Raw genomic sequence first — 56939 nt, 5'->3', positions numbered from 1 at the left:
ACAGCGCGCTATCGAAGGTGCGCAGGCGCCGTCCGGCCGTCTCGGCCAGTTCCACCGCCCAGGCGAGGTGGCGGTCGGCCCACCGGGCACGCTCGCCGGCGGGCAGGGTGCGCAGGGCGTACTGCCGGATGGTCTCCAGCATCCGGTAGCGCCGGGGCAGGGCGGTGCCGTCCACCGTGACCAGCGACTTGGCGACGAGACCGCTCAGCCTGTGCAGCACCGCCGGGGGTCCCGCCACCCGTTCGGCCGCCTCCAGGTCGAACCCGCCCTCGAAGAGGCTCAGGCAGCCGAGCAGCTCCGCCTCGGCCGGGGTGAGCAGGCGCACGCTGGAGGCGATGGCGGCCTCCAGGCTCCGGTGGCGCTCCGGAGCGGTACGGGAGCCGGTGGTCAGCAGCGCGAACCGGTCGCCGAGCCCGTCGGCGATCTGCTCCAGGGACAGGACCCGCGTCTGGGCCGCCGCGAGCTCGATGGCCAGGGGGAGGCCGTCCAGCTCCCGGCAGATCCTGGCGACGAGCTTCCGCTCGTCGTGCCGGGGGCGCTGACCGGGGCGGACGGCGAGGGAGCGTTCGACGAAGAGCTCGACGGCCGCCCCGTCGGGGTCGAGCGGCGGCAGGTCCCAGGTGGTCTCTCCCGCGACGGCCAGCGGCTCCCGGCTCGTGGCGAGCAGCCGCAGGCCGGGGCAGCGGGACAACAGCGTCTCCGCCAGCGGGGCGACCGCGTCGATCAGGTGCTCGCAGTTGTCGAGGACCAGCAGCGTGTCCCGGTCGCCGATCGAGGCGGCGAGGTGGTCGGCGCTGCCCGTGATGGCCACGCCCATCGCCGCGCCGATCGTGGCCGGCAGCAGCCCCGCGTCGGTCACGTCCGCGAGCAGGACCAGCCACGGGCCGTCCCCGTCCCCGTTCCCGTCGCCGTGTCGCCGGGCGACCTCCAGGGCCGTCCGGCTCTTGCCGGTGCCGCCCAGGCCGGTGATCGTCACCAGCCGGTTCGCGGCGAGCAGGTCCGTGACCGTGTTCACGGCGGCGTCGCGTCCCACGAGGCGGGTCAGCGGCACCGGCAGTCTCGGGCGGGCCGGCCGCCGCTCCGGTTCGGCGAGCCGCGCCGTCTCCTTCGGAGTCCGCCGGTCCAGGGCGGGGTCCTGCCGGAGCAGCGCCGTCTCCATGGCGCGCAGCGAGGGGCCGGGGTCCACGCCGAGGTCCTCGCTCAGCCGCTCGCGCGCCGTGCGCAGGGCGGCCAGGGACTCCCCCTGCCGCCCGTCGCGGTACAGGGCGAGCGCGAGCAGCTCCCAGGACCGCTCGGCCAGCGGGTGCTCGCGCACCAGCGCCTCCAGCTCGCCCACCGCCTGGACGGCCGTGCCCATCGCCAGCAGGGCCGCCGCGTGGTCCTGGCGGGCGGCCAGCCGGGCGTTCTCCAGCCGGGCGATCTCGGCGCTCGCCACGTCGGTGTCGCCGAGGTCGGCGTACGCGGGCCCGCGCCACAGCGCGAGCGCGGTCGCGAGGGTCTCCGCGGCGGCCGGAGGGTCGTCGGCCAGGAGCCGCGCGCCGCGCTCGGCCATGGCGACGAAGCGCTCGGAGTCCACCGACTCCGGCCTGACGCGAAGGGCGTAGCCCGGTCCCTGGCGGACGAGCAGGCCCGTGGCCGAGCGTGGGGGCCGGTCCGGCTCCAGGACCTTCCTCAGTTTGGTGACGTACGTGTAGAGGGTGGCCACGCCGCTGTCGGGGGCCTGCTCCCCCCAGATCGCGTCGACGATGCGGTCGGTCGTGATCATCTTGCCCTGCGCGATGAGCAGGGTCGCGACCAGGGCCTTGACGCGGGGGCCGCCGAGGACGAGCCGTTCCCCCCGGCGGGACACGGTCAGCGGGCCCAGGACGGAGAAGTCGAGTCCGGCCGGTTCAGCGCTCACCCGTGACCCGTTTCCCTCTGCCGTCAGCGTCGTCCGAATATCGACCTGTCGCTTTTATACCTCAGAGGTCTATAAAGGCAAAACGATTTCGCCCGGTGGGGAGCCGCCGCCTACGGCGGTAGCGGCGAGTCGGCGGGGACCGGTTCCGTGCCGGGATCGGCCGTCCGGTGCTGGTGGCGGACCAGGTCGGCGTAGTGGCCGTCGCGGGCCATCAGCCACCGGTGGGTGCCGGTCTCGACCACCCGGCCGCGGTCGAGCACGACGATCAGGTCGGCGTCCTGGACGGTCGACAGCCGGTGGGCGATGATCACCTGCGTCTGCCCGAGACCGAGCAGGTTGCGGCGGATGCGCTCCTCGGTGACCGCGTCCAGGCTGGCGGTCGGCTCGTCCAGCAGCAGGATCCGCGGGCGGCGGAAGAGCGCGCGGGCCAGGGCGAGCCGCTGGCGCTGCCCGCCGGACAGGCGCGAGCCCCCCTCGCCGATGTCGGTGCCGTAGCCCTGCGGGAGCCGCACGATCTCGTCGTGGATCTCGGCCATGCGGGCGGCGTGCTCGGTCTCCTGCCCGCCCGGCCCGGAGAAGCCGGTGATGTTGTCCCCGACGGTGCCGGCGAACAGGTGCGGCTGCTGGGTGACCACCCCCACCTGACGGCGGAGCCACTGCCGGTCGAGCTCCTCCAGCGGCGTCCCGTCGAAGCGGACCTGCCCGGCGGCCGGCTCCACCAGCCCGACCAGCACGCGTCCCAGCGTGGTCTTGCCCGACCCGGACGCGCCGACGATCGCGACCCTGGCGCCGGCCGGGATGCGCAGACAGACGTCCCGCAGCACCGGCGTGCGGGCGTCGTAGCCGGTGCTGAGCCCGGTGACGGTGATGTCGCCGCGCAGCCCGCCCTCCGGCCGGAGACCGCCCGCCGGTTCGGGCGCCGTGCCCATCAGGTCGGCGATCCGCCCGATGTGCGCGGCGGCGAGCTGGAGCTGGTACACGATGCCGAGCAGCGACGCGAGCGGCGTGGTCGCCGAGACGGCCAGGGACACCAGGGCGAGCCGGTCGCCCAGCGTCGCGCCACCGCCGGCGGTGGCGAACACGGCGACGAGCAGTCCCAGGTGGAGCGCCAGCTGCACGGCGTTGCTCGCCGCCTGCACCCCGGCCACGTGCCGGTCACGGGCCGCCCCGGCGGCCAGCTCCTCGTCGTGGTGCTCGCGCCAGCGGGCGACGACGGCCGCCTCGCCGCCGGAGGCCTTGACCGCCTCGATGCCGGTGAGACCGTCGATCAGGATCGACTGGGTGGTGGCGCCGGTGTGCAGCGCGGCCAGGGCCAGGTGCATCCCGCGCCGGGCCGTGGCCAGTACCACGGTGGCCTGGGCGGCGGCGGCCGTGAGCGTCAGCAGCGCCAGCCCGGGCGAGGCCACGAGCAGCAGGGTCACGTACGACACGGCGGTGAACAGGTCGAACAGGAAGGTCAGCGACCGTTCGGTGAGCAGGTCGCGCAGCATCGCCACCCCGCTGAGCCTGCTCAGCAGGTCACCGCTGGACCGGCGCTGGAAGAAGCGGTACGGCAGGGCCAGCGTGTGACCGACGAGCCCGCGCATCACCTCGCCCGCCACCGAGGTCTGCAACCTGATCAGCACCCGGGCGCGGGTCCACGACAGCAGCGCGTGCGCGAGGACGACGCACAGGGCCGCCGCCGCGAGCGTCGTCACGCCCGCCTCCACCGGCCGGTCCACCACGAGCTTGGTGAACAGCGGCACGGCCAGCCCGAGGAGCTGTGCGCCGAGCGAGGCCAGCAGCACGGCCACGATCAGCCCGCGGTTCGCCAGCGCGGGTCTCACCAGCGGGCGGAACACCCGCCACGGCCGGGACCGGACGGCGGGGACGAGCCCGTCGGGGGCGTCGGCGAGCAGCACCGTGCCGGAGTACCCGGCCTCGAACTGCCGCGGGGACAACCGCCGCCGCCCGCGCGCCGGGTCGAGGACGAGGACACCGCGCGGGGTGGCGTGCTCGACCACGACGAAGTGGTTGTCCTCCCACAGCGCGATGAACGGCGCGGGAAGCCCCGCGACGGTGTCCATCGGGGCGCGGCAGGCGCGCAGCCGCAGCCCGAAGCGGGCACCGGCCTGGATCATGTCACGCAGGCTCGCCCCGTCGACGCCCTCGGCGAGGTGCTCGCGCACCTCCGCCATGCCGGTACGGCGCCCCAGCCCGCCGAGCACCATGGACAGGCAGGCGGCACCGCAGTCGCTGCGGGCGAGCTGCATCCGCAGCGGCACTCGTCTCCTCACAGCCAGAACCACCTGATGTCGGCCGTGCGCCGCCGCTCGTCCAGCCAGGCCTGGAAGGCCGCGTCGCGCGCTGCGTCGAGCACCTCCGGAGCCTCGGGGTCGGCCGGGACGACCTCGTACACGACCCCGGCCAGGTGGCCGCCGTCGTAGGGGACCGGCCCGATCGCCGTGCCCGCGGGCACGGCGCGCAGGGGCTCGGGCAGCGCGGGGGTGAGCGCCGCGGTGACCCGCAGCTCCAGCCCCCGCGCGTCGGCGTCCCGGGGGGCCGGGAGTCCGGTCCGGTACGCGTCCGCGGTCCCGCTCCCGGTCCCGGTCCCGGACGCGGGCAGCAGTGCCGTGGTCACCCGGTCAGTGAACCCGGTCACCGGGCCGTCGGCGAGGGCGCGCAGCGCGTCCGGCCGGGGCCCGGTCACCCACGCGGCACGCCGCAGCGCGAAGTCCCCGGCGTGTTCGGCGAGACGGCGCCGGGCGGGTTCGCCGGCGAAGCGCTCGCGGACCCGGGCGACGAGCGCCTGCGTCCTGACGTGGTCCCAGAACACCTCCTCGGACATACCGGTGTCGGCGAGCCACTCCAGCGTCTGCGCGCGGCCGGTGAGCCCGCGCCGCCTGCGGAACTCGTCGGCGGCCCGCTGCGTCTCGGCGGTGGTCGCCGGTGGCTCGTCCCGCAGCTCGTCGAGGACGATGCGGTGGTCCACCAGCCGCTCGTGCAGCCGCCGGTCGCGGGCGCCGAGCGCGCGGATGGTGGACAGCGCCGCGGTGATCGAGAGCCCGGTGCCGTCGACGCTGAGGACGTGGGCCGCGGCCCAGTGGGTGGAGTGGTCGACGAGCCAGGGAACGCCGTCGTCCACCTCGGCCGACAGCGCGACGGTGCCGCCCTCGGGGTGGTCGAGGAGCAGGTCGTGGCCGATCCTGGTCGCTCCCGGCGGCTCGTCGACCACGAGCTGGGCGCGCAGCCACGGCCGCCGGGCGCCCCAGTCCCGTACGGACCGGTGGGCGTCGTCCGCCGCGTCCCGGGCGGTCGGCAGGGAGCGCAGGAGGGCGACCGCGTCGGCGAGGTCGGCCGCGAAGGCGCTGCGGGCGAGGGTGGCGGGCACGGCGCCGGTCCGGAGAAAGGGCGTGCTCTGGTCAGCGGGCATCGGTGGGATCCTCGGGACGGGGACGGGCGGTGGCGTCGGCGAGCCAGTCGGCGATCGCGTCACCGATGGGCAGGCCGGTCAGCATCTCGACGAAGGCCCACTGCCCGCCGATGTTGAGTTCCAGGAAGACGTACCGGCCGTCGGGCGTGACGACGAGGTCCAGGGCGCCGAAGCTCAGGCCGAGCCCCGCGACCAGGCGGACGCAGCGCTCCGCGACGTCCGGCGGGAGGTCGTAGGCGGAGTAGCCCACGTTGGGGTCGTCGTAGTGCCGCCAGTCGACGGCGGTCAGCCGGGAGGCCTGGGAGTCGATGCGGGCGGCGAACACGCGCTCGCCGACCACGGTCACCCGCAGCTCGTACGCCTTCGGCAGGTTGGGCTGCAGCATCGCCGGGCCGTACCGGAGCCGGTGCCGGCCCGACAGCCGCCGCCGGGGCACCACCGTGGTGTAGAGGTGACGCGGCTCACCGTCCAGCGTGAACGGGCGGGCGTCGAGCGTCTTGGTGATGAGGCGGCCACCGGCGCGGTTCCACGCCGGGACGAGCTCGTCCGGGTCGTTCGTCACGACCGTGTCGACCACGTCGAACCCCAGTTCCACGGCCCGGTACAGGTGCAGCAGCTTGTTGTCGATCGCCGCGCCCCGGTGCGGGCGCACCGGCATCCAGCGCGCCCCCACCATGAGGTCGTACGCGCCGGTGAGCGCCACCTTGGCCACGTGCTCGGCGAACGCCCGCTGCGAGGGTTCCGGCACCTCGGGCGCGGACGGTGTGCCGGGGCGGCGGTCCCAGACCGCGGTCACCGCCGACAGGTCGTACGTCTCGCCCCGGTAGGTCAGCGTCTGCCGCCAGCGCCCGCCGACGAGGCTCGTGGTGAGGGTGGAGGCCCCGGGGTAGTCGGCCTCGTCCCACCACAGCAGGGGCACGCCGCGCTCCCGGAGGCCGGGCAGCACGGCGTGAACCGAGTCGTCGCGGGCGCTGCTGATGATCAACAACACGGTCACGTGCTCCTTCGCCGTCGTGGGGTGGGGCCGGTGCCCGCGGACACCGGCCCCGTCGTTCACCGGGCGGCCGGACGGAGGGTCCGGCCGTACCTGATCGGCCGGTCGTCCCCGGCCGGCCGTCACCGCCGGGACCCGGTCATGGCCGTCGAGGCCAGGTCACCGAGGGGATCAGGTCATCTTGCAGTCGGTGGTCCCGTCGTCGTTCAGGGCGGTGCAGAGGTAGCCCGAACCGGGCTTCATGCCCGCGCTGATGCCCGAGCCCGCGACGACGTCCAGGTCGTCGCCGGTGAGCGGGGAGACCCCGGCGGGAAGGTCGTCGATCTTCAGCATGTCGTTCATGACACGTCCCATCTGGTCGTACGGAGCCGTGCTCTACGGCCCTGTGAAGACAATGACGATCACGACTTGAGCTCTTCTGGAAACGCACTGGAGCCGACTTGAGGCGGTCGGCCGGTCCCGGACGGCCGGACGGCACCGGCACGGCGACCTCGCCACGCCGCCCGCGGGAAGCCTGTGAGTCCTCTCAGTGCGTCTCAGCGTCGGCACAGCGGCCCCGGTCTACCGTCCGGTACATGACGAACGTGCCGCGAGCCGCCGAACCGTTCCGGGAGCCGACCACGGCGGAGGACGGTGGCCGGATCACGGCCCGGGACGCGCGGGCGGCGGGCGTGCCGGTTCCCGTCGGGGGACGGCGGCCGTCGGCGCACCGGGCGGGGTACGCGGCCCTCGGCTGGGCGCTGGTGTACGGGGGGTTCGGGCTGATCTCGACGTCGGCCGGGTCGGCGCTCTTCCACCGTGCCGCCGAACCGCTGCCGGTCGCCCTGAACTGGGTCGTCGTGGCCGTGGCCGCCGTGACGGTGATCACGGTCCCGGCCGCGGTACGGCCGGATCCGCGCATCCCCCGGGCGGTGGTGCTCGCCACGCTGGCCGGGCTCTGCGTGGTGAGCGGTGTGGCCGCGTTCGGCCTGCTCATGGATGTGATCACGCTCGTCTTCGCCCAGGCCGTCGGCAGCTGGACGGCGACCGCCAACCGGGCACTCGCCGCGATCGGCGTGGTGCTGCTCGTCGCCACGGCCCGCGCCTACCGCTCGGCCGCGTACGGGACCTGCCCGCGGTGCGGCTCCGTGCACACGTCCCCGGCCGTTCCCGCGGCCGACCCTCCGACCGCGTCCACGGCCGACCCTTCGGTCGCGTCTCCGGCCGTCCGCCCGGCCGCGCTCTCGGTCGTGCGGGGCGGGCCGGAGCCCGTACCGGCTTCGCGGCGCGTCCGCCTGACGGCCTACCTGGGCGCGGCGGCGTTCCTGCCGTACGCGGCGATGAAGACGACATGGGCGCTGGGCGGCACCTTCGCCGGTGTCGGCGGGGCGGAGATGACGGCGACGATGGAGCGCAACGGCGCCTCGGGGCTCATGCTGACCCTGGAGCGCTGGGGCGTCGACGTCACGGCGCTGCTGGCCGCGCTGGGCGTGTTCCTCATCCTCGGGCTGGTCAGGCCGTGGGGACAGGTGTTCCCCAGGTGGACGCTCGCCCTGCGCGGCAGGCGGGTGCCCCGCTGGCTGCCGCTGGCCCCCGCGCTGGTCGGTGTCGCCACGCTCGCCCCCTACGGGGTGGCCGGGCTCGTCTACGCCGCGCTCGGCACGACAGGTGTGGTGGCCGTCCCCCGGGGGGATTTCCCCACCTCGGGGGACGCCCTGCTGGTGATCTGGTTCGGGCTCGGCGCCTTCGCCGTGTACGGCGTCGCCCTGGCCGTGGCCGCCCGTTCCTACCTGCGCCGCACCCGGCCGGTATGCGCGCTCGCCGGGGCGGGGGCCGTGGCGTGAGCCACGCGGTCCGGCCACGGGTCACGTGCCCGCGCTACCCCGGCGCAGGCGGCTGGATGACCGCAAGGCCCTGTGCCGCATCCTGTTCGTGCTCTACACCGCGATCCCGTGGGAGTTCCTGATGTTGGGAGTCGTAAGGGATATCGGTCAGCTCTCGCCTCGGGTAGCCCCCTCGCTCGGACGACTACAAGAAATGTGACAGCAAGCCCGGCTCGCCGAGCTGCTCCTGTTCGGAGGCCAAGAGCGCGGCTGCGCGAATGCCGGCGTGGCTCAGGTGAGGTCGAGACGGGCCAGCTCCCGGCGTGACCGGATGCCGAGTTTGCGGTAGGCCCGATAAAGGTGGTGCTCTATCGTGCGCGGGCTGAGGAACAGGTGCGCGGCGATCTCCCGGCTTGTGCTCCCGTCCCTGGCCAGACGTACGACCTGGAGTTCCTGGGGCGTGAGCCTCTCCAGCGGGTCGGCGGCCGTCGGCCGGGCGGCCAGGACGGACTCTCCTGTCGCCCTCAGCTCCGCCTCCGTCCGCACCCGCCACGGCGCGGCCCGCAACCGCTCGAAGGTCTTCAGTGCCGCCCGCAGCGGGGTGCGGGCGTCGCTGCTGCGCCGGGCCCGGCGCAGCCACTCGCCGTACACCAGCTCGGTGCGCGCCTGTTCGAAAGGCCGGTCCGCGCGCCGGTGCGCCGCCAGGGCGCGCAGATAGTCGTCCTCGTCGTCACTCAGCAGCCCGCGGCAGCGGGCACTGACCGCCTCGGCCCATGGCTGGTTCCCGGCGCGTGCCCAGGCTTCCAGGCGGCGCAGGGGCTCCTGGGCCCGTTCGGGCTCGCCCAGCCGCACGGCCGCCTCGACCTGCTCGGCTCCGGCTGTGACCAGCACCGTCAGGTGGCGCAGCGGTCCTCGCGCCGCGGCCTCGAGCCGCTCCAGCACCCGGTCGTAGCGTCCGAGTCCCAGGTCGAGCAGGCAGAGTGCGGTGAGGCCGGTCATGCCACCGGCGTCCGGCCGGTCGCTGGCGAGTCGGACGCAACGTTGCTCGTCGCCCTCGATCGCCGCCACTCTGGCCAGTACCGAGTGCAGCCGCGGCATGCGCTGGTGCATCCCGGTGTCACGAGCCAGCTGAACGGCCTCCGCGACGGACGCCTCGGCGTCACGGTGCCTGCCGGCCTGCACCTGCACTCCGGCCAGATCCTGCAGCACCTGCGGCAGCGCCCCCACCAGGCCCTGACTGCGCAACCGCGTCACCTCGGCGCCCGCGAGGGCGGTGGCCGCGTCGTCGTCGGTCATGACCATCGCGCAGAACGCGGCCCACGGCATGGTGGCGCCCTCCGGCGGCGTGCGCGGCGCTTGGCCGGTGACGTCAAGCGGCGTGTGCGCGACGAACCGTGCCAGCAGCGGCAGGCCGCGCGCGTAGTCGTCGTCGATCAGGCTCGCCAGTCCCTGGACCATCGGATCCTGTGTGTTCATGTCGGCCAGCCGCGCGGCCGCGCCCCGGATCACCTCCGCCTCGCCGCAGAGCCAGGCGTACCCGGCCGCCGTGCGCAGCATGGGCACGGCGCGCACCGGATCCGCAGCCGCACACCGTTCCAACAGGAGACGGGCGGCCGACCGGCCCTGTCCCCGCTCGAACTCCACCGCCGCTCGTATCTCGGTCAGCGTGGCGAGGGACGTGGGATCGTCCAGCAGGCCCTCGGCCTGGCCGACGAGGCCGGCGGCGTGGTCGGCATGGCCGGACGAGAGCGCCAGCGCCGCCGCCTGGCCCAGCCGGGCGGCCCGGTCGCGGGGGCGCGGGGTGAAGGTCGCGGCCTGTTCCCACAGCCCGGCGGCGGCGGCGAAGGCGGCCCGGCCGCGAGCTCGTTCGGCGGCGCGCGTCAAGGCCACCGCCAGGCCCTCGTCAGGTGAGGTCGCCGCCGCCGCGAGGTGCCGGACCCGGCAGTCGTCGTCGGTGGCCGCGTCCGCCAGCGCCCGGTGCACGGTGATCCGTCGCGCCAGCGGCGCGCCCTGGTAGGCGGCGGTGCGGATCAGGGGATGGCGGAAGGCGATGGCCGCGGCACTCACCTCGACCAGCCCGGCCTTCTCGGCCTCCTCCAGGTCTTCCGGCCGCACTCCGAGCGCGTCCGCGGCGCTCAGCAGCATCGGCAGGTCGCCACGGCCCTCGGCGGCGGCCATCAGCATCATCAGGCGGGTCCTGTCGGGCAGCAGGGCGATGCGCGAGCGGAAGGACGCGAGCACCCGGTCGGCGATCGGGACCGGACCGGCCGCCGAATGATAGCGCCTCCGTTCGGAGGAGAACTCGATCAGCGCCAGCGGGTTTCCCTCCGACTCGGCGATCACCTGCTCCCGCGCCGCGGGGGTCAGACCCCGGTGGGCCAGGACGCGTTCCGCGTCCTCCTTCGACAGCCTCGACGGGCGGACCTCGGGCAGACCAGGGGCGGCGAAACCCTCCTGTCGCGCGGCGAACAGCAGCGCCACGCTCTCGTCCGTCAGGCGCCGGGCGGCGAACAGCAGTGCGTCGGCGGTGGCATGATCGAGCCAGTGCGCGTCGTCGACCAGGCAGAGCAGCGGTCCGTCGTCGGCCAGAGAGGCCAGCAGGGTCATCACGGCCAGCCCGGACAGGAACCTGTCCTGCCCGGGCGAGCCGCCCGAGCCGAGCACCGCCCGCAGCGCGTCCGCCTGTGTCCCCGGCAGGGCATCGAGATGTTCCCGGACCGGCCAGAGCAGTTGGACGAGCCCGGCGAAGGCGAGATCCGCCTCCGTCTCGATGCCGGTGGCCCTCAGTATCCGCACGCCGCTGCCGGTGCAGTACTCGGCGGCCCAGTCCAGCAACGCCGATTTGCCGATGCCGGGCTCACCGCGCAGGACGAGACCGCCGCTGTGGCCCGTACGCGCGGCCTCCACGAGGTCCTTGATCGCGGCCTGCTCGCTCGTCCTTCCGTGCAGCACCGACCACGCCTCTCGTCCGCGGATACGAGTACGTACGGCGTGCCGTCCGGGGTACGTGCTCGATCCCAGTAGTCCAGTACCGAAACCTTACCGATTCGGCCTCCGACCTCCTTTTCCTACTCTCGGGACGACATCGATCCCGTGATAAGGAAAGAGACGTGAACGAGCTGCTCACAACGGTTGCCATCGGCGAACTCGATCTTCCCAACCGCCTGGTCATGGCGCCCATGACGCGCAACCGGGCGCGCGACGGGCTCGTCGGCGAACTGACCGCCGAGTACTACGCCCAGCGCGCCGCCGCCGGCCTGATCATCACCGAGGGCACCCAGCCATGCGTGATCGGCCAGGGCTACATCGACACCCCGGGCCTGCACTCGCCGGAGCAGGCAGCGGCCTGGCGGCTGGTCACCGACGCGGTACACCGGCGAGGCGGCCGCATCGCGGTACAGATCATGCACTCCGGCCGCATCGGTCATCCCTGCCTGTATCCCGCGGGCGAGCTTCCTCTCGCTCCGTCGGCGATCCGCTCCGGAGAGCGCCTTCACACCCCGCAAGGACTGCTGGAGCACCCCACCCCGCGAGAGATGACCCTGGCCGACATCGATCAGGCGGTCGAGGATTTCGCGAACGCGGCCCGGCTGGCGATGGACGCCGGCTTCGACGCGGTCGAGCTGCACGGCGCCAGCGGCTACCTGATCCACCAGTTCCTGTCGGACAACACCAACCGGCGCACCGACGCCTACGGTGGTTCGCCGGCCGGACGCCTCAGGTTCGCCGTGGAGGTCGTGCGGGCCGTCACCGACGTGATCGGGCCAGGCCGCACCGGCATCCGCGTCTCCCCCGGCATCACCTACAACGGCATGAACGAGACCGACACGGAAATCCTCTACCCGGAGCTGGCCCGCGCGCTCGCACCGTACGGCCTGGCGTACATGCACGTCTCGGAGAACGGCACACGCGGCGTGACCAAGCTCATCCGGGCGGAGTGGGAAGGCCCGCTCATCCTCAACCCGCACCCGGGCGGCGGTGACGAGCCGGCGAGACCCGCGGACGGGATCGAGGCACTGCGCTCCGGGCTGGCCGACGCGATCTCCTTCGGCCGGCTGTGGCTCGCCAACCCCGACCTGCCCACCCGGATCGCGGCGGGCGGCCCGTACACCGAGGCCGACCCCGGAACCTTCTACGGCGGCGACCACCGCGGCTACACCGACTACCCGGTGCTGTCCCCGACCGGGGAGGGCAGATGAGCGGCTCCTGGACCACCTCCGCCGGAGCGCCGGGTCAGCTCGAAACTCCAGGCCGCGGGATCCCGGCGGCCTGGCCGGCCCTGCTGGCAGGCCCGCTCTCCTTCGGGATCGCCGGACCCAGCCTCATCCTGCCCGACGCCGCCCGCGACCTCGGGCTGACTCTGGAGGCCGTGACCTGGATCGTCACCGCCTTCGGCTGGGCCGTCGCGATCGGCACCCCCTTGATGGCGGGCCTGCAAAGCCACCGGGGCACACGCCGGGCCCTGCTCACCTGTGCCGCGCTGGTCGCCCTGGGCGCGGTGCTCGTGATGGCCGTGCCCTCGCTGCCGTCGCTCGTCCTGGGCAGCGTCGCTCAAGGGCTCGGCACTGCGGGGTTCACCACGATCGCCATGAGCCTCGCCCGCTCGGCGCGCTTCATGGGACTCGTCACGGCCTCGCTGGCGACGGTCGGATCCACCGCACCGCTGATCGCCGACCTGGCCGGAGAGCTGTTGTCCTGGCAGGCGGCCTTGGCCCTGCCCGCGCTGAGCCTGCTCGCGGTTCCCGGCGTGCTGCGCCACAGACCGGGCGGCTCGGCGCCGGACGCGCCCTTCGACCCGGTGGGCGCGGTGCTGCTGACGGCGTTGGTCACCGCGCTGGTGTTCGTGCCCCACTCATGGCCGGTCGCGGGAGCCGCCGCCGTGACCACCGGTGGGCTGCTGGCGCTCCACCTGCGCTCCAGGCGTGACGGATTCGTGCCCGCGTCGATCGTCCGCGCTCCGGTGTTCCTCCTGATGTCCGGATCGGCGTTCCTGCTGGCCGCGACCAACTTCGGCATGATCTACCTGCTGCCCGCCCTGCTCACCGAACAGGCGGACTGGACCGGCGGCCAGGTGGGGGCCGCCATCCTGTGGCCGCTGATGTTCGGCGGGCTGGCCTCCTACGGGATGATCGCCGCCACCGCGAAAGCGCCGGTGAAGGCCGTCGCCCTGCTCTTCCCCGGGATGGCGGCGGCAGGCGTGGGGCTGGCATGCCTCAGCGTCTCGCCGGCCGTCCTCCTCATCGCTCAGGCGCTCACCTCCCTCGCCGCCGCCTCCGGACAAGGGGCGTTCGCGACGCGCGCCGCCGCCGCGGTGCCCGACGGCTCCAGATCGACGGCGATGGGCCAGTTCAACCTCTGCTACCTGCTCGGCGCCGCGTTCGGCCCGGCCATCGCCGCCGCGCTCGCCGGCTGACCTCGAGGTACCGGCCCTCGGAGTGTGGCGGAACGAGAACGTACGCCAAGCCGGTTCGCCCAGCTCACCGGTAGTGCGTGATCGTCGTTGACACGGAGGCTTCGGCATCCTCAACCCCGACAGGCCGTCGGGTCTCGACCGGTGAGCACGACACGACCGCTGTCGGGTGATCCTCCCGAGTCGAGCCGACGGCCATTCCCTCCATCCGAATCCGATACGAAAGGGAACACCATGACGACGACGACACCTGCGACCGACAACGTCACCACCGCGGCGAGCCGGGTCACCGTGCTCGGCCCAGGTTCCATGGGATCGGCGATGCTTCGGCCGCCGTTGGATCGCCGACGGCCACGGCGAACAGGGATTCTCGAGCCTGTTCGAGCTGCCGGCGAAGGAAGGCCGGACCGCGTCATGAGCTACCAGGACGAAACAATCCTCCTCTTCCGCAACACCATGCGAATCACCGACGGCCACCTGGAGGATTTCCGCGACGCCATCGCCCGAGCCGTGGAGTTCGCCCAGCAGCATGGCCCGCAGCTGATGGTGCAGACCTTCGTGGACGAGAAGCGGATGCTCGCGCACAGCTTCCAGCTTTATCGGGACTCCGAAGCGGTCCGCCTGCACTGGAAACTCGCGGACCCGTTCATACAGGACGTCATGAAGTACTGCCGGGTGGAGCACTTCGAGGTGTTCGGCGAGCCGGACGCCGAGGTGGCGGCGGGCCTGCGCTCGTCGCTCGGCGAGCAGACCCCGCTCACGTTCTCCCCCCGCATCGCCGGCTTCCTACGCTTCGGCGTGTCACCTCAGGCGTAGCCGACGCGCCCGCACACCGCCCCGGACGCGAAGCGAAGCTCCCCGTCGGCGTTCGTCTGCGACTGCCTCGCCGATGTCGGGCTGCGCCAGGAGATCCACGAGGGTCTTCGGGTCGTGGAGAACCGGAATCCCGCGAAAAGGACCTCTTCTGCGGCAAGGACGGCGACCTGGCCGGACAGGACAGGGAGCCCCAGGAGGTCAGCATGCTCGCACCGCATCTGCTCCAGTCCGCGCTGGTGCACGTCGACACGCTGCTGATGCGGAAGGTCCCGGCCGATCCGAAGCGGGCGGACGAGCTCACCGGCGCGGACCGCCGAGACGATCCACGAAGGCTGCTCACCCTTCCTCACGCGCAGATCGACGACCGTCCGGACGGACCGATACGGCCAAGGTCATTTTGTTAGGAGTTGTCAGCCCCGCCCCGGCCCGCCCGGCTCGCCCGGCCCGCCCGGCCCGCCCGGCCCGGCCCGGCCCGGTTCGAAGGTCGGGCCGGGTCCGGTCCGGCCGTCTACCCGTGCCCAGGGGTGCGCCGGGAGGGCAGCGGGACCCGGGACCAGTCGGTGTCGGAGGCCAGGTGGAACCCCGGGTACGCGGGCTGGTTGTAGGTCGTCTGCTGGCGGGCCACCTCCACCCGGTACTGCGGGTCGTGCATCAGGGTGTACAGCTTGTGCCGGGTCACCTCGGTGCTGAGGTGGAACCGGATCGCACCGCTGTCGGCGGTGCGCACCAGCAGCTCCTCCCGCCAGTCGCCCAGGACGTCGGCGACCAGGGCGGGATTGCCCTTCGTGCCGTTGTTGGTCAGCGTGCCCTCGGCGGTGAGCAGCCTGCCGCGCTTCCAGTCGTCGATCGTCGGGGTCTGCAGGACGGTGGTCGCGGTGCCGTTGACGATCTGGGTGGTCAGGTCGGCCGCCCAGCGGATGCTCATGTTCGTGCCCGGGGTGTTCCTGCCCAGGTACTCGCCGCGGGCCGACCACAGGCCCGCCTCGACCGCCTGGTTCGGCGGCATCGAGGACCACGCCTCCATGCCGCGTACGCCGGGCTCGATGTCGCCGACCATGCCGCGCCCGGTGTCCACGCCGCTGTAGCCGCCGAAGAGCACCTCGCCGGTGGCGGCGTCCCGCATCGCCCAGCCGTACGGCGCCGACGCCCCGCCCTCGTGCACCGTCCAGATCTCCAGGCCCGGACGGTCGGGGTCGAGGTCGCCGACGTGCATGGCGTCCCCGTGCCCCAGCCGGACCCGCTGGCCCGGGACGTTGCTCTGCGGCGGCGCCTCGGCGAACGAGGAGTACAGCAGGTCGCCGTCGTGGTCGATCGTCGCGGCGCCGTAGACGATCTCCTGCTTGCCGTCGCCGTCCACGTCGGCCGCGCTCATCGAGTGGAAGCCCTGGGTGGTGATGGTGCCGAACTCCGGGTCGGTGCCGTCCTTGCCGTGCGGCGCGGCGTTGAACGGGTTGGCCATCGGCACGTGGCCGCTGTCGACGGACCAGGTCTTGCTGAGCCTCCTGCCGTTCCAGGCGTACGCCACCAGCGCGGTGCGCGTGTAGTAGCCGCGGGCGAAGACGGCGTGCGGGCGCCTGCCGTCGAGGTAGGCGACGGCGGACAGGAACCGGTCGACGCGGTTGGCCGGTTCGATGCGGCCCATCGCGTAGTCGCCCCACATCAGCCCGTCGTCGCCGCGGCCCGGCTCGTAGCGGACCGTCTGCAGTTCCCTGCCGGTGGCGCCGTCGAAGACCGTCAGGTACTCCGGCCCGCTGATGACGAAGCCCGCGAACTCGCGCAACCGGTTGTTGGCGCTGCGGCCGGGCGCGTACACGTCCACGAAGTGGTCGGCGAGCTTCGTGGCGTCCTGCCGGGAGAGCGGGTAGGTGTACGCCGGTTCGAGGCCGAGGGCCTGCTCCAGCGTGGCCGGCCAGCGCCCGGCGACCACCTCGGGGTGCTCGTGCCACCCCATGAACATCTCGACCAGGTGGTCGAAGTAGCCGGCCGCGCTGAGGCGGTAGTCGTCCGCGTGCGAGTACCCGGCCCTGACGTCCTTGGCGGGCATGGTGACGTGGCGCTCGGAGACCACCTCGCCGCGGGCGCCATAACGGATGATCTTCGTGCCGGGGGCGGTCTTGACCATCATCTCCGAGCGGCCGTCGCCGTCGAAGTCGTACACCGGGAACTGGGTGTAGTGGGCGCCGGAGCGGATGTTGACGCCCAGGTCGAGCCGCCAGAGCAGGGTGCCGTCGAGCCGGTAGGTGTCGAGGTAGGTGTTGCCGGTGTACCCGCGCTGGGAGACGTCCTTGGAGTTCGACGGGTCCCACTTGACGACGAACTCGTAGCGCCCGTCGCCGTCGACGTCGCCGACGCTCATGTCGTTGGCCGCGTAGGTGTACGCCTCGCCGGCCGGGGTGACCCCGTCCGCGGGCTTTCGCAGCGGCAGGTCGTGGAACGCCCCCGACCACGGCGAGACCGGGGCGCTGCGCCGGCCCTCCCTGCCGCGGACGATCGGGGCCACCCGGTACTCGGAGCCGGCCGTGCCCGCGCTGTCCAGGTGGTTGGTGCTGTCGGTGACCTTCGCGATCGGCCTGCCGTCCCGGTAGACCCGGAAGTCGGTGCCGGTCAGGCCGGTGGGACCGTGCCCGGACGCCTCCTCGCCGAGCAGCCGCCAGCTGAGGAACACGCCCTCGCCCGTCGCCGCGGCGACCAGCCCCCGGTCGAGGCGTTCGAGCTGGACGCCCCTGCCGTGCCGGTCGTGACCGGTCGCGAGACCGGTCCCGGCGGCGGCCTCGGGGCCGATCGTGATCGGGATCGTGCAGAGCAGTGCGGCCGAGGCGGCGACGAGGGCGCGGCGGATGCCGCCGGGGGGACTCATGTCAGGGGCTCCCTGGGTCAGGACCGTTCGGGGACGTGATCCTTCCGCGGTACCACGCGTGATCGGTGAGGAGGGTGATGCGGTGCCCCGATGCGTGAGGGTCGGCGCGCCAGGGGGTTCACTCGCGTCTCCATACGGATTAAATCGATATAATAAGGCGGAGGCTATTGGCGCCTTACATCCTTGTCAAGAAGGCTTCTCACCCCTCTATCCATAAATAAATGGACTTTCGGTATTAATCGGGATATATCGGGTAAGCGCTTTCCCGATCCGTGCTCCCGGCCCGGACGACCACCGGTGGGAGCGAGGGGATTCCCGGTCCCGGGCGCGCAGAGGGCCGGAGCCCCCGGGCACCGGGAGGCACGCCCTCCCGATCTTCGATCCCGGGGACCCCGGCCCGTGTCACACGCTCAGGCCCCTGTCACACGCTCACCCGCGGGCGGCGTGGGTGGTGAGGCAGCGCTTGAGCGCGTTCCTGGCGTTCTGCCGGTGAGGCGCGATCTTCTGCAGCGTCGCCTCACGCACCTGGATGTACCTGGTCCGGGCGGTGTTGTAGGCGTCCACCGCCTTCTTGGTGGTGGGGTCGACCGACGGCGTCTTGATCCCGAGCTCGTGCAGGGCCATCCTCTGGGAGAGCTGCTCGACGTTCGCCGTGCCACCCGCCTTCACCAGGGCGGCGTGGGCGGCCTTGACCTCCGGACGGGCGTCGACGTTGACGAGGGCGTCCTCGGTGTTCAGCAACGCGAGATGCTCCTGCGCGCAGGGGGCCGGGGCGATGGACGCGGACGCGGTGGCCGCGCCGGCGGTGGTCAGGGTGGCGAGAAGGCCGAGGGCGGCCAGTGTCGTGATGGTGCGGGTGTGCATGAGGTTGCTCCCGTGACTGTTGAGGGTTGACTGGCATGGGACCTCGTGCGCCGTAATCACCCTGGGTAATCGCCCTCGTGTTCCAAGGTCACGTCAAGGATCCCGCCCGGGGAGGGAGACGAGCCGTTCGCGGGGGCCGGTCACCCTGTCCGGGTCACCGCGTCCGGGATCTCAGGGTGACGGACGGTCACCGCGCGGTGTGGGCGGGGAGGACCACCCGGAAGACGGCGCCCCGGCCCGGGGCGGTGCTCAGCTCCACCCGGCCGCCGTGCGCGGCCACCAGGGAGCGGACGATGGCCAGCCCCAGGCCCGACCCGCCCCCGGTGTCGCGGCTGCGCGAACCGTCCACCCGGTGGAAGCGGTCGAACACGCGGGCCGCCTGCGCGGGGGTCATCCCGGGGCCGCCGTCCTCGATCACGAGCACGGCCTCCTTCCCGTCCGTGCCGACGCCGATCCGTACCGGGGTGTCCGCAGGGGTGTGGGTGACGGCGTTGGCGACGAGGTTGGTCACCACCTGCCGCAACCTGGCCTCGTCCCCGAGGACCGGTGCCGCCTCCGGGGGACCGTCCCGCGGGCCGGTCAGGGCGACCGGGCGGCCGGGGTCCAGCGCGAGCAGGTCGTGGTGGGCGTCGGCGGCGAGCGTGCGCAGGTCCATGGGGGCGAGCTCCATCGGCAGGGCGCTCTCGCCCTCGTCCAGCCGGGCCAGCAGGAGCAGGTCCTCGACCAGCCGGACCAGGCGTCCGGCCTCGCTCTCGATGCGGGTCATGGCCCGGTCGACGTCCGGCAGGCCGCCCATCCGGTGCAGCTGGGAGAAGCCCTTGATCCCGAACAGTGGTGTGCGCAGCTCGTGGCCCGCGTCCGCGACGAAGCGCCGCATCCGCGCCTCCGACTCCTCCCTGTCGGCGAAGGCCCTCTCCAGCTGGGTGAGCATGCCGTTGAGCGCGGTCGCCAGGCGGCCCACCTCGGTGCCGGGCGCGGCCAGGTCGGGAACCCTGCGCGACAGGTCGGTCTCGGCGAGGGCGACGGTCTCCTCGATCCTGCGCAGCGGCCGCAGTCCCGCGCGTACGGCGAACCAGCCGACGACGGCCAGCAGGGTCAGCAGGACGACCGAGGTGACCAGGCAGACCAGGATCAACCGGCCGAGCGTGGACCGCACCCCCTCCAGCGGCACGGCCACCACGACGCCGTCGCCGCCCCGCGCGGCCGGTGTCCCGTCCGCTCCCGGCCACGACGCGGCCCGTGGCACCGCGAGGACGCGCCAGCTCCCGTCACCGGCCTTTCCCGGTACGTCGAAGGGCCTGCCCCCGGACCGGGTGACGGCCGCGGCGTCGAGCCGGGGGAGCAGCGGTCCCCGGTCAGGCTCCCCGGCCGGCAGCATCCGGTGCTCCCGGAGCGTCCCGTCGGGGGAGAGCAGGGCGACGTACGCGCGGTCGAACAGGTCCAGCCCGATCGGGGAGCGGGCCTGCGGCGTGCCGGCACCGGGCCACGGGAGCAGCTCCGGTGACAGCCGCGAGAGCACCGTGGCGAGCGGCACCAGCCGCTCGTCGACCCGGTCGATCAGGTGGGAACGCAGGGTGGCGATCGCGACCACGCTGCTCACCGCCAGCCCGGCCGCCAGCAGGGACGTCGTGATGAGCAGGAGACGCGCGCGGAGCGACAGGCCCCTCGGGCGCGCCGCTCCTTCCGGGGGGCCGGGCACGGCCGCGTCCTTCACGGCCGGGGCTCGCGCAGCACGTAGCCGACGCCGTGCACGGTGTGGATGAGCTTGGGCTCGACGGTGTCGGCCTTGCGCCGCAGGTAGCTCACGTAGGTGTCGACGATGCTGGAGTCACCGGCGAAGTCGTAGCGCCAGACGTGCTCCAGGATCCGCGCCTTGGAGACCACCTTCCCGGCGTTCAGCACCAGGTAGTGCAGGAGCCGGAACTCGGTGGGGGACAGCCGCACCGCTCGGCCGGCCCGGGTCACCCGGTGGCCGTCGGGATCGACCTCCAGGTCGCCCACCCGCAGGGTCCGGTCGTCGGGGAGCATCCCGCTCCGGCGGAGCACGGCCTGGATCCGGGCGAGCAGTTCCTGGAGGTCGAACGGCTTGGTCACGTAGTCGTCGCCACCCAGCCGGAGCCCGTTGACCTTGTCCTGCGCGGCGTCGCGGGCGGTGAGGAACAGCACGGGGACCTGGCCGGGACGGCCGCCGCCCGGTGGCCTGGGGAGCTCCCTGAGGCGGCGGATGACCTCGAAGCCGTCCATGTCCGGCAGCATCACGTCGAGCAGTACCAGGTCGGGCGGTTCGCGCCAGGCGGCGTCCAGGGCCTCGGCCCCGGTGGCGGCGGAGCCGACCGTGTAGCCGGCGAAGCGCAGGGTGGCCGAGAGCAGCTCCCGCACCACGGGCTCGTCGTCGACCACCAGGAGCCGGTGTCCGTCGTCCATGCGTTCCCCTTCACGGGCCCCGGTGGTCCCCGGGCGTGCCCTCCCCCGAGGATAGGGACGGGTGCGCCGTGCCCGCCGGGCCCGGGAGGTCGCACACCGGGACACCGTGAACTGGGACACCGTGAACCGGGACACCGTGAACCCGGAGGCCGGACGCCGGGGACGCGCGCCGGGCGGGCATCAGACGTCCCGCGACCGGAACAGGGCGGACGCGGCCACCAGCAGGACCAGCACGGTCCCGGCGAGCACCGCGAAACCCGCGGCCGGGGAGAGCGCGTCGGGGATCGGGGGGTCGAGCGCGAGGACGCGCCCTCCCGCGCTGGTCGGCCAGTACGTCAGGACCCACCTGGCCACCCCCTCGGGGAACAGCGGGGCCATGGCCGGCAGCAGCAGCAGGAACGACCCGAGGCTGACCGCGCCCGCGCTCCTGCGGAGCAGGAACCCCATGGCGACGCCGTACAGGCCGATCGCGGTCATGTACAGCCCGCCGCCGACGATCATCCACGGTACGCCCGGATCGGTCAGGGCGAGGGCCGGAGCGCCCTGGCTCGCCAGCGCGGCCTGGCTGACCAGGACGGAGACGAGGACGAGGAGCGGCCCGCAGCCGAGCATGACCAGGGCCGTCAGGACCGCCTTGCCGATGACGAGGCGTTCGCGCCGCGGTACGACGACGGCGCTGGTCCGCATCGTGCCCGAGGCGTACTCGGAGGTCACGACCAGCGCGCCCATCGCGCCGACCAGCAGCTGGACGAGCATCAGGCCGCGGAACGCGGAGGCCGCGGGGTCGAAGGAGGTCCGCTCCGCGGCCGGGGCCGCCGCGTAGGCCCGGCCGTTGGCGGTGCCGAACAGGAAGGCGTACAGGCCGGCGACCAGGAACGCGACGGCCAGCACGTACACGATGGAGCGGATGCTGCGGAACTTGGTCCACTCCGAACGCAGGACGTCACCGAGGAACGCGCCGGCGGACCCCGGAGATCCCGGAGTCCCCGAGAACCCCGCGGACCCCGAGGACCGGAAAGACGCCGAGGACGCCGAGGATGCCGAGGGCGGTGAGGACAGGCTCATCGTCCGGCCCCTTCCAGGACGCCGAACTCCACGCTGTCTCGGGTGAGGTCCAGGTACGCCTCCTCCAGGGAGACGCGGTGCGGCGTCAGCTCGTGCAGCACCACCCGGTGCGACATCGCGATCCTGCCGATGTCCGCGCCCTCCAGCCCCTCCACCACCAGGGCGTCCCGGGTGCCGGGCCGTACGGACGCGCCGGCGTCGCGCAGCCGGTGGGCGAGCTCGTCGGCGTCGGGGGTGCGCACCAGCACGGTCCGGTGCCCGGTCGAGCGGGTGAACGCCTCCAGCCCGGTGTCGGCGATCAGCCGGCCGCGGCCGATGACGACCAGGTGGTCGGCGGTCAGCGCCATCTCGCTCATCAGGTGGCTGGAGACCAGCACCGCGCGGCCCTCGGCGGCCAGGTCCCGCATCAGGGTGCGGATCCACCGGATGCCCTCGGGGTCGAGGCCGTTGACCGGCTCGTCGAACATCAGCACCGCGGGGTCGCCGAGCAGGGCCGCGGCGATGCCGAGCCGCTGGCTCATGCCCAGGGAGAGGGTCCCCGTCCGCCGACCGGCGATCTTCTGGAGGCCGACGAACTCCAGGACCTCCCCGACCCGGCTCCGCGCGATGCCGTTGCTGCGCGCCAGGCAGAGCAGGTGGTCGAGGACGCTGCGGCCCGGGTGGGCCGCGCGGGCGTCCAGCAGGGCCCCCACCTCCCGCATGGGGAAGGGGAGGTCGGCGTAGCGGCGCCCGCGGATCGTCGCGGTGCCGCGGGTGGGCGCGTCGAGCCCCAGGATCATCCGCATCGTGGTCGTCTTACCCGACCCGTTGGGGCCGAGGAAGCCGGTGACCACACCCGGGCGGACGTCGAAGCTCAGGTCGCTCACCGCCGCGACCCGGCCGTAGTGCTTGGTCAACCGTCGTAACTCGATCATGCCCGGGAGTCTGGGGGAGGCCGCTGACCGATCCCGGAGAGGATCTGGGAGTTTCCTGTGAGCCCTGACGGCCCGCCGCGACGTCGGCGTGACGGGCGGGCCGGGCCGGGGGCCGGACTCACAGGATGTTCCCACTCCCGCGGCGGGCACCGGTGCCCGCCGCGGGAGTGCGGGTCAGGACATCGTCCACTTCTGGTTCGCGGCGCCGGTGCAGTCCCACAGCTGCAGGCGGGTGCCGTCGGCCGGGGTGTTGCCGGTGACGTCCACGCACCTGTTCGCGACGGGGTTGACCAGGTCCCTGGTCGTCGCGTTGTAGGCCCACTGCTGGTTGGCGCCCCCGGAGCACGACCACAGCTGCAGGCGGCTGCCGTTGGCGGTGCCGCGGTCGGCGACGTCCAGGCACTTGCCGAGCGCGCGGACGGTGCCGTCGCCGGGGCGGGTCCACTGCTGGGCGGCCGTGCCGTTGCAGGTGTGGAGCTGGACGGCCGTGCCGTCGGCGCTGCCGGCGCCCGCGACGTCCATGCACTTGCCGCCCAGGCCGGTGACGGTCCCGCCGGGGTTCCCGGGGTTTCCGGGGTTGCCGCTCTGCGTCCCGGACCAGGTGAAGGTCGCGGTGGTACGGCCCGGCAGGGAGTACACGAAGGACTGGCCGCCCCAGTTCACCCGGACGGACTGCGCCGAGGTGCCGCGGTTGTGCGCGATCAGCGCCTTGGAGCCGTCGGTGTTGCGCCAGGCGACGTTCTGGATCGTGCCGTTGGCGGTGGAGTCGATCCGCTGCGCCCCGGGCCTGACGAACTTCGTGAGGTGGCCGGTCGTGTAGTACTCGACGGTGTAGTCGACCTGGCCGGCCCGGGAGCCGCCCTCCTGCACGGTGATCAGGCCGGTGCAGGTGCCGCAGCCGCCGTTGTGCGGGCCCATGTTCTGGTTGAGCGCCAGGCTCCACTTGACCAGGCTGCCGCTCCAGTTGCGGGCGTAGGTGACGATGTCGTAGAGGTCCTCGTCGTGCTGGTTGCCGATCCAGGTGCCGCCCGAGTGCTCGGTGCTGAACTGCGGGACCGACGGGTACTGGTCGTGCACCTGCGTGCCGATCGCGGGGTCGCCGCCGTAGCCGTGCCAGGCGATGCCGCCGAACAGTGGGTCGTTGCGCACGCCCGCGTCGTTCAGCACCCCGGCGCCCATCCCGGCGTAGTCACCGTAGTTCCAGTCGTGCACCAGGACCTTGGTGGTGATGCCCGCGGCCCGGAAGGCCGGGTAGACGTGGTTCTTGGTGAACTCGGCCAGCCCGGAGGAGTTCCAGCTCATGCCGGGGTAGTCCATCTCGGGCGGGTTGTGCGCCTTGCAGCAGTTGGGCTCGTTCTGCACGGAGATGTAGTTCACCGGGATCCCGGCGTTCTGATAGCTCTGGATGTACTTGACCAGGTACTGGGCGTACGTGGGGTAGTGCTCCCACTTGAGCCAGCCCATCTGGTCCATCCGGCCGTTGTCCTTCATCCAGCCGGGCGCGCTCCACGGCACGCCCTTGACGCGCAGGGCCGGGTTGAGCGTCCTGGCCTGCTGGGTGAGCAGGCGGACGTTGGTGTCGTACCCGTTGGCGCCGAAGTCGCCGAGGTCGCAGCAGGTGTCGTCGAGGGAGACGTGGCCGGGCCGGGAGAGGTCGGAGGCGCCGATCGGGTTGCGCACGAACGACAGGCCGATGCCGTCGACGGGGTGGAAGAGCCTGCGCATCACGGTGTCGCGGGTGGCCGCGCTGACGGCGCCGCCGCGCAGCAGGTGGGCGGTGGTGTCGGTGATCGAGGCTCCGCCGCCCTCGAACCGCTGGTAGGTGGTGTTCTCGTTGACCGTGATGGTGTGGGCGGCGCTTCCGCCCGCGGGGCCGAACGCGATCGGGGACTGCTGCTGCAGGCCGCGCGTGACGTTCCGGCCGCCCGCGTCGGAGGTGGTGGTGAGCCAGATGTTCACCGGTTCGCCGGCGGCGAGGGCCGGTGCGGCGGTCAGGGGTCCGCTCGCCCACAGGGCGGCGGCGCAGGCCAGGGCCAGGGTGAGAACCCGGCGGGGGGATCGGAGCACGGCGGGGGTCCTTTCGGGGGGTGGCGATCGGGCCCGCGACATCCGGTCGGCCCGCGCCGGAGCGCGCGCGTTCCCGGGAACCGTCGCTGAAACTAATGTAACAAACAAGAAACTTGCCTGTTACAGCTCAGAACAACACACGCCGAAATCACTTGTCAAGGCTCGAAACCACGCATTTAACGCGCAAAGCGCACGGTCACGTACATGAAACAAATGAAACAAAAGTCAGCGGGGAACGGGTCCCGTGGAGCCGCGGACGATCACGTCGGTCCCCAGGGAGACGTGCAGCGCCTCCAGCGTGTGCCGGTTCAGCAGCCGCATCAGCAGCGTGACCGCCATCCGGCCCATCTCCTGCAGGGGCTGGCGCACCGTGGTCAGCATCGGCCGCGTCGCCCGGCTCAGGTCGATGTCGTCGAAACCCGCGACCGACAGGTCCTCGGGGACGCGCAGCCCGCGCTCGGCCGCCGCCCGCAGCACCCCGACCGCCATCTTGTCGTTGAACGCGACCAGCGCCGTGGGCCGTTCGGGCAGGTCGAGCAGCTCGCAGGCCGCGCTGTGGCCGTGCTCGGTGTTGGGCTCGGGCACGCTGCGCTGCAGCTCGGCCGAGGGCAGGACGCCGACGTCGGCCAGCGACGCGGTGTAGCCGGCCATCCTGGCCTCGCTGGGCAGCCACTTCACCGGGCCGCCGATGATGCCGACCCGGCGGTGCCCCAGCCCCACCACGTGCGCCATCAGCTTGCGGGCCCCCGCGAAGTGCGCGGCCGACACCGCCACGATGTCCCTGGGCAGCGGCGTCCGCGGGTCGATCACCACGAAGGGGAACCCCCGGTCCCGCAGTCGTACGAGCTCCTCGCCCGGCTCCGGGGGGAGGATCAGGATCGCCCCGGCGATGTCGGTGCGGTCTGGCAGGGTGGACAGCACCGGGGCGCGCTGCGACGCCTCCCCGGTGCCCAGGATCACCTGCCCCCCGTGCAGGTCGACGGTCTCGCCGATGGAGGAGACGATGAGCCCGAAGTAGTCGGTCAGCAGGTAGGGGCAGCGTACGTAGATCGTGGCACCGGTGGTCGCCTCCTGCGCGGCACGCGGCCGGGGAGCCTGGCCCCCCAGGCGGCCGACGGCCTCCAGCACCAGGTCCCGGGTGTGCGGGGCGACGTTGGCGCGCCCGTTCAGGACCCGCGAGACCGTGGCGATCGACAGGCCCGTCTCCGCCGCGACGTCGCGCACGGTCGCGCGCGCCCGGGGCCTGACCATGCGCGCCCCCCGGTAGCCGTATCCCTGCCGTCAGCATAACCACCGGCGCGGGGGCGCGACTTGTGGGAAGGCCGGAGCGGCTGGTCTGATGTCTGAAGTGTGAGGTGAGAGCGGTGGGGGAGGGTCGGTCGCCGGTCGTGGAGGCATCCGTCGAGCAGCTGGTGTACGTCCGCGAGGACGAGTACACGATCGCGCGCATGAGCGCCGAGGGGCTTCCCGGCTTCGTCGCCTCCGGCCGGGCCCTGGGCGGGGTCCAGCCCGGGGAGACGCTCCGGCTCGCCGGCGAGTGGGGCGAGCACCCGCGCCACGGCAGGCGCTTCGAGGTCGTCGCGTGCGAGCGGCTGGTCCCGGCCACGGTCCGGGCCATCCGCATCTACCTGGGGTCCGGCCTGATCCGCGGCATCGGCCCCCGGCTCGCGCACGCCATCGTCAGCCACTTCGGCGAGGCGACGCTCACGGTCATCGACACCGAACCGGCCCGGCTGACCGAGGTCGTCAACATCGGTCCCACCCGGCAGGCCCAGATCACCGACGCCTGGGAGGAGCAGAAGGCGATCGCCGCGCTGATGGTCGTGCTTCAGGGCTTCGGGATCAGCCCGCTGCTGGCGGCGAAGATCTACCAGGTCTTCGGGGCCGAGTCCGAGGAGGTCCTCACCCGGGACCCGTACCGCATGATCGGCAAGGTCAGGGGCATCGCGTTCGCCACGGCCGACCGGGTCGCGCTGCGGTCGGGCGTCTCCGAGGAGAGCCCGGAGCGGATCAAGGCGGCGATCATGGACAGGCTGGAGACGGCGTCCGTCCGCGACGGGCACTGCTACATGAGGCTGATCGCGCTGGTCGCCCAGACCGTGGAGATGATCGGCCAGGACCACGACCGCGTCCGCGGGACGGTCGACGCCCTGGTCGCCGACCGCCGGGTGGTCGTCGAGGCGTCACCGGACGGCCGGGGACCGGACGTGGTCTACCCGAAGGAGCTGCACGGCCGCGAGCTGCGGCTGACCGCCAACCTGACCCGGCTCTGCCAGGCGCCCTCGACGCTTCCCCTGCGCGCCTTCCAGGAGGACCCCGGGCTGGACGAGGACCAGCGGGTGGCCGTGAACATGGCGCTGACCAGCACCGTGTCCGTCCTCACCGGCGGCCCCGGGTGCGGCAAGAGCCACACCGTCAGGGTCGTCGCGGCGACGGTGCGGGCCATGGGGGGCACGGTGACGCTCACCGCGCCGACCGGCAAGGCGGCCAAGCGCCTGTCGGAGCTCACCGGCATGCCCGCGATGACCGTGCACCGCATGCTGGCCCACCAGCCGGACCCGGACAGCGGCGCGCTGTTCGAGCAGACTCCCGTACGGGCCGACCTGATCGTGGTCGACGAGGCGTCCATGCTGGACCTGCACCTGGCCACCCGGCTCACCTCGGCGATCCCGTCCGGCAGCCACCTGCTGATCGTGGGCGACAGCGACCAGCTTCCCAGCATCGGCCCCGGCAGCGTGCTGGCCGACCTGCTGCGGGTCGAGGCGATCGCGCGGATCCGGCTGACGCGCGTCTTCCGCCAGGCCGAGGAGAGCGGGATCATCCGGGCCGCCCACCGGATCCTGGCCGGCCAGGTGCCCGAGATCCCCGGCGGGGGAGGCTTCTGGTTCGAGGAGATCGACGACCCCGGGCAGGTCGCCGAGCGGGTGATGCACCTGGCGACCGTGGCGATCCCGCGCAAGCAGGGGGTGGACCCCGACCAGGTCCAGGTGCTGTGCCCGATGCGCAGGGGGACCACCGGGACGGTCGACCTCGGCCGGATGATCCAGGAGCGGCTCAACCCGGCCCGCGACGGGGTGGCCGAGCACTGGTCGGGCGCGTCGGTCTTCCGGGTCGGCGACCGCGTCATGCCGATCCGCAACAACTACGACAAGGGTGTCTTCAACGGCGACACCGCCACGGTCACCTCCATCGTCACGGAGGACCGGGCCGTCGAGGTGCGCACCGACGACGGCCGGACCGTGCGCTACGGCTTCGGCGAGCTCGACGAGCTGACCCATGCCTACGCCGTCAGCGTGCACCGCGCCCAGGGCAGCGAGTACCCCTTCGTGGTCGCGCCGCTGGTCGGCGAGGCCGGGGGCGTCATGCTCCGCCGCAAGCTGCTCTACACGCTGGTCACGCGGGCGCGCTCCTGGGTGGTCGTCGTCGGCCGGCGCGACGCCCTGGAGACGGCGGTCCGCAGGCTCGACCCGCGCCGCAACACCGGGCTGGCCCGGCGGCTCGCGCTGAGCCTCGGGGCGGAGCCGCGGTACGAGACCGCCCCCGCCGACGACCCGCACGCCCTGGTGCCGTCCGACCCGGACGAGTTCCCCTGAGGAGGCGCCCCGGCGGGTCCCGTCCGTCACCGGAGCCGCGGGGACGGACGGGACCCGGGCCGGCATGCCACCGGCCCGGGCCCCGATCGCCTGGTCTCCCGTCCTCACGGGCTCCGGATCAGGAGGCGTACACCTCCAGCTCGGACAGCTGCGCGGCGGGCCAGCCGGTGTTGGCGGTGACGTTGACCCGCAGGTGGCGCTGGGTGGTGGCCGGGAAGGTGATCGTCACGGTGTTGCCGGTCGCGGGGTCGAAGACGCGGGGAGCGGACGCGGCCAGCGTGGTGAAGGCCGAGCCGTCGACGCTGCCCTGGACGGACAGGGTCTGGGTGCGGGTGGCCCAGGCCGCCGACGGCGGCAGCCTCAGGGTCACCCTGCGGACGGGGACGGCGCTGCCGAGGTCGACGGTGGCCCACTGCGGGAAGGCGTTGTTCGCGCTCTCCCAGTAGGTCCCCGCGTTGCCGTCGACGAGGTTGCCCGAGCCGTAGACGTCGGCGTGGCCGCTCTCGGTGGTGGTCCTGCCCCGCGCCAGGTTTCCGGCCGGGGGCGTGACGGTCGGGGTGGGCGTGGGCGTGACGGTCGGGGTCGGGGTGGCGCCGGGGGTGCCGTACACCTCGACCGAGGACAGCTGCGCCGCGGGCCAGCCGGTGTTGCCGGTGACGGTCAGCCGGATGTGACGCACGTCGGCCGCGCCGATCGGGATGCTCACCGTGTTGCCGGTGGCGGGGTCGAACGTGCGGGGCGCCGCGGCCGACAGGGTGGTGAAGGCGGTGCCGTCGGCCGAGCCCTGCACGGCGACGGTCTGGGTGCGGGTGTTCCAGGCCGCCGCGGGGGGCAGCCTCAGCTCGACGCGCTGCGCCCGGACGACGCCGCACAGGTCGACGGTGATCGACTGCGGGAAGGTGCCGCCCGCGCTCTCCCAGTACGTGTCGGCGTTGCCGTCGACCGCGTTCCCGGCGGTGAAGCCCTGGTTCTGGCTGCTCGCGACGACCCGCTTGCCGCGGGCGAGGTCACCGGTGCCGGGGTTGCACGGCGGGGTGACGGTGGGCGTCGGCGTCGGGGTGACGGTCGGGGTCGGGGTGGGGTTGCCGCCGTTGCCGGGGTAGATGTAGTTCGGCGTGGGCCAGGTGCCGGTGCAGACCCGGTCGGACGGGCTCCAGCCGGTGTTCCCGGCCCCCGCGGCGATCGCGAAGCCGTTGCCGACGCAGTTGTGGATCGCGACGCCCGCGCCGATGTGGGCCGCGCTGACACCGGTGAACGTCGTGTTCGCCGGTGACTGCGCCTGGATCATGTACGTGCCGGTGCCGTCGACCTTCACGTTCCTGAAGTTGACGGTGCTCGTGCTGCCCTCGATGAAGTGGATGGCGGCGTACGAGCTGTCCAGGATGTCGGTGTCGGTGACGTTGACGGTGGCGTTGACCGGCTCGTTGAGCCCGCTGAACCACAGGGCGCCGACGCCGAAGTTCCAGTTGTAGTCGGAGTTGCCGGTACGGATCAGGGTGTTGCGGGCGACGGTGTGGGTGCCGGAGACCGCGGTGCCCTGCCCGGAGTTGACGCCCGGGTAGCGGTTGGCGATGTGGATGCCGCCACCGTTGCTGACGCTGTCGGCCACCACGTTGTCGGTGATCTGGATGTCCCTGCCGCCGTAGGTGACCAGGTGGTTGGCCAGCAGCGTCACACCGATGGTGTTGAAGGTGAACTTGTTGTTGACGTTCGGCACCCGCTCGGCCCACATGGCCAGCGCGTCGTCACCGGTGTTGCGGACGAAGGTGTTCGTCACCGTGGAGTCGGTCACGCCGATGTGGAAGTTCACGCCGTCGGCGGTCTGGTCGAGGATGCGGCTGTTCTTGATGGTGAAGTTGTCCATCGGGCCGTCCATCCAGGCACCGACCTTGGTGTGCTGCATCCACACGTTGTCGACCACGGAGTCGCTCATCGCGCCGCCGATGGCGTTGACCTGGTCCTCGTCGACGCGCTCGGTGATCTCGCCGATGACGGCGAAGTCCCGCAGGGTGACGTTGCGGCTCGGGCCGCCCTCGCCGACGTACTTGCCGTACACGCCCACGGCCCTGTTGCGCTGCGTGGGGTGGCGCCCGCCCAGCACGCTGTACCAGGGTCCGGCCCCGCGCAGGGTCACGCCGTCCACGATCACGTGGTCGTACAGGTTGTACGTGCCCTGGGGGACGTAGACCTCCTTGCCCTGGGCCCTGCCGGCGTCGACCGCGGCCTGGAAGGCGGCCGTGTTGTCGACGCTCGTGTTGTTCTTGACCGCGCCGAAGTCGTCGACCGACAGCGCCCCCGCGGGGCGGCCGATCGGGGCGCCGACGAGCTCGAAGTCGGCCAGGTCGACCGTGATGGAGTTGGTGACGGCGGTCGTGGAGACCTGGATGCGGACCTTCGTCCCCGCGGCGAGGGTGGAGCCGAACATGGTCCGGGTCTCGTCGTAGAAGTGGTGCGGGTTGCTGCCGCCGGGGGTGTTGTTGAAGGGATAGCCGCCGTAGTACCAGCCGTACTTCGAGGTGAAGGTCAGGTCCTTGAGGTGGGAGCCGTTGACCCGGAGGCTGACGGGGGTGCTGAGACCGGTTCCCGCGGCGTTGTCCGGCACGCTGTAGCGGACGGTGACGGCGTTCGCGGGCTTGGTCAGGGTGAACTCGACGTACTCGCCGACCGCGTCCAGGGTCACGGCCCTGCGGCCCGACGCCTCGGAGGGGAGGCGGCCGTAGATGCGGTCCGGCCCGATGACCTGGCCGTTCGTGGTGGCGTGCGCCGGGTCCTCGGCCTCGAACTCGGTGAACGGGACCGTCGCCCCGCGCCCGGGGACGTCGAAGATCGAGTCGACCGCCACGGCGGCCGAGGCACCCGGCGACATGACGGCCGGGACGACCAGCGCTCCCGCCGTGAGCGCCAGGGCCGTGGCCGTCGTCCAGCCGCGTAATCTGCCGGTTTTCCTCATCGGGTGACCCTTCTTGGGGGGGAGAAGAGCCGGTACGGCGTCACGGTCGGGGGGCGTGCCGGCCGCCGCTGTGTCCGGCAGAACTGCCCACACCCTAAGATGACGGACAAGTCACCGCAATGTTTCGACAAAAAATTGCAAGGTAACGACTTTGCTGCCAGGAGATTACGGAGGCGGGAGCAGGGGCGGGAGGCGGATCAGGCCCCGGCCCGGCCGAACCGGACGCCCCAGTCGCGGACCCGATCGAGGAGCTCGGGAGGGCCGAGGACGCGGAAATCGGTGCCGAGCACGCCCAGTGCCATGATCGGCCAGTCCAGGGAGTCGGAGGTCATGCGCACCCGGCAGTGCCCGGCGTCGACCTCCTCGACCGTGCACCACCTGCCGACCCGTTCACGCGCGACCGCGGCCGGGGCGTCGGCCAGGACCTCCACCCGGTAGGGACGGGGCAGTCCCTCCAGGCCGGAGCGGACGAACTCGGCGGCGTCGGCGGCGGGCAGGTCACGGGGCCGGAACCGGGAGCCGTCGCCCTGCGGCGCGGCGAGCCGGTCGACCCGGAAGCTGCGCCAGTCGTGCCGGGCGAGATCGTAGGCGACCAGGTACCAGCGGCGGCCGAGACAGACCAGCCGATGCGGTTCGGTGTGCCGGTCGGTGCGCCGTCCGCCGGCGGCGGTGTAGGAGAAGCGGAGCCGTTCACCGTCCCGGCAGGCCAGCGCGACCGTGGTGAGCACGCCCGGGTCGACGCCCGCCCCGGCCGGGTCGTCCCAGCCCGCGGGCACGGTCATCGCGCGGAGCGCCTCGACCTGGCGTCGCAGCCGGGCCGGCATCACCTGCGCCACCTTGGTGAGCGCCCGCACCGAGGACTCGGCGAGGCCCTCCACCGCGCTCCGCGCCGCGGCCTGCAGCCCCACGGCCAGCGCGACCGCCTCCTCGTCGTCGATCACCAGAGGCGGCAGCGACGCGCCCGCGGCGAGCTCGTAACCGCCGTCCACGCCGCGCCGCGCCTCGACCGGATAGCCCAGCTCGCGCAGCCGGTCGATGTCCCGGCGCAGGGTGCGGGCCGAGACGCCCAGCCGTTCGGCCAGTTCGGTGCCCGGCCAGTACCGGTGGGTCTGCAGCAGCGACAGCAGTCGCAACGTCCGGGAGCTCGTGTTGGCCATGTGTCGATTCTTCCGTGATTCAGGTCAGGAAGTGACCGCTATGCGGCCTAGCGTGGAACCTGACCGCGGAACAGAGGAACGGAAGGCGGAGACCATGAGCGAGGCCACCGACATCGGCGCGACGGCCACCCTGGACGACACCGGCGCACCCCTCACCGATGCGCCCGTCACCACCGGCGCGCCCGCCGTCACCGGGGAGCGCGCCGATCTGCTGGCGATGCTGGCCAAGCATCGGCACTTCCTGCGGTTCACCGTCCGCGACCTCACCGACGAGCAGGCCGGACGGCGGAGCACCGTCAGCGAGCTGTGCCTGGGCGGGCTGATCAAGCACGTCACGTCGGCCGAGCGGGGCTGGGTGGACTTCATCCTGAACGGCCCGGCGGCGCAGAGCGACTTCGCCGACATGACCGAGGCCGACTGGGCCCGGCGGGAGGACGAGTTCCGGCTGCTCCCGGGTGAGACGCTGGCCGGGGTGCTGGCCGACTACGCCGAGGTCGCCCGCCGGACCGACGAGGTGGTCGCCACCCTGCCCGATCTGGACGCCACCCGGCCGCTGCCGGAGGCCCCGTGGTTCGAGCCCGGTGCGCGCTGGTCGGCCCGCATGACGCTGATGCACATCATCACCGAGACCGCCCAGCACGCCGGCCACGCCGACATCATCCGCGAATCCCTCGACGGCGCCAAGAGCATGGGCTGACACCGCGATCCGCGGCGGGGCGGGGGGCTCACGTACTCTCAGCTGCCAGGGCGGGGTGCCGGGGCATGACGCGGATGCGGTGCGGGGACGACGCGGACACCGGTAAGTGCGAAGGTAGGCTGACCCTTCGTGACGATGTTCCGGATCGGCGAGGCCGCCGCGCTGCTGGGGGTCAGTCCCGACACCGTCCGCCGCTGGGTGGACGCCGGCCGGCTCCCCGCCCGGCGGGACGAGCACGGCCACCGGACGGTGACCGGTGAGGATCTCGCGGCGTTCGCGCGCGCGCAGATCGAGGCCGAGAGCGGGTCGGGTCGTTCGTCGGCGCGGAACCGCTTCCGCGGGATCGTGACCGAGGTGGTCAGGGACGCGGTGATGGCCCAGGTGGAGATCGCCGCGGGGCCGTACCGGGTGGTGTCGCTGATGAGCCGCCAGGCCGCCGACGAGCTGGGCCTGGACGTGGGGGTGGTGGCGGTCGCCGTGATCAAGTCCACCAACGTCGTCGTGGAGATCCCCGAGGACACCCGTACGGCGGGCCGATGAGCGGTGGGCGGCCCGGGGGGTCCTCCGGCGGCGTGACGGGCCGCCCGCCCTGGGTGCTGGTGCTGCCAGCCCTGGTGGGGATCGCCTTCCTGACGCTGCCGCTGGCCGGGCTGCTGGTACGCGCCCCCTGGTCGTCCCTGCCGCGCAGGCTGGCCGAGCCGCAGGTGCTGGAGGCGCTGCGCCTGTCGCTGGTGACCGCGACCGTGGCGACACTGGTCTGCCTGCTGCTCGGCGTGCCGCTGGCGTGGCTGCTGGCCCGCGTCGCCTTCCCCGGCCGCCGCCTGGTACGGGCGCTGATCACCGTCCCCCTGGTGCTGCCGCCGGTGGTCGGCGGGGTCGCCCTGCTGCTCGTGCTGGGCAGGCGCGGCCTGGCCGGCCGGTGGCTGGAGGAGACCTTCGGCGTCACGCTGCCGTTCACCACCGCGGGCGTCGTGGTGGCCGAGGCGTTCGTCGCCATGCCGTTCCTGGTCATCAGCGTCGAGGGCGCGCTGCGCGCCGCGGACCCGCGCTTCGAGGAGGCCGCGGCGACGCTGGGCGCCTCCCGCTGGGTGGTGTTCCGCCGCGTGACGCTGCCGCTCATCACCCCCGGCGTCATCGCGGGGGCCGTGCTGTGCTGGGCCCGCGCGCTGGGCGAGTTCGGCGCCACCATCACGTTCGCCGGCAACTTCCCCGGCCGTACCCAGACCATGCCGCTGGCCGTCTACCTGGCCCTGGAGACCGAGCCCGAGGCCGCGATCGTGCTCAGCCTGGTCCTGCTGGCCGTCTCGGTGATCATCCTGGCCGGGCTGCGCGACCGATGGGTGGGCGGGCCGTGACGCTGAACGCCCACCTCGTCGTCACCCGTCCCGGTTTCGGCCTGGACATCGAGCTGGAGGTGGCCTCCGGCCAGGTCGTCGCCCTGCTCGGTCCCAACGGCGCGGGCAAGACCACCGCGCTGCGCGCGCTGGCCGGGCTCACCGGCCTGTCCGCGGGACGGATCGTCCTGGACGGGCGCGAGCTGCACGCCATGCCGGCCGAGCGCCGCCCGATCGGCATGGTCTTCCAGGACTACCTGCTGTTCCCCCACCTGTCGGCCCTGGAGAACGTCGCGTTCGGACCGCGCTGCCACGGCGTTCCCAGGGCGGAGGCGCGGCGCACCGCCGCGGCGTGGCTGGAGCGCGTCGGCCTGGCCGCGTACGCCTCGGCCAGGCCGCGCCGGCTGTCGGGCGGGCAGGCCCAGCGCGTCGCCCTGGCCCGCGCCCTCGCCGTCGGCCCCCGCCTGCTGCTGATGGACGAGCCGCTGGCCGCGCTGGACGCGCACACCCGCCTGGAGGTCCGCTCCCAGCTGCGCCGCCACCTGGCGGACTTCGCCGGCGCGACCGTCCTGGTCACCCACGACCCGCTGGACGCCATGGTGCTCGCCGACCGCCTGGTCGTCGTCGAGAACGGGACCGTCGTCCAGCACGGCACCCCGGCCGAGGTCGCCAGGCGCCCGCGGACCGACTACGTGGCCCGGCTGGTCGGCCTCAACCTCTACCGGGGCACCGCCTCGGGCAGACGGGTGACCGTCGGGGAGGTGGTCCTCAGCGTCGCCGAGCAGCAGGACGGCCCCGTCTTCGTCGCCTTCCCGCCCAGCGCGGTCGCGCTCTACCGGACCCGCCCGGACGGCAGCCCGCGCAACCTCTGGCAGGCGACGATCGAGGGGGTCGAGCGGCACGGCGACAACGTCCGCATCCACCTGGAGGGGCCGATCGCCGCCTCGGCCGACGTCACCCCGGCCGCGGTCGCCGACCTCGACCTCACCCCGGGCCGGTCGGTCTGGGCGTCGGTCAAGGCCATCGAGACGCACGCGTACCCGTCCTGACCCTCGGCCGCGCACCCTCGCGGGACGTCGAGGGACGTCGAGGGACGTCGAAGGACGTCGAAGGACGTCGAAGGACGTCGAAGGACGTCGAAGGACGTCGAAGGACGTCGAGGGACGTCGGGGGGACGGCACGGGGTGACGGGGATCGTCGCGGGTCACCGCGTGGCGCCGGGGCGCGTCCGGTGGCCGCGGGCACAATGGCGGGAAGGGGGGATGATCTATGCGCGTCGCCGTACTCGGCATGGGCGTGATGGGGCGGGCGATGACCCGGCGGCTGCTGACGCTCGGATTCCCGGTCACGGTGTGGAACCGTACGCCGGGCCGCGCGGGCGAGCTGGTCGACCTCGGCGCCGTGGAGGCGGGTTCGCCCGCCGAGGCCGCGCGGGGGGCCGACGGGGTGCTGCTCTCGCTCACCGACGACCAGGCGACCCTGGAGGTGGTGTCCAGGCTCGCCGAGATCGGCTCCGGCGATCCGTCCGGGGGCCCGGTGGTGGCCGACACGAGCACGGTCGCCCCGGACACCGCGCGGGCGCTGCGCGACCTGGCCCCGGGAGGCCGGTTCGTGGCCGCGCCGATCCTGGGCTCGTCGCCCAGTGTCGTCGAGGGACGGGCGATGGTCCTGGTGGGCGGCGAGCGCGGCCTCGTCGACGCGCTCAGACCGGTGTGGTCGCAGGTGTTCGCCTCCTACTCCTACTGCGGCCGCGACCCGGGCGACGCCCTCGTGTTCAAGCTGCTGAACAACTACCTGCTCATGTCCGGGATCGCCGTGCTCGCCGAGGTGGCCGCCGCGGGCCGGGCGGCCGGTGCCGACGAGACGCTCCTGCACGACCTGCTGATGCGCTGGCCCACCGTCGCCCCGGCCCTGCACGACCGGCTGGACGACGTTCTCGACGGTGACCACCGGGGCTGGTTCACGACCAGCCTGGCCGCCAAGGACCTGCGGCTCGCCGCGGGCCTGACCGGGCCGGACGGGCCCGCCCTGCCGATCGCCCGGCTGGTCGAGCGGCGCTACGCCGAGGCGGCCGAACGCGGCTGGGGCGAGGCCGACATCGGCGCGGTCGTGGAGCTGCTGCGCGCGTGACGGCTGCCGCCCCACCGCCCCCTGGAATCACGAGCGGGCCTCGCGGGTCGCGACCGGGTCCCGCCGGTCACCGGCGGGACCCGGTCGCGGACGACTCCCCGCCGGTCACGGGCGGGTTCTGGCCACCTCCGCGGCCACGGCGCGGAACGCCGTCACGGCCTCGCGCTGGTCGTTCTCCGCGTTGGAGGCGACCGACTTGACGATGACCACGTCGTGCTCGGGGGAGACGTAGATGTACTGCCCGCCGAACCCGGCGGCCATGAAGTCGTCCCCGCCGTCGCCGCCCAGCCACCAGTGCAGCCCGTAGCCCGCGTTGAAGGAGGCCGACGGCCTGGTCGACAGGTCCACCCAGGAGCTCGGCACGACCTGGCTCCCCTTGGCCACCCCGTCGTTGAGGTAGAGCAGGCCGAACCGGGCGAAGTCGCGGTCGGTGGCGTGGAAGCAGCAGTAGCCCAGGTTGTCGCCGTTGCCGTCGTTGCCGACGCCCAGCGTGGACTCCATGCCCGCGGGCTTCCAGATCTTCTCCTGCACGTACCGGTGGAACGGGACGCCGGAGACCGTGCTGACGAGCTTGGCGAGCACGAAGGAGTTCATGCTCGTGTACTCGAACCTGCTGCCCGGCTCCCAGCCGCGCACCTGCCGCGCCGCGATCCTGGCCACCGGCCTGCCCTGGTTGGCGGCCACCTGCACGCGCGGCACGTCGGTGCGCTCGTCCCACTCGATGCCCGACGACATCCGCAGCAGGTTCCGGATGGACACCCCCTCGTACCCCGAACCGCGCAGTTCGGGCAGGTAGGTGGTCACCGGGTCGTCGATCGAGGAGATGAGGCGCTCGTGCAGCGCGATGCCGACCGCGGCCGAGGTGAAGGACTTCGCCACCGACCAGGACTGGAAGCGGGTGTTCCGGTCCGCCGAGACGTAACGCTCGTACACGATCTTCTGGCGGTCCAGGACGACGAAGCCGTTGGTCCCGGTGCGCTCCAGGAAGTCGGCGAGGGTGTGCTGCCGCCCCTCGTGGGTGTAGGTCACCGAGAGCGCCCGGGGGGCGCTCGTCAGCGTGACCGGGGTGGCCGAGGGGTTCACCAGGTCGAGGGAACCGGGCGCGGCCTTGATCTTTCCGGCCCCGACCCTTCCGGTCGCGCGCTTCTTGACCGTGCCCTTCGTGGTCGTGGCCGCTCTCCCGGTCCGGGTGGCGCCGGGGGTGGGGGCGGCGTGGGCCGCGGGCGCGGCGGCGAGGGCGGGGCCGGGGGCCGCCGTTCGCGCCTGGGCGGCGGCGGGGATCGCCCAGGCGGTCACGGCCAGTACGGCGGCCGTGGCGACGGCGGGTCTTCGCAGGTGACGACTGATGCTCATGGTCCCTCCACAGGTCCGGGCGGCGAGCCGGCCGCTCTGATACGGCAGGGATCATGACGTACTTTCATGGCAGATCTCTGGCAGGAGCCGGGAGGGGCCCGGCGGATCGCGCGTCCTCCACGGGCAGGCGCACCTCGACACGCGTCCCCCTACCCGGCTCGGCACCGCCCGGGGCGGCAGCGCCCGGGTCGGCACCGTCCGGCTCGGCACCGCCCGGGTCGGCACCGCCCGGCGGGCCCGGTTCCGGGCCGGTCACCGTGACCGTGCCGCCGTGCAGCACGACCTGCTGCCGGACGAGGGTGAGGCCGAGACCGGCCCCGGGGCTGCCTGCCCGGCGGTGGAAGCGGGTGAAGACGGACTCGCGTTCGGCGGGCGGTATGCCCGGCCCGGTGTCCTGGACGCCGAGCACCGCCTCCCCGTCCGCCGTGCGGAGCGTCACGGTGACCACCGCGTGACCGGTGCCGTCCGCGCCGTGGATCGCGGCGTTGTCGAGGAGGTTGTCGACGACGACCCGGAGCCCCTCGTCCCATCCCCTCACCGGCAGGTCCCCCGTACCGGAGAGGGTGATCGCGGCGCCCGGGTGGCGGCGCCGCGCCTCCTCGACCGCGGTGGCGGTGATCTCGGCCAGGTCGGTCCCGGTGAAGGCCGCGGGCTCGACCAGTTCCCCCCGTGCCAGGCGGCGGAGCATGGTGACCAGCCGCTGCGTCCGGTCGTGTTCCGCCCGCAGGTCCGCGATGATCTCGGCTCGCTCCGCAGGGTCCAGGGCGGGGTGGTCGAGCAGGCCGAGGTTGGTGCCCATGCTGGTCAGCGGGGTCCGCAGCTCGTGCGAGACGGTGGCGGCGAAGGCGCGGGCGGTCTCCAGCGCCTCGGCGGTACGGGTCACCGCCGCGTCCCGCCGGTCCAGCAGCTCGTTGAGCAGGCGGGCCAGCTCGTCGACCTCGACGACCCCGGAGGCGGTCGCCAGCCGCGTGTCCGAGACGGCGGGCACGTCGAGCTCCCTGGCCTGCCGGCGCAGCACCGTCAGCGGCCGTACCGCGAGCCGGCCGAGCCGGAAACCGGCTGCGGCACCCGCCGCCGCGGCGACCAGGGTGACCAGGACCACGCGCTCGCGGAGCACCGCGAGGTCCCGGTCGAGGTGCTCCTCGGCCTCGAACACCCACAGCCGGCCAGAGCCCTTCAGGACGCCCAGGCCGGAGGTGGTGAACCGCCAGCTCCGCCCGCCGTCGGAGAAGGTGGCCGGTCCGTCCCGGCCGGTCGCGGGCATCGTGGCCGGTACGTCCCCGATGACGAGCGGTGCGGCACCGGGGACGTCGACGCGCACCCCGCCAGGGTTGCCGGCGCTCAGCGCCGCCGTGGCCAGTCGCCGGGCGATCAGGTCGGGATGCACCTCCGGCACCAGGCGGACCCGCCACATGTACGACGTGGCCATCGGCGCCAGCGCGCGCGTCCGCAACGCCAGCCCCCTGTCCCGCTCGGCGCTCAGGTCGTGGGAGACCAGGCTCAGCACGAGCATGCCGCCCAGCAGCACCAGCAGCGGGACGAGCACGGCGAGGCAGACCGCGAACCGGGTGGAGAGCCTCACCCCCGCACGTCCCGCAGCACGAACCCGACACCCCGCACCGTGTGCACCATGCGCGGCTCGCCCGCCGCCTCCAGCTTGCGCCGCAGGTAGCCGACGAAGGTGTCCACGGCGTTGCCGGTCACCTCGAAGTCGTACCCCCAGACCCGCTCCAGCAGCACCGGCCGGGACAGCACCAGGCCCGCGTTGCGCGCGAAGACCTCCAGCAGGTCGAACTCGCGCCGGGTCAGCTCGACCTCCCGGCCGTTCACGGTGACCCGCCGGGCGGCCGGGTCGACCGTCAGCGGCCCCACCCGGACCGTCTCCCCGGCCGCGCGACCGGCCCGCCGCAGCAGCGCGCGCAGCCGCAGCACCAGCTCGTTCAGGTCGAACGGCTTGACGACGTAGTCGTCGGCACCGGCGGCCAGCCCGGCCACCCGGTCGGCGACCTCGTCCATGGCCGAGAGCATCAGCACCGGCACCTCGGCGCCGCGCGCCCGCAGCCGCCCGCACACCTCGATCCCCGACAGGCCGGGCATCGAGACGTCGAGGACGATCGCGTCCATCTCGGCGCCGTCCACCAGCTCCAGCGCGCGACGGCCGGAGTCGGCGGTGTCCACGTCGAAGCCCTCCAGCCGCAGCCCCCGTCGCAGCGAGCGCAGGATCGCGGGGTCGTCGTCGACGGCGAGAATGCGGTGTCCGGTCATCGCGGGCCCCCTGCTCGTCAGCGGCCGGCACCTGCGGTCCCGGCCGGCCTCCCGGGACGCGCCGGTCCGTCGCCCCCGCGGAACGGGCGGTGGACCGGCAGACAGGCATCCTGGCAGAAGCCCGGCCGGGAACCCAGCCCGGCCGCGAACCGCTCGATGCCTGACCCCTGACCCCTGACCCTTGCCCCCGGGCCGCGCGGGCCCTCGGCCGTACGTCTCCCGGCCGTGACGTACCGGATGTCTCGCGCCCCCGTGGCGGAGACATCCGGTACGGCTCACCCGGCCGGTGACCCGATGCGCCCGTGCAGGACCAGGGCCCAGGCCAGGCAGGAGAAGGCGGCGACGCACGCCACCGTGCGCGCGACGTTCCAGCGGACCCACGCCCCCTCGAACCGCTCGCGCACCGCCGCGAGGTCCGCGACGCGGTCGGGATCCCCGGCCGCGTCCAGCGCGTTGTTGAGCGGCACGTTGACCGCGAACGTGATGCCGAGCATGACCGCGTACAGCACGAACGCGGCCACGATCCACGGGAACACGGGCCTGCCGTCCCCCCGCAGGTGAAGGACCGCGGCCAGCGCGATCAGCGGCACGGCGCCGGCGAAGCAGACGCCGAACCAGCCGTTGAGGATCGCCACGTTGATCCGCTGCATCGCGGTGACGAAGGTACGGTCGTCGGCCCGGCCCAGGCCGGGCATGACGGAGCAGGCGTAGGCGTAGAACAGGCCCGCCGTGAGCCCCACGGTGACGGTCGCGCCGATCAGCGCGACGCTTCGGAACAGTGTCATCTTCGCGACCTCCACGGTCGTCACCGGGTACGCGACCTTCGCGGTCGTCACCGGACGTTACGGAAACACGGGAACACGGGAACACGGGGACACGGTGGGGGCGGCGCGTCGTCCGTCCCGTCGGTGCCGGCGGCCCCGCCCGGACCGTGCCGGGCCGGGGCGCGGGCCGGTGGGTCAGCCGCCCCAGACCCCGGTGGCGGCGGTGTCGCGCGCGTACCGCGTGAAGTCCCGGGGCTCCCGGCCGAGGGCCCGCCGGACGCCGTCCCCCAGGTGGGCGTTGCGGCCGTCCAGCACGGTGCAGAACAGCGCGGTGAGCTGCGCGGCGTGCTCGGCCGGGACGCCGTACCCGACCATCGCGGCCTCGTACTCCTCCGGGGAGACCGCCACGTAGCGGATCGGCCGGCCGGTCGCCTCGGAGATCTCCGCGGCCGCGTCGGCGAAGGTCAGCAGCCGGGGGCCGGTGAGCTCGTAGAGCTCGCCCACGTGCCGGTCCTGCGTCAGCGCCGCGACCACGACGTCCGCGATGTCGTCGGCGTCGACGAACGGCTCCTTCACGTCGCCCGCGGGGAACGCGATCTCCCCGGCCAGCACCGGGTCCAGCAGGTAGTCCTCGCTGAAGTTCTGGCAGAACCAGGACGCCCGCACGATCGTCCACTCCAGCCCGGAGCCGCGGACCGTCTCCTCGCTCAGCCCGGCCTCCTCCTCGCCCCGGCCGGACAGCAGCACCAGCCGCCGTACGCCGCTGCCGGCCGCCTGCGCGACGAACGAGCGGACCGTCTCGGTGGCGCCGGGGAACGCCAGGTCGGGCTGGTACGTCAGGTACACCGAGCCCACGCCCCGCAGCACCGGCGCCCACGTCGCCGGGTCGTTCCAGTCGAACGGCGGCTCGCCCGAGCGGGAACCGGCCCGCACCGGCACGCCGAGCGCGGTGAGCCGCTCCACCACCCGCCGTCCGGTCTTGCCCGTCCCGCCGAGGACCAGCGTCGTCGCGGGGTCGTTCTTGTCGCCATCGGTGTGGATGTTCTCCGTCATGTGTCCAGTGAACCGTCAGGGAGTGAGACGGGCCATGGTTGAGAAGCGCACTTCCATGTTCCGGCGTCTAGGGTGAGGTGATGGACGCACTCACCGACTTCCTGGACGGGCCGAGGGCCCGGGGAGCGTTCCTGCTCCGCTCGATCCTCAGCCCGCCCTGGTCCCTGCGGATCCAGGACCGGGCGCCGCTGGCGCTGGCGGCCGTCGTGCGGGGTGAGGCGTGGATCGTCCCCGACGACGGGGACCCGGTACGGCTGGGCCCGGGGGACGTCACCGTCATCCGCGGTCCCGCCCCCTACACGGTCGCCGACGATCCTGCCACGCCCCCGCAGGTGGTGATCCACCCCGGGCAGCACTGCACCACCGTCGACGGGCGGGACCTCTCCGACGCGATGAGCCTGGGCGTGCGCACCTGGGGCAACGACCCGCACGGGTCGGCGGTGATCCTCACCGGTGCCTACCAGATGCGCGGGGAGATCAGCCGGCGCCTGCTGGAGGCGCTGCCCCCGCTGCTGGTCCTGCCCGAGGACGCCTGGGACTGCCCGATCATCCCGCTGCTCACCGACGAGATCGTCAAGGACGAGCCGGGACAGGAGGCGGTCCTGGACCGGTTGCTCGACCTGCTGCTCATCGCCGTCCTGCGGGCGTGGTTCTCCCGCCCGGAGGGCGGTGCCCCGGCGTGGTACCGCGCCCACGGCGACCCGGTGGTGGGCAAGGCCCTGCGTCTGCTGCACAACAATCCCGCCCACCCCTGGACGGTGGCCGGCCTGGCCGCCGAGACCGGCGTCTCCCGCGCGTCCCTGGCCCGCCGCTTCACCGACCTGGTCGGGGAGCCGCCCATGGCGTTCCTCACCGGCTGGCGGCTGGCCATGGCCGCCGACCTGCTGCGCGAGACCGACGCCACCGTCGGCGCGGTGGCCCGGCAGGTCGGGTACGGCAGCTCGTTCGCGCTCAGCACCGCCTTCAAGCGGATGCACGGGGTCAGCCCGCAGGAGTACCGTGCCGGGGCGCACGCCGTCGGGACCGGCCATGACGCCTTCGCGCCCGCGCGACGGGCACGGACGGGCTGAGCGAGGGGTTTCACCGCTGCCTCGGGCTTCCCGGACCCGGAGGATCCCCGGGCCGTGAGTGCCGCGGGCCCCTGTGCACCGCGGGTGGTTCTGGACGCGGCGGGTGCCGGCGTCGTGCTCAGGCGGCGAGGGAGCGCGCGGCCCCGGCCGCCTGCTCGCCGCGCTTGCCGTACCAGGAGCTCCACAGGCCGAGCAGGGCGATGGTCGCGACCAGGATGACCGACGACAGCCCGGCCATGACGTCGGTCGGCAACAGGTAGACCAGCGGGATCCGCGCGGCCGACTCGACCAGGAGCGCGACGCCCCAGACCAGCGTCATCACCAGGTAGACCCGGCGGAAGGCCGGCTCGGCCGCGTACAGCACGTCCCAGCGCCGTGCCGTCTCCGCGTTCTCGGCGCCGAAGCGCTTGGCCACCGAGAAGGCCGCCGGACGCCCGGCGGCGCAGGTCGCCAGGAAGACCAGGCCCGCCACCGCGGTGGTGACCGACTTGAGGGCGAGGACGAACTTCTCGTCGCCGGTCATCAGGGAGAGCGCGAACCCCACCCCGAACACCAGGCCCATGAAGGCGGCGAAACCGTCGAAGCGGCGGCGCCGGAGGGCGACGTAGGCCACCCGCAGCACGCCCGCGCCCGTCGCGGCCAGCATGGCCGCGTACTCGCTCACGCCCAGCGCGCGGCACCCGTAGTAGGTGGCGATCACGGGGGCGACGTCCCACAGCACCACCGAGACGATCCCCTCGCGGCCCTCGCGGATCGTGCCGTCCTTGCCGCTCTCGTTGGCCGAGTCCTTCATCGCCACACTCCCGAAACTCTCGTCCGGCCGGTCGCCGGGGCGGTCCGCCATCCGCCGGACGTCCGGCCGGAGGCGTTCCTTCGATGTCTTAACGCAAAATCTCTTGCTTTAAAGAAGCGTAGGGTCTGGGAGAAGTTAAAGCAAGAAATTTTGCATTAGGGTGTGGGAATGGCAGCCCAGCAGCCCGCCCGCCGTCCCGGAGGCCGCACGGCCCGCGTCCGTGCCGCCGTCCATCAGGTCGTGCTCGACCTGCTCGCCGAGGAGGGGTGGAGTGATCTCAGCATCGCTCTGGTCGCCGAGCGGTCGGGCGTCCACCAGACGACGATCTACCGGCGCTGGGGCACGGTACAGGCGCTGATCGACGACGTGATCACCGAACGGCTGACGCGGCTCTCCCCGGTTCCCGACACCGGGACGCTCCGTGGCGACCTGGAGGAGTACGCCGTCCGGCTGGCCGAGGACGTGGCCGGGGCCAGGGGCGCCCTGTTCCTGCGCGCCGCCATGCTCGGCACCCACGCCGGAGCCGCCTCGGACGTCCCCTCGGGTGCCACGTCCGGGGCCGAGGACCCCGTGCACGTCTACATGCTCGACCGGGGCGTCCAGCTGCAGGCGATGCTCGACCGCGCGGCGGGGCGGGGGGAGAGCCCGCCGACCCTGCTGGAGCTGCTCGAGGTGGTGCAGGCGCCGCTCTACTTCCACGCGGCCTTCTTCAACAGGCCGGTCGGCGCGGACCACGCGCGGGCGCTGGTGGACCGGCTCCTCTCGCTGCCACGACCGTGATCCGTGGCGCCGGCGGATCCGCAGGGCCGACGGATCCGGACGGTCACCGGTCCGGACGGCCGATGATCCGCGCCGACGGGTCCGCGCGGTCGTGATCCTCCCGCCGCGAGCGCGCGCGGACGGTCTCCTGCGCCCCCTGTAGCATCGCCATCACCGAGAGAAGGGGAGCCGGCCGGTGGCGAGGAGAGCAGCCGGGACGGTCGCGCGTACGGTGCTGACCCGGGCGCGCGTGGTGCGCGCCGCGGTCGAGCTGATCGAGCGCGAGGGCGTGGACGGGCTGTCCATGCGGGCGGTCGCGGCCGAGCTGGGCGTCGCCGTCATGTCCCTGTACAACCACGTGCCGAACAAGACGGCCCTGCTGGAGGGCGTGGCCGAGTACGTGGTGGCCGGGATGGACCTGCCCGACGATCCCGGCGAGGACTGGAAGCTCAGGGCGCGGACGCTCATCCGGGCCTTCCGCAAGACCGCCCGCGACAACCCGCGGTCGATGACGGTGGTGCTGACCCACAAGATCGACACATCGATCGGCCTGCGGCCCGCCGAACGGGCCCTGGCGATCGCCGAGAGCGCGGGGTTCGACGGCGAGACGTCCGTCCGGATCATGCGGGCGATGCTGGCGTACGCGCTGGGCGCGCAGATGCGTGAGGTCGGCACCACGAAGATGCTCGACTATCTGCACCGGAACCCGGCCGATACCTTCGCCGGGCTCGACCCCGAGCAGTTCCCCCGGGTCATCGCGCTGGCCCCGGAGCTGGCCAGGCACGATCCGGAGACCGACTTCGAGTTCGGCCTCGACCTTCTCATCGCCGCACTGGACGCGCTCCCGCGTACCTCGGCCTGAGCGCGCGGGCCGCACCGCCGCACCGGCAGGACCGGCAGGACCGACCGTGACGCCCGGCCACCGACGCCCGGCCACCGACGCCCGGCCCGGCCGGAACGGCCGCTCAGGCCGGAACGGGCAGCCGGGTGGGAACGGCCGGTCGAGCCGGGACGAGCGGTCGAGCCGGGACGAGCGGCCGGCCCCGAACGGCCGGTCGGGTCAGAACAGCCAGTCGAGCAGGCCGCCCCTGCCGGAGTCGTCGTTGCCGCCACCGTCCTGCACCGGAGGCGCCGACGTCGGCTCCTCGCTGGGGGTGGGGCTCTCGGAGGGCAGCGACTCGGTCGGCGAGGCCCCGGGCTCGGAGGTGACCTCCGCCCTCGGGGGAGTGGAGTTCCGGGACTCCTCGTCGCGCTCGGGCCGCCGGGTGGGTTCCGGCTCGGCCTCCCGCGACGGGGTGGTCCGGGTGGGGGAGGGACGGGAAGACGGCTGGTTCCGGGCGGTCCGGCTCGGAGCGGGTGTCGGCTCGGCGGTCGCGGACGGGTCCTCGCCGCGCTCCCCGGTCTCCTCGGGAGTGGGCTTCGCCGTTCTCGGCGGCTGCTCGGCGACGGAGCAGCGCGCGCCGGGCGAGCACGCCTCGCCGGACGAGCCGGGCGTGGAGGTGGAGAACGCCAGGCCGCCGACGATGCCCGCTGCCACCATGCCGCCCACGACCGCCAGCAGGATCCTGGACCGGCCCCGGCCGCGGCGCTCCCGCTCGGAGTCGGTCTCCTCGCGCCACCCCGAACCCAGGAAACCGCGCGCCCGCGTCGTCTCGTCGTCCTCGTACGGCGGCACGACCGTGCCGTCGACGTCCGTGGTCTCGCGGGGGTCGTCGGGGTAGACCCTCTCCCTGGACCCGTCGTTCCGGATGATCTCCCGGGATCCGTCCACGTGAACGATCACCTGCGTGCCGTCGCCCCGCGCGTCCTCCTGCAGGCCGAGCTCGCTCCACCCGTCCGGCAACACGTCCAGCATGTCCGGTACGTCGCTTGCCGGGCGGTCGGACCTCGGCACCGCTCCCATGGGGCCGGTCCGCTCGCGAGGATCGTCCTCGTACGGTTCCTGGATGTCGTCGCGCCCCACGATGCCCCTCTCCGATGTGATCTGGTCGGGCATCCTATGGCAGATCCGACAGACAATTGTCCGAAAAGCTCACAAACCACTGAGGATAACGTGACTTATGAGGTTTCGGTGGTGACAATCCGGAAAGCCTAGGCCGGACACGATGCACCCGGCGACCGGGCCGTGCCCCCGGCCCCGGAGCAGGTCCTGCGATTCGGTACGACCTCCCGGGCCTCGGACGTGCTCTTGGACGAAGTCGGGGTAGAAAGGGCGCATGACAGCGGATCCACCGGCGGGGGTGCTCCCCGGTTCCTCCCCCTTTCCACCCATCGCCGACTACGCGTTCCTGTCCGACTGCGAGGTCACGGCCCTGGTCGCGCCGAGCGGGAACGTCGAGTGGCTCTGCCTGCCGCGGATGGACTCCCCGAGCGTCTTCGGTGCCCTCATGGACCGGGGAGCGGGCGGTTTCCGGCTCGGTCCCGCCGACCTGAGGGTCCCGGCCGCGCGCCGCTACCTTCCGGGCACCATGATCCTTGAGACCAGCTGGGGCACGCCCACCGGCTGGATCGTCGTGCGGGACCTGCTCCTCATGGGGCCCTGGCACCACGACAGCGAGCTCTCGCACACGCACCGCAGGGCACCGACCGACTACGACGCCTCCCACGTGCTGCTCCGTACGGTCCGCTGTGTCAGCGGGGAGGTGCAGATCACCCTGGACTGTGAGCCGATCTTCGACTACGGCCGCCGTCCCGCCGTCTGGTCGTACGGCGAGCGGGGGTACCACCAGGGCATCGCGACCGCGGAGGGCGAGGACCTGGAGCTGCGGCTCACCACCGACATGCGGCTGGGGTTCGAGGGCGGGCGTGCCACGGCGCGCACCCTGCTCAAGGAGGGGGACTCGCGCTTCTGTGCGCTGTCGTGGACCGCGCACGAACCCCCGTACACCTTCAAGGAGGCCTACGACGGGCTGGTGTGGACCGCGCACCACTGGCAGCACTGGCTGGCCAGGGGCGACTTCCCCGACCACCCGTGGCGCAGCTACCTGGAGCGCAGCGCCCTCACCCTCAAGGGGCTGACGTTCGCCCCGACGGGCGCGCTCATCGCGGCGGCGACCACCTCGCTGCCCGAGACCCCGCACGGTGACCGCAACTGGGACTACCGCTACACCTGGATCAGGGACTCCACCTTCGCCCTGTGGGGCCTGTACACGCTGGGCTTCGACTGGGAGGCCGACGACTTCTTCTGGTTCATCGCCGACGTCGCGGAGCGGGACCAGGAACTCCAGGTGATGTACGGCATCGACGGCGAGTCCAAGCTGGACGAGGAGATCCTCGACCACCTCTACGGGTACGAGGGCGCCAAGCCCGTCCGGGTCGGCAACGCCGCCTACCTGCACCGCCAGAACGACGTCTGGGGCGCCGTCCTGGACTCCTTCTACATCCACACCCGTTCGCGGGACCGCCTGGACGAGCGGATCTGGCCCATCCTGAAGCGGCAGGTCGAGTCGGCCATCCGCAACTGGCGGGAGGCCGACCGGGGCATCTGGGAGGTACGGGGCGAACCTCAGCACTTCACCTCGTCGAAGGTCATGTGCTGGGTGGCGGTGGACAGGGGTGCGCGGCTCGCCCGCCTGAGGGAGGACCCCGAGCTGGCCGCGCGCTGGCAGGTGGTCGCCGACGAGATCCACGCCGACGTGTGCGAGTACGGCGTCAGTGAGCGCGGGGTGTTCCGCCAGCACTACGACACCGACGCCCTGGACGCGTCGCTGCTGCTCATCCCGCTGGTGCGCTTCCTGCCGGCCGACGACCCGAGGGTCCGCGCCACCGTCCTGGCCATCGCCGACGAGCTGACCCGCGACGAGCTGGTCCTGCGCTACGAGACCAAGGAGACCGACGACGGACTGACCGGGGAGGAGGGGACCTTCACCATCTGCTCGTTCTGGCTCGTCTCGGCGCTGACCGAGATCGGCGAGCACGTCCGCGCCCGCAGGCTCTGCGAGAGGGTGCTCTCCTTCGCCAGCGCCCTCGGCCTGTACGCCGAGGAGATCGACCCGGTGACCGGGCGCCATCTGGGCAACTTCCCCCAGGCGTTCACCCACCTGGCGCTCATCAACGCGGTCATCCACATCATCCGCGCCGAGAGCGGACACCCCGCCCCGCCCGCGTGGCCGACGTCGGACGCGTCATGACGTGTACGGGCGCCCCGAGCACCCGGGGCGCCTGGCTAGGCTTCCGGGTATGAATCGTCGGTTGATCGCCATCGTGGTGCTCGTCGGCCTGCTGGCCACCAGTGGCCTGTCGGTGGTCCTGGCCTGGGGCCTCAGCGGCTGACACCTGGTCCGCGCCTCGGCTGTCCGGTCCGGAGCCTCGGCGCCTGGTGCACGCCGCACAGGCCTGTCCGGAACCTTGGTGTCCGGTCCGGGCCTCGGCGGCCGATGTCCGCCCCGGGGTCACGGCGCCGCGGGCCCGCCGGGCGGACCTGACCTCCGCCGGGCGAACGCGGGGCCTGCCGGACGGCGCGGGTCCGGCGGGCGGCGCCCTACGGCCCGGCGAGCGCGGAGACGATGCCTCGGTCCGCCGCCGGGTCCTGGGAAGGCCGGGCCGTCGGATGCCCCCGACGCCACGGGCCCTCCCCGAGAGAATCGCCTAGGCGATCACCATCGAGTTCTGCCCCGCGGGCTGCGCGTGCTGCTGCTGCTGGGCGACGGGCCTGTGCTGCTGCTGCCGGTGGGCCGCCTGGTCGGCGGACTGGGGCTGCTGATGGCGGTGGGCCTGCTCGGCGGGCGCCTCGGTCTCGGCCGGGCAGGTGCAGTAGCCGTTGGAGACGATCAGGCGCCCCCGCTGCGCGGTGTAGGTGCGCGAGTCGGTGGCGAGAAGAACACCCGTGCATTTCTGGCAGACGACGGACTGGCGGTCCATGGGCCGGCTTCCTTCCTTGGGGTAGCCGTCGAACGTCTCTACGGTCCGGCCGGCTGGCTGCTCGTGCCCCGAAGGGGAGAGTTGAATCTCCCTATCGGGGTTTCTATCTTACTTCGTAGCACAGAGCGATCATTGAGCCACACGAAGTCACAGATGTAGGACTTGGTGTCGCTGCTTCACAACGGTCTCATGCGCAACGCCCCGGCGGGTGGGGAACCCCCCGTCCCGCGCTAGGTTCGCAGCAGGCTCCCCTTCCGCTCGGAGATGACCGGCTTGAGGAGCAGGGCGTTGGCGGCCACCGCGATGCAGACCAGACCGAGCAGGAAGCCCCAGCTCACGTCGCTGAGGTGGTGCATCCCGCGGTACATGCGCGAGTAGGCGATGCCCACCGGGATCCCCAGGCCGACCAGTACCCACACCACGTTCAGAATCTTGAACCGGTGGGTGTGCAGGATCAGCACCAGGGCGATGCCCGCGTAGAAGGCGACCGCGGCGCTGGTGTGCCCGGAGGGGAAGCTGGAGGTGGGCGGAGCCGGGTCCAGGTGCTGGACGGCGGGGCGCTTGCGCTGGGCGAAGACGGTCGCCAGCAGGAAGATCGCCGACTGGGAGAAGACCGCCAGCGCGAGGAAGATCGACTCGTTCCAGCGCTTGAAGACCAGCCGGAAGACGACGACAAGGACCGCCGTGCCCGCGATGATCACCGGTGTGTCGGACAGCCCCGACAGGGTGTCGGTGATCGAGCTCCAGTACGTGGTGCGGTCACCGGCCAGCTTCTCGTTGACTCCCCTGTCGTTGGCGATGAGAGTCGTCGTCTGCAGGACCTTGGTGATGAGGAGGCCGACGGCGATCGTCAGGACGGCCATGGCGACCAGCGGCATCAGGATCAGGCGTGTCACGCCTTTGAAGTCCACCGACATTTTCGACATGGCGCGCCAGCTACCCCGAACCGTCCTCTCGGAACGCGTCAGGCTCGACACCTTCCATGTGCGGTTCGACGGGCCTGCGGCCCTCTCCCCGGCGCCAGGCCTCGAACCCGGCCGCCGTCCCCACCACGACCACCACGCCCAGCGCGACCCCGGCGATGACGTCGCTGGTCCAGTGCACGCCGAGCGCCACCCGGGTGTAGGCGACGAACACCATCACCGCCACCGCGGCGCCCCACAGGGCGAGCCGGGCGGCCAGGGTCCGCAGGAAGGGCAGCGCGATGAGCACCAGGATGCAGGCGCCCAGCGCCGCGCCCATGGCGTGACCGGACGGGAAGGAGGCACCCGGTGCCCAGGCCACCGGCTGCGGCAGGTCGGGCCGGGCGCGGTCGACGATCCCCTTGATCGCCAGGTTCAGCAGGCCGCCGAAGGTGATCGTGGCGACCGCCCAGGCCGCCAGCCGGGGCGCTCCGCGGTACCAGAGCCAGCCCGCGGTCAGCACCACCAGCACGCGCCAGGTCCAGGGCCCGAACACCTCGGTCCCGATGGCGAGGAAGGTCGTGTATCCCGGATTCTCCAGGGCATGGGCGTGCAACGACAGCGCCACGCCCTCATCGAGGTCCTTGAGCGGCGAGGAGGAGGTCTGCACGAGCACGAGCAGGACCACGAACGGCACCGCGAGGATCGCCACGGACGCCAGGGCCAGTGTCAGCCGTACGCCCAGTCGCAGGTCAGCGGAGTGATCGTCTGCCCGGCGGGACGATGAGGGTCCACCTTCGATGAATCTGACCATCGTCAAGGGCTACCCGCTCCCCGGTGAATATTCACCGTACGGGAGGTGACGGACGGTTTCCGGCGCCGGGAACCCCGCCGGATCGCCCGATCGGACGCCTCGTGGTGGCGCCACTCGGCCTCGGTGAGCGCCGGGTGACCCGCGTACGCGTCGAGCACGGCCTCCAGGTGCGACGACGGTGCCGCGGCGGCGTCCAGGACCCGCCCGCCCCCGCCCGGACCGAGCTCCGCGGGCTCCGCGGGCTCCGCGGGCCCTGCGCACTCGGCGGGCCCCGAGCACCCGGCGAGCCCCGAGCACTCGGCGAGCACGTCGAGCCGCGCGGCGCGGGCCGTCCACCACCGGCGGCTCAGCTCGGCCAGCAGGCCGTCCGTCCCGCCGAACTCCCGCTCGATCTCCTCCTCCCACCGGGCGGGGAGGATGACGTCACCGGTGCGGGCGAGGTCGCGCAGGACCAGGCGCGCCAGCTCGCGCCGCCGGACCAGGACTGAACGTGACAGAGTGCTCATACCGCTCACCCTGTCGATCCCGGTTTGCCGAACGCTCAACGATGTGTTGACGGGGAGATCGGGCGGGCGGGATGTGCCCCTCCGCGGCGGCCGTCAGCACGGCCGAGGCCCGTGACCCCCGGGTCCGGGGGGCGGCGTGTCGTCCGTGGCCGGTCGTGGGCCGGCGCCGGACGGCGGCCGCCCCAGCTGGTCGCGGCGGCGCGTCAGGTAGGCGATCTCGGCGGTGTTGCCCGCCAGCTCGACGGCCCTGTCGTAGGCCGCGCGCGACCGCTCGCCGTGGCCCAGCCGGCGCAGCAGGTCGGCACGCGTCGCGTGGTAGGCGTGGTAGCCCGCCAGCCTGTCCCCGAGACGGTCGACGGCCGCCAGCGCCACCTGCGGGCCGTCGAGCTCGGCGACCGCGATGGCCCGGTTGAGCGCCACGATCGGCGAGCGGTCCAGGCGGGCGAGCCGGTCGTAGAGGGCGACGATCTGCGACCAGTCGGTGTCGCGTACGTCACGGGCTGAGGTGTGCACGGCGTTGATCGCCGCGAGGATCTGGTACCGGCCCGGGGGCGTCCCGTCGGCGGCGGCGGCCAGGCGCTCGCGTACCAGCCGGTGGCCCTCGGCGATCAGCGCCGCGTCCCAGGCTCCGCGGTCCTGCTCGGCGAGGGCGACCAGCTCGCCGCCGCCCGAGACCCGGGCCTCCCGGCGGGCCTCGGTGAGCAGCATCAGCGCCAGCAGCCCGGCCACCTCACCGTCGGCCGGCATGAGGGCACGGATCATGCGGGTGAGCCGGATCGCCTCGGCGGTCAGGTCGTGGCGCACCGGGTCGCTGCCGGGGCCGGTCGCCAGGTAGCCCTCGTTGAAGACGAGGTAGAGGACGGCCAGAACCCCGGACACGCGCGCAGGGAGATCATGCTCGGACGGCACCCGGTAGGGGATGCGGGCCACCTTGATCTTGGCCTTGGCGCGGGTGATCCGCCGGCCCATCGCGCTCTCCTGCACCAGGAAGGCGCGGGCGATCTCGGCCACGGTCAGACCGGCGACCATGCGCAGCGTCAGCGCCACCCTGGCCTCCATCGCCAGCGCGGGGTGACAGCAGGTGAAGATCAGCCGGAGCCGCTCGTCGTCGATGACGCCGAGCGGCTCGGGCGGGGCGTCGTCGTACAGCATCCGGGCCTCCTCGTGCTTGCCGGCGCGCCTGCTCTCGCGCCGGACCCGGTCGATGGCCTTGCGGTTGGCGGTCATGGTCAGCCAGGCGCCGGGGTTGGGAGGCACGCCGTCGGCAGGCCACCGCTCGACGGCGGCCGAGAACGCCTCGGCCGCCGCCTCCTCGGCGATGTCGAGGTCGCCGAAACGCCTGGTCAGGGCGGCGACCACCCGGGCCCACTCCTCACGGTGGGCCCGGGTGATCGCGTCCCGGACGTCGGTCCCGCTCACAGGAACGGCCGCACCTCGACCTTCCGGTTGCAGGCCCGCGACCCCTCGGACGCCAGCCTGAGCGCCACGTCGAGGTCGGGGGCCTCGACGACCCAGAAGCCGACCAGGAACTCCTTCGACTCCACGAAGGGCCCGTCGCTGAACAACGCCTCCTCGCCGCGGTTGTCGATCACCGTGGCCGTGTCGGGCCCGCCGAGACCACCGGCGAAGACCCAGTGCCCCTCGGCCCGGAGCCGGTCGTTGAACACGTCGATCGCGGCGTCCTCCTCCGGGGTGGCGAGGCCGGCCGTGTCGGTGATCACGGAAATCAGGTACTGCATCTCGCATCGTCTCCTGTACGTCGGGAACGCCCCCGGCGGGCGACCGCTCACCCGTACTACGAACACTCCCGCCCCGATCGGACACCGCCGCCCGGACCTCTTCCCCGATCTCCCCGATCCTTCCGGTACGCGGGACGGTACGCCGGACGGCGGGCGGCCCGTCCCGGCGAGGCCGTCGCCCGGCACCCGCGCGGGGTCCTTCACCGGCGGCGTTCAGGCAAGGTGGGGAACGGCTTGGCCGGAATCATCGGGCAGCACTAGGCTCTGGTCGCAGATCATTCCGCCCTGCGTCCGCGGAGCTCCCTCGGCATGCAGGAAGCCCGCCCATGACTCAGGTCTTCGACCTCTTCGAGCCCGCCCGGCGCGCGTCGAGCGCCCTCGCGGGCCTTCGCGCCGCGCCCACGGTGACGCGCCGTGCCCCCGGTGTCGGCGTTCCGGGCGTCCTCGGCGCCTGCGGCGTGCTGAGCGGCTCCGGCGTCCTGAGCGGCTCCGGTGTTCCGAGGGGCGGGGGAGTGGCCGATCGGCGCTCCGGATATCTCTGATCGGATCGGCCGCGAGCCGCCTTGGCGCGGACGCGGACCGGCGGGCGGCCCGATGGCCCCGGCAGGGACCTTCCAGCCGCGATCCATGAAAGTCCCATTTTCGGGAAGTCGTAGTGTGCATGTCAAGTAACCGGCTCGACGCTGAAAGGCGCCCCGCAGATGACTCATATTGATCCGGAAGCGCTGGTCGCGAGCTTGAGGAGCCTCCAGACGACCTCGCCCGCCACGGGCATAGTCCATCAGTTGGAGCGGGCCGTGGACGTGGTGAACTCGCTGTTCGGATACGCGGGTGCCGGGCTGATGTTCGCCGAGGAGGGCAGGGCCCTGCGCTACCTGGTGGCCACCGACGACCGTGGCCGCAGTCTTGAGGGCGCGCAACTGCATCTCGGGCAGGGGCCCTGTGTCTCGGCGTACCAGGAGAACTGTGCGGTGACCTCCAGCGACGTGCACGTCGATCCGCGCTGGCCGAAGCTGGCCGACCGGCTGCACCCGGAGGTGCGAGCGGTGGCCGGGGTGCCGGTGCGGCTGGGCGGTGAGCCGGTGGGCACGCTGAACGTCTACCAGTCCACCTTCTACGAGTGGGACGAGTCGGACGTCCAGGCCCTCTACGGCTACGCCGACGTGATCGAGCAGCTGCTCACCGCCGTGATGGCCGCGGAGGAGAAGAGCGCCCTGGCCGACCAGCTGCAGTACGCCCTCGACTACCGCGTGATCATCGAGCGGGCGATCGGTTACCTGATGGGAAAGCACGACCTGACCGCCACCCAGGCGTTCACCGGCCTGCGCAAGCAGGCCCGTGACAGCCGGCGCCGCGTCGCCGACCTCGCGGCCGAGGTGCTCGGAGAGGGAGCGGGCGAACTGCGGTGATCCTGCTCACGTCGCCCGACGTCCCCGGAGGCAGGGTGGAGATCACGGTCTACGGGGATCTCGACCGGGCCGCGGGCGCGGAGCTGCGGCGGATGCTCACCGGACCCGGCGGGTCCGGCGAGCCCGGCGGGATCGGCGCGGCGACCGTCGAGCTCGATCTGGCGCACGTGTCCTTCCTCGACTGCGCGGGCGCCAGGGCCCTGCTCGGCGCCGACGAGCACCTGCGCGGCCTGGGCCGGGAGATGGTCGTCCTGCGCCCCTCCAGGCCGGTGCTGAGACTGCTCACCTTGCTCGGCTTCGCGTCCCACCTGGTGATCGGGGACCCGGGAGGGGTGGCCGGCGCGACCCGCACCCCGCCGGGGCACTAACCTGATCGGTGATGTATCGATTCGTCTTCTCGCAGGTCCTCAGCCGCCTCGACCCGGAGGACGTGCACCGTCTGACGGTCCGCGCGCTCCGTCTCCTCTCCGTGACGCCCGTGGTCAGGCGGCTGGTCCACCGCCGCCTCGCGCCGCGCGACCCCGCGCTGCGCGTGCGGGCCTTCGGCGTGCACTTCCCCGGGCCGTTCGGCCTGGCGGCGGGCTTCGACAAGGACGCCGGCTGCGTGGAGGCCATGTCCGCGCTCGGGTTCGGCCACGTCGAGGTGGGCACGATCACCGCCCACGCCCAGCCCGGCAACGCCCGGCCCCGGCTGTTCCGCCTCGCCGGCAACCGGGCGATCATCAACCGGATGGGCTTCAACAACGACGGCGCGGGCGCCGCGGCCCGCCGGTTGCGCAGGGCCCGGGGCGTCCCGGCGGTCGTCGGGGTCAACATCGGCAAGACCAAGGTCGTCCCCGAGTCCGGGGCCGTCGAGGACTACGTGGCCAGCGCGACGGCCCTGGCCCCGCTGGCCGACTACCTGGTCGTCAACGTCAGCTCGCCCAACACGCCGGGATTGCGCGACCTGCAGGCCGTGGAGCTGCTGGAACCGCTCCTGCGGGCGGTGAAGAAGGTGGCCGACGCCACCCCCAGGCGCACCCCGCTGCTGGTCAAGATCGCCCCGGACCTGGCGGACGCCGACGTGGACGCGGTCGCCGACCTGGCGCTGGAGATCGGGCTCGACGGCATCATCGCCACCAACACCACGGTCGACCGGGGGGCGCTGACCGCCCCGGAGCGGGCCGCGGGCCGTGACGCCGTGCGGGAGGGCGGCGGCCTGTCCGGCCGCCCCCTGAAGGCGCGGTCCCTGCAGGTGCTGCGCAGGCTGCGCGCCCGGGTGGGCGACCGCCTGGTGCTCGTCTCCGTCGGCGGGGTCGAGGACGCGGACGACGTCTGGGAGCGCCTGCTCGCCGGGGCCACCCTGGTCCAGGGCTACAGCGCCCTGATCTACGAGGGGCCGCTCTGGGCGTACCGGATCCACCGCGGGCTCGCCCGCAGGCTCCGCCGCCAGGGCGTGAGCGACCTGCGCGAGATCATCGGCCGCACCGCGGCCTGACGCCCCCTTCCGCGGGGGTCGGTCCGGCCCCCGCGATCCGTGCGTCTGATCGGCCTTTCCGGCCGGGTCTACCTCTGGAACGTCCCGGTACGGCCCCGGGCCCGTCCCGCTCCGTCCCTCCCGGCTATCGCCTCCATCCGCCCGAGCGTCGTCACGGCCGGGCATATACCCGGGGAGGGTAATCTCGGGACATTGGAGGAACGATGAGCGTGACCACGTACACCGTCACCGGCATGACCTGCGGCCACTGCGTGAGCTCGGTCAAGGAGGAGGTCGGCGAGGTCCCCGGCGTCACCGGCGTCGAGGTCGACCTGGAGACCGGGCGGGTCGAGGTCTCGGGCGACGCGCCCGAGGACGCGGCCGTCCGCGCCGCCATCGAGGAGGCCGGCTACCAGGTGGCCTCCGCCTGACCACCCCGTCCGTCCGGACGGACGTGACGGGCGTGACGGGCGGGCGGACGTGACGGGCGGCGGGCCGGGACTCAGACGCTGGGACGGGTGGAGTCGGCCTCGTGGGTCATCTCCTCCAGGTGCCTCATGGCCTCGTCCACGCGGACGACCCCCGGGCGGTGGCGCCGGGGGCCGGTCCCGCCGGTCTGCCAGGGACGCGGGCCGTCCTGCGGCCGGTACTCCACGCCGAGCGCGTCGAGGCGGCCCAGGTGGGCCCGGAGCCGGGAGTCGAAACCGTCCCCGGCACCCCCCGACCAGGCCACCTCGGCCAGCGCGCACCCCCGGGGCCAGGCCCGGTAGTCCACCGCGCGCGCGTCGGGCAGCCGCTCGCTCCAGAGCT

Annotated in this window: 50 protein-coding genes (2 of these 50 running past the window's edge); 20 read left to right on the top strand and 30 right to left on the bottom strand. The window is 73.1% G+C overall.

Features of this window, described 5'->3' with window-relative positions:
* The 5 genes from ACZ6RT_RS11275 to ACZ6RT_RS11255 all read right to left on the bottom strand — a co-directional run.
* Positions 1–1900 carry the 5' portion of an AfsR/SARP family transcriptional regulator gene (locus ACZ6RT_RS11275; RefSeq protein ID WP_470153168.1) on the bottom strand. Its footprint begins 989 nt before the window's first position, so only the first 1900 of its 2889 coding nucleotides appear in the window; the start codon lies at positions 1898–1900; its stop codon lies off the left edge, out of view.
* Between the two features lie 110 nt (positions 1901–2010).
* Positions 2011–4176 carry a peptidase domain-containing ABC transporter gene (locus tag ACZ6RT_RS11270; RefSeq protein ID WP_470153167.1) on the bottom strand — a complete coding sequence of 722 codons (2166 nt, stop codon included), beginning with the start codon at positions 4174–4176 and terminating at the stop codon, positions 2011–2013.
* On the bottom strand, positions 4173–5312 hold the full coding sequence (locus ACZ6RT_RS11265; protein ID WP_470153165.1) for a TIGR04500 family putative peptide maturation system protein: 1140 nt from the start codon (positions 5310–5312) through the stop codon (positions 4173–4175). The genes ACZ6RT_RS11270 and ACZ6RT_RS11265 overlap by 4 nt, the downstream gene beginning before the upstream one ends.
* A complete protein-coding gene (locus ACZ6RT_RS11260) occupies positions 5302–6309 on the bottom strand; it encodes an MvdC/MvdD family ATP grasp protein (RefSeq protein ID WP_399189631.1) in 1008 nt (335 codons plus the stop codon). Before ACZ6RT_RS11260 ends, ACZ6RT_RS11265 begins: the two co-directional genes overlap by 11 nt.
* Before the next feature lie 168 nt (positions 6310–6477).
* Positions 6478–6648 carry a hypothetical protein gene (locus tag ACZ6RT_RS11255; RefSeq protein ID WP_399189629.1) on the bottom strand — a complete coding sequence of 57 codons (171 nt, stop codon included), beginning with the start codon at positions 6646–6648 and terminating at the stop codon, positions 6478–6480.
* Positions 6649–6881: 233 nt separating this feature from the next.
* On the opposite strand from ACZ6RT_RS11255, the gene ACZ6RT_RS11250 reads away from it, so the two are divergent.
* On the top strand, positions 6882–8129 hold the full coding sequence (locus ACZ6RT_RS11250) for a hypothetical protein (protein ID WP_470153164.1): 1248 nt from the start codon (positions 6882–6884) through the stop codon (positions 8127–8129).
* A 270-nt stretch (positions 8130–8399) separates the two neighbouring features.
* On the opposite strand, the gene ACZ6RT_RS11245 is transcribed toward ACZ6RT_RS11250, so the two are convergent.
* Positions 8400–11060 (bottom strand): ATP-binding protein, encoded by a 2661-nt coding sequence (locus ACZ6RT_RS11245; RefSeq protein WP_470153163.1) that lies wholly within the window; start codon positions 11058–11060, stop codon positions 8400–8402.
* Positions 11061–11218: 158 nt separating this feature from the next.
* Here ACZ6RT_RS11245 and ACZ6RT_RS11240 point away from each other — a divergent pair, with 158 nt between their 5' ends.
* The 4 genes from ACZ6RT_RS11240 (at position 11219) to ACZ6RT_RS11225 (ending at position 14738) form a co-directional block, all read left to right on the top strand.
* A complete protein-coding gene (locus ACZ6RT_RS11240; RefSeq protein ID WP_399189623.1) occupies positions 11219–12307 on the top strand; it encodes an alkene reductase in 1089 nt (362 codons plus the stop codon).
* Entirely contained in the window at positions 12304–13521 is a 1218-nt protein-coding gene (locus tag ACZ6RT_RS11235; RefSeq protein WP_470153161.1) for an MFS transporter, read from the top strand. Before ACZ6RT_RS11240 ends, ACZ6RT_RS11235 begins: the two co-directional genes overlap by 4 nt.
* Positions 13522–13752: 231 nt before the next feature.
* A complete protein-coding gene (locus tag ACZ6RT_RS11230) occupies positions 13753–14334 on the top strand; it encodes a hypothetical protein (RefSeq protein ID WP_470153160.1) in 582 nt (193 codons plus the stop codon).
* Positions 14335–14537: 203 nt separating this feature from the next.
* Positions 14538–14738 (top strand): hypothetical protein, encoded by a 201-nt coding sequence (locus tag ACZ6RT_RS11225; RefSeq protein ID WP_470153158.1) that lies wholly within the window; start codon positions 14538–14540, stop codon positions 14736–14738.
* A 104-nt stretch (positions 14739–14842) separates the two neighbouring features.
* Here ACZ6RT_RS11225 and ACZ6RT_RS11220 read toward each other — a convergent pair whose 3' ends face one another.
* The 8 genes from ACZ6RT_RS11220 to ACZ6RT_RS11185 all read right to left on the bottom strand — a co-directional run bounded on the left by ACZ6RT_RS11220 (position 14843) and on the right by ACZ6RT_RS11185 (position 25776).
* The gene (locus tag ACZ6RT_RS11220; RefSeq protein ID WP_470153156.1) at positions 14843–17191 is read right to left on the bottom strand and encodes a rhamnogalacturonan lyase; all 2349 of its coding nucleotides are present in this window, start codon (positions 17189–17191) and stop codon (positions 14843–14845) included.
* Between the two features lie 429 nt (positions 17192–17620).
* On the bottom strand, positions 17621–18055 hold the full coding sequence (locus ACZ6RT_RS11215; protein ID WP_399189611.1) for a hypothetical protein: 435 nt from the start codon (positions 18053–18055) through the stop codon (positions 17621–17623).
* A 187-nt stretch (positions 18056–18242) separates the two neighbouring features.
* On the bottom strand, positions 18243–19754 hold the full coding sequence (locus ACZ6RT_RS11210; protein ID WP_470153155.1) for a sensor histidine kinase: 1512 nt from the start codon (positions 19752–19754) through the stop codon (positions 18243–18245).
* Positions 19755–19765: 11 nt separating this feature from the next.
* The gene (locus tag ACZ6RT_RS11205) at positions 19766–20479 is read right to left on the bottom strand and encodes a response regulator transcription factor (protein ID WP_399189606.1); all 714 of its coding nucleotides are present in this window, start codon (positions 20477–20479) and stop codon (positions 19766–19768) included.
* 180 nt (positions 20480–20659) lie between these two features.
* The gene (locus ACZ6RT_RS11200; RefSeq protein WP_470153152.1) at positions 20660–21544 is read right to left on the bottom strand and encodes an ABC transporter permease; all 885 of its coding nucleotides are present in this window, start codon (positions 21542–21544) and stop codon (positions 20660–20662) included.
* Positions 21541–22458, bottom strand: a complete 918-nt coding sequence (locus ACZ6RT_RS11195; protein WP_470153151.1) for an ABC transporter ATP-binding protein — start codon at positions 22456–22458, stop codon at positions 21541–21543. The genes ACZ6RT_RS11200 and ACZ6RT_RS11195 overlap by 4 nt, the downstream gene beginning before the upstream one ends.
* A gap of 174 nt (positions 22459–22632) precedes the next feature.
* Entirely contained in the window at positions 22633–24525 is a 1893-nt protein-coding gene (locus ACZ6RT_RS11190) for a ricin-type beta-trefoil lectin domain protein (protein WP_470153149.1), read from the bottom strand.
* A gap of 225 nt (positions 24526–24750) precedes the next feature.
* Positions 24751–25776 (bottom strand): LacI family DNA-binding transcriptional regulator, encoded by a 1026-nt coding sequence (locus ACZ6RT_RS11185; RefSeq protein WP_470153148.1) that lies wholly within the window; start codon positions 25774–25776, stop codon positions 24751–24753.
* Positions 25777–25889: 113 nt separating this feature from the next.
* Here ACZ6RT_RS11185 and recD2 point away from each other — a divergent pair, with 113 nt between their 5' ends.
* Entirely contained in the window at positions 25890–28118 is a 2229-nt protein-coding gene (gene recD2, locus ACZ6RT_RS11180; RefSeq protein WP_399189597.1) for an SF1B family DNA helicase RecD2, read from the top strand.
* Positions 28119–28236: 118 nt separating this feature from the next.
* On the opposite strand, the gene ACZ6RT_RS11175 is transcribed toward recD2, so the two are convergent.
* Positions 28237–31068 (bottom strand): galactose-binding domain-containing protein, encoded by a 2832-nt coding sequence (locus ACZ6RT_RS11175; RefSeq protein ID WP_470153147.1) that lies wholly within the window; start codon positions 31066–31068, stop codon positions 28237–28239.
* Between the two features lie 197 nt (positions 31069–31265).
* On the bottom strand, positions 31266–32225 hold the full coding sequence (locus ACZ6RT_RS11170; RefSeq protein WP_470153145.1) for a helix-turn-helix transcriptional regulator: 960 nt from the start codon (positions 32223–32225) through the stop codon (positions 31266–31268).
* 94 nt (positions 32226–32319) lie between these two features.
* Here ACZ6RT_RS11170 and ACZ6RT_RS11165 point away from each other — a divergent pair, with 94 nt between their 5' ends.
* The 5 genes from ACZ6RT_RS11165 to ACZ6RT_RS11145 all read left to right on the top strand — a co-directional run bounded on the left by ACZ6RT_RS11165 (position 32320) and on the right by ACZ6RT_RS11145 (position 36386).
* Positions 32320–32922, top strand: a complete 603-nt coding sequence (locus ACZ6RT_RS11165) for a DinB family protein (RefSeq protein ID WP_470153144.1) — start codon at positions 32320–32322, stop codon at positions 32920–32922.
* A gap of 129 nt (positions 32923–33051) precedes the next feature.
* Complete coding sequence (locus ACZ6RT_RS11160) at positions 33052–33462, top strand: TOBE domain-containing protein (protein WP_470153143.1); 411 nt, start codon at positions 33052–33054, stop codon at positions 33460–33462.
* Positions 33459–34277 carry a molybdate ABC transporter permease subunit gene (gene modB, locus ACZ6RT_RS11155; RefSeq protein ID WP_399189585.1) on the top strand — a complete coding sequence of 273 codons (819 nt, stop codon included), beginning with the start codon at positions 33459–33461 and terminating at the stop codon, positions 34275–34277. The genes ACZ6RT_RS11160 and modB overlap by 4 nt, the downstream gene beginning before the upstream one ends.
* Complete coding sequence (locus tag ACZ6RT_RS11150; protein WP_399189583.1) at positions 34274–35305, top strand: ABC transporter ATP-binding protein; 1032 nt, start codon at positions 34274–34276, stop codon at positions 35303–35305. The genes modB and ACZ6RT_RS11150 overlap by 4 nt, the downstream gene beginning before the upstream one ends.
* 220 nt (positions 35306–35525) lie before the next feature.
* Positions 35526–36386: an NAD(P)-dependent oxidoreductase gene (locus tag ACZ6RT_RS11145; protein WP_399189581.1), complete on the top strand. Its 861-nt coding sequence runs from the start codon at positions 35526–35528 to the stop codon at positions 36384–36386.
* A gap of 105 nt (positions 36387–36491) precedes the next feature.
* Here the strand turns inward: ACZ6RT_RS11145 and ACZ6RT_RS11140 are convergent, their stop codons facing one another.
* From ACZ6RT_RS11140 to ACZ6RT_RS11120, 5 genes are all read right to left on the bottom strand, one after another.
* Positions 36492–37739 (bottom strand): serine hydrolase domain-containing protein, encoded by a 1248-nt coding sequence (locus tag ACZ6RT_RS11140; RefSeq protein WP_470153141.1) that lies wholly within the window; start codon positions 37737–37739, stop codon positions 36492–36494.
* 64 nt (positions 37740–37803) lie between these two features.
* A complete protein-coding gene (locus tag ACZ6RT_RS11135) occupies positions 37804–39321 on the bottom strand; it encodes a sensor histidine kinase (protein ID WP_470153140.1) in 1518 nt (505 codons plus the stop codon).
* Positions 39318–40004, bottom strand: a complete 687-nt coding sequence (locus ACZ6RT_RS11130; RefSeq protein WP_470153138.1) for a response regulator transcription factor — start codon at positions 40002–40004, stop codon at positions 39318–39320. The genes ACZ6RT_RS11135 and ACZ6RT_RS11130 overlap by 4 nt, the downstream gene beginning before the upstream one ends.
* A gap of 275 nt (positions 40005–40279) precedes the next feature.
* Positions 40280–40840 carry a DUF1772 domain-containing protein gene (locus tag ACZ6RT_RS11125; protein WP_399189572.1) on the bottom strand — a complete coding sequence of 187 codons (561 nt, stop codon included), beginning with the start codon at positions 40838–40840 and terminating at the stop codon, positions 40280–40282.
* Between the two features lie 123 nt (positions 40841–40963).
* The gene (locus ACZ6RT_RS11120) at positions 40964–41821 is read right to left on the bottom strand and encodes an NmrA family NAD(P)-binding protein (protein ID WP_399189570.1); all 858 of its coding nucleotides are present in this window, start codon (positions 41819–41821) and stop codon (positions 40964–40966) included.
* A gap of 80 nt (positions 41822–41901) precedes the next feature.
* Between ACZ6RT_RS11120 and ACZ6RT_RS11115 the strand changes: the two genes are divergently transcribed.
* Positions 41902–42891: an AraC family transcriptional regulator gene (locus ACZ6RT_RS11115; RefSeq protein WP_399189567.1), complete on the top strand. Its 990-nt coding sequence runs from the start codon at positions 41902–41904 to the stop codon at positions 42889–42891.
* Between the two features lie 118 nt (positions 42892–43009).
* Here the strand turns inward: ACZ6RT_RS11115 and ACZ6RT_RS11110 are convergent, their stop codons facing one another.
* Entirely contained in the window at positions 43010–43684 is a 675-nt protein-coding gene (locus ACZ6RT_RS11110) for a VC0807 family protein (RefSeq protein WP_470153136.1), read from the bottom strand.
* Between the two features lie 168 nt (positions 43685–43852).
* Between ACZ6RT_RS11110 and ACZ6RT_RS11105 the strand changes: the two genes are divergently transcribed.
* Entirely contained in the window at positions 43853–44464 is a 612-nt protein-coding gene (locus tag ACZ6RT_RS11105) for a TetR/AcrR family transcriptional regulator (RefSeq protein ID WP_470153134.1), read from the top strand.
* Between the two features lie 175 nt (positions 44465–44639).
* On the top strand, positions 44640–45305 hold the full coding sequence (locus ACZ6RT_RS11100) for a TetR family transcriptional regulator (protein ID WP_344899842.1): 666 nt from the start codon (positions 44640–44642) through the stop codon (positions 45303–45305).
* A 198-nt stretch (positions 45306–45503) separates the two neighbouring features.
* Here the strand turns inward: ACZ6RT_RS11100 and ACZ6RT_RS11095 are convergent, their stop codons facing one another.
* Complete coding sequence (locus tag ACZ6RT_RS11095; protein ID WP_399189561.1) at positions 45504–46439, bottom strand: hypothetical protein; 936 nt, start codon at positions 46437–46439, stop codon at positions 45504–45506.
* A gap of 220 nt (positions 46440–46659) precedes the next feature.
* On the opposite strand from ACZ6RT_RS11095, the gene ACZ6RT_RS11090 reads away from it, so the two are divergent.
* On the top strand, positions 46660–48573 hold the full coding sequence (locus ACZ6RT_RS11090; RefSeq protein ID WP_399189559.1) for a glycoside hydrolase family 15 protein: 1914 nt from the start codon (positions 46660–46662) through the stop codon (positions 48571–48573).
* 457 nt (positions 48574–49030) lie between these two features.
* On the opposite strand, the gene ACZ6RT_RS11085 is transcribed toward ACZ6RT_RS11090, so the two are convergent.
* From ACZ6RT_RS11085 to ACZ6RT_RS11060, 6 genes are all read right to left on the bottom strand, one after another.
* Positions 49031–49303, bottom strand: coding sequence for a hypothetical protein (locus ACZ6RT_RS11085; protein ID WP_470153132.1), 273 nt, complete (start codon positions 49301–49303; stop codon positions 49031–49033).
* Between the two features lie 230 nt (positions 49304–49533).
* On the bottom strand, positions 49534–50199 hold the full coding sequence (locus tag ACZ6RT_RS11080; protein WP_470153131.1) for a phosphatase PAP2 family protein: 666 nt from the start codon (positions 50197–50199) through the stop codon (positions 49534–49536).
* A 40-nt stretch (positions 50200–50239) separates the two neighbouring features.
* Positions 50240–50917, bottom strand: coding sequence for a phosphatase PAP2 family protein (locus ACZ6RT_RS11075; protein ID WP_399189553.1), 678 nt, complete (start codon positions 50915–50917; stop codon positions 50240–50242).
* A gap of 104 nt (positions 50918–51021) precedes the next feature.
* Complete coding sequence (locus ACZ6RT_RS11070) at positions 51022–51525, bottom strand: hypothetical protein (RefSeq protein ID WP_470153130.1); 504 nt, start codon at positions 51523–51525, stop codon at positions 51022–51024.
* A 93-nt stretch (positions 51526–51618) separates the two neighbouring features.
* Entirely contained in the window at positions 51619–52944 is a 1326-nt protein-coding gene (locus ACZ6RT_RS11065) for an RNA polymerase sigma factor (protein WP_470153128.1), read from the bottom strand.
* A complete protein-coding gene (locus ACZ6RT_RS11060) occupies positions 52941–53264 on the bottom strand; it encodes a YciI family protein (RefSeq protein WP_399189547.1) in 324 nt (107 codons plus the stop codon). Before ACZ6RT_RS11060 ends, ACZ6RT_RS11065 begins: the two co-directional genes overlap by 4 nt.
* Positions 53265–53590: 326 nt before the next feature.
* Here ACZ6RT_RS11060 and ACZ6RT_RS11055 point away from each other — a divergent pair, with 326 nt between their 5' ends.
* From ACZ6RT_RS11055 to ACZ6RT_RS11035, 5 genes are all read left to right on the top strand, one after another.
* Complete coding sequence (locus tag ACZ6RT_RS11055; protein ID WP_470153127.1) at positions 53591–53806, top strand: hypothetical protein; 216 nt, start codon at positions 53591–53593, stop codon at positions 53804–53806.
* Between the two features lie 243 nt (positions 53807–54049).
* Positions 54050–54673 carry a GAF and ANTAR domain-containing protein gene (locus ACZ6RT_RS11050; protein ID WP_399189543.1) on the top strand — a complete coding sequence of 208 codons (624 nt, stop codon included), beginning with the start codon at positions 54050–54052 and terminating at the stop codon, positions 54671–54673.
* Positions 54670–55041, top strand: coding sequence for an STAS domain-containing protein (locus tag ACZ6RT_RS11045; RefSeq protein WP_399189541.1), 372 nt, complete (start codon positions 54670–54672; stop codon positions 55039–55041). Before ACZ6RT_RS11050 ends, ACZ6RT_RS11045 begins: the two co-directional genes overlap by 4 nt.
* An 11-nt stretch (positions 55042–55052) precedes the next feature.
* Positions 55053–56150, top strand: coding sequence for a quinone-dependent dihydroorotate dehydrogenase (locus tag ACZ6RT_RS11040; RefSeq protein ID WP_470153125.1), 1098 nt, complete (start codon positions 55053–55055; stop codon positions 56148–56150).
* A 203-nt stretch (positions 56151–56353) separates the two neighbouring features.
* On the top strand, positions 56354–56560 hold the full coding sequence (locus tag ACZ6RT_RS11035) for a heavy-metal-associated domain-containing protein (protein ID WP_399189537.1): 207 nt from the start codon (positions 56354–56356) through the stop codon (positions 56558–56560).
* Positions 56561–56631: 71 nt separating this feature from the next.
* Here the strand turns inward: ACZ6RT_RS11035 and ACZ6RT_RS11030 are convergent, their stop codons facing one another.
* Positions 56632–56939: the end of a beta-N-acetylhexosaminidase gene (locus tag ACZ6RT_RS11030; RefSeq protein WP_470153123.1), read on the bottom strand. 1378 nt of this gene lie beyond the right edge of the window; the window shows 308 of its 1686 coding nt (coding positions 1379–1686); its start codon lies beyond the right edge, outside the window; its stop codon occupies positions 56632–56634.

The sequence above is a fragment of the Streptosporangium sp. NPDC050148 genome (assembly GCF_055586505.1).
Note: the sequence above shows the minus strand (reverse complement) of the source record. Positions and strands in the feature narration are given on the sequence as shown.

Bases quoted from the DNA above. Each gene is read 5' to 3' on its own strand.
- ACZ6RT_RS11265 (WP_470153165.1), bottom strand. From the start codon at position 5,312: ATGCCCGCTGACCAGAGCACGCCCTTTCTCCGGACCGGCGCCGTGCCC.
- ACZ6RT_RS11255 (WP_399189629.1), bottom strand. From the start codon at position 6,648: ATGAACGACATGCTGAAGATCGACGACCTTCCCGCCGGGGTCTCCCCG.
- ACZ6RT_RS11250 (WP_470153164.1), top strand. From the start codon at position 6,882: ATGACGAACGTGCCGCGAGCCGCCGAACCGTTCCGGGAGCCGACCACG.
- ACZ6RT_RS11235 (WP_470153161.1), top strand. From the start codon at position 12,304: ATGAGCGGCTCCTGGACCACCTCCGCCGGAGCGCCGGGTCAGCTCGAA.
- ACZ6RT_RS11230 (WP_470153160.1), top strand. From the start codon at position 13,753: ATGACGACGACGACACCTGCGACCGACAACGTCACCACCGCGGCGAGC.
- ACZ6RT_RS11225 (WP_470153158.1), top strand. From the start codon at position 14,538: ATGCTCGCACCGCATCTGCTCCAGTCCGCGCTGGTGCACGTCGACACG.
- ACZ6RT_RS11220 (WP_470153156.1), bottom strand. From the start codon at position 17,191: ATGAGTCCCCCCGGCGGCATCCGCCGCGCCCTCGTCGCCGCCTCGGCC.
- ACZ6RT_RS11215 (WP_399189611.1), bottom strand. From the start codon at position 18,055: ATGCACACCCGCACCATCACGACACTGGCCGCCCTCGGCCTTCTCGCC.
- ACZ6RT_RS11205 (WP_399189606.1), bottom strand. From the start codon at position 20,479: ATGGACGACGGACACCGGCTCCTGGTGGTCGACGACGAGCCCGTGGTG.
- ACZ6RT_RS11200 (WP_470153152.1), bottom strand. From the start codon at position 21,544: ATGAGCCTGTCCTCACCGCCCTCGGCATCCTCGGCGTCCTCGGCGTCT.
- ACZ6RT_RS11195 (WP_470153151.1), bottom strand. From the start codon at position 22,458: ATGATCGAGTTACGACGGTTGACCAAGCACTACGGCCGGGTCGCGGCG.
- ACZ6RT_RS11185 (WP_470153148.1), bottom strand. From the start codon at position 25,776: ATGGTCAGGCCCCGGGCGCGCGCGACCGTGCGCGACGTCGCGGCGGAG.
- ACZ6RT_RS11175 (WP_470153147.1), bottom strand. From the start codon at position 31,068: ATGAGGAAAACCGGCAGATTACGCGGCTGGACGACGGCCACGGCCCTG.
- ACZ6RT_RS11170 (WP_470153145.1), bottom strand. From the start codon at position 32,225: ATGGCCAACACGAGCTCCCGGACGTTGCGACTGCTGTCGCTGCTGCAG.
- ACZ6RT_RS11165 (WP_470153144.1), top strand. From the start codon at position 32,320: ATGAGCGAGGCCACCGACATCGGCGCGACGGCCACCCTGGACGACACC.
- modB (WP_399189585.1), top strand. From the start codon at position 33,459: ATGAGCGGTGGGCGGCCCGGGGGGTCCTCCGGCGGCGTGACGGGCCGC.
- ACZ6RT_RS11145 (WP_399189581.1), top strand. From the start codon at position 35,526: ATGCGCGTCGCCGTACTCGGCATGGGCGTGATGGGGCGGGCGATGACC.
- ACZ6RT_RS11140 (WP_470153141.1), bottom strand. From the start codon at position 37,739: ATGAGCATCAGTCGTCACCTGCGAAGACCCGCCGTCGCCACGGCCGCC.
- ACZ6RT_RS11130 (WP_470153138.1), bottom strand. From the start codon at position 40,004: ATGACCGGACACCGCATTCTCGCCGTCGACGACGACCCCGCGATCCTG.
- ACZ6RT_RS11120 (WP_399189570.1), bottom strand. From the start codon at position 41,821: ATGACGGAGAACATCCACACCGATGGCGACAAGAACGACCCCGCGACG.
- ACZ6RT_RS11115 (WP_399189567.1), top strand. From the start codon at position 41,902: ATGGACGCACTCACCGACTTCCTGGACGGGCCGAGGGCCCGGGGAGCG.
- ACZ6RT_RS11110 (WP_470153136.1), bottom strand. From the start codon at position 43,684: ATGAAGGACTCGGCCAACGAGAGCGGCAAGGACGGCACGATCCGCGAG.
- ACZ6RT_RS11105 (WP_470153134.1), top strand. From the start codon at position 43,853: ATGGCAGCCCAGCAGCCCGCCCGCCGTCCCGGAGGCCGCACGGCCCGC.
- ACZ6RT_RS11095 (WP_399189561.1), bottom strand. From the start codon at position 46,439: ATGCCCGACCAGATCACATCGGAGAGGGGCATCGTGGGGCGCGACGAC.
- ACZ6RT_RS11090 (WP_399189559.1), top strand. From the start codon at position 46,660: ATGACAGCGGATCCACCGGCGGGGGTGCTCCCCGGTTCCTCCCCCTTT.
- ACZ6RT_RS11085 (WP_470153132.1), bottom strand. From the start codon at position 49,303: ATGGACCGCCAGTCCGTCGTCTGCCAGAAATGCACGGGTGTTCTTCTC.
- ACZ6RT_RS11070 (WP_470153130.1), bottom strand. From the start codon at position 51,525: ATGAGCACTCTGTCACGTTCAGTCCTGGTCCGGCGGCGCGAGCTGGCG.
- ACZ6RT_RS11060 (WP_399189547.1), bottom strand. From the start codon at position 53,264: ATGCAGTACCTGATTTCCGTGATCACCGACACGGCCGGCCTCGCCACC.
- ACZ6RT_RS11055 (WP_470153127.1), top strand. From the start codon at position 53,591: ATGACTCAGGTCTTCGACCTCTTCGAGCCCGCCCGGCGCGCGTCGAGC.
- ACZ6RT_RS11040 (WP_470153125.1), top strand. From the start codon at position 55,053: ATGTATCGATTCGTCTTCTCGCAGGTCCTCAGCCGCCTCGACCCGGAG.
- ACZ6RT_RS11035 (WP_399189537.1), top strand. From the start codon at position 56,354: ATGAGCGTGACCACGTACACCGTCACCGGCATGACCTGCGGCCACTGC.